Source organism: Flavobacterium sp. C4GT6, assembly GCF_036347315.1.
Taxonomy (GTDB): Bacteria; Bacteroidota; Bacteroidia; order Flavobacteriales; family Flavobacteriaceae; genus Flavobacterium.
The window spans coordinates 1-57,671 of record NZ_JAZGZU010000016.1; the positions used below are offsets into that span (position 1 = coordinate 1).

Here is a 57,671-nt window from a genome sequence, read left to right on the forward strand (position 1 = left end):
AAACCGAAAGCTACTTCTGTCTAAAAAATGTATTTTTACTATTATTAATCCTGTATCGCTATTTTAGGACTAGTCATAAAAATAAACAGGTTTGTTTTTCGTTATTATTTCATAACAAAACAAACCACACCATGAAAAGAAAACTTCTGTGTACACTACTTGTACTGGTAACGTTTTACTGTAATGCACAAACCGCTCTAAACGGCACCGTTAAAAATGCCAATGGCGAAATCATTACCCTTATTTACAGGCCATTTTTAAGAGGCTCCCTAAATCCTTTAGGTTTTACCAGTATGGGAACCCAAATTAGTAAAGAAGGTAATTTTACGTTTAAATCAGATAAGATACTGGACGGAGCTGAGTACTATATTATTTTTAATGACAAGAACATTACAGGCCTTGTACTGTTTGAAGGAGATAACGTTAATCTTAACTTTGATGTCAATAAACCGGGCGAAACACTTTTTGCTACCGGTAAGGGAGCAGGAAAAATTAACATGATGCACCTGCCTCAGTTTGATGATGAGTTTATGGAGGATATGACTCCTACAGAATATGCAGCTTATCTAGATAGCTTATCATTTTCTAAGATGGCATTGCTTAATGCGGTATACAAAAAAGATAAAAACAATGAGGTTATAATCAATGCGGCAAACAGGGGAGTTTTAGAGCGTATTATAAATGAGTCTCCGTTAAGCGATAAGGAATACGACTTTTTAAAGTCGGTTATAAGCCTGCAAAAGTTTGAGATAGGTGCTTTTTTGGAATATAAGTCGGAAGAGATGGAAGGAAAACTTATTGATTTTTCTGATCCGGTTTATAAACCTTTTAATGTTAGTGAGTATAAAAAAATTACTAATGTAAATAATTGCTATCCTGCTTATATAGTTTACCTTATTTTAAGGGTAGAATATTTAAAGAGCCTAAAGGATAAGGAACTGTATTATGAAAACTGGTACGAGTATGTAAGCGAAGAAGATTTCATTAAATGGGAAGAAAAATTCCTGAATGAAAACTTCACCCCCGAGGTACGCGACAGGTATTATTCCGAATTTTTTTCGTGGTTAGTAAGTATGGGGCAACCTTATGATAAGTACAGTAAACAGTTAGATTACCTTCAAAACAATGCCAATAGTAAATCCTATCAAAAGTCGGTCGACTTTATAAAGCTTATGGAGACAGGGCTTACAGATAAAAAGTATAATCTGGGAGACAGTAGCAAACAACTGGATAAGCAAAAGCTGGAGGCTATACTTGAAAAATATAAAAACAAAAAAAATGTACTGTTAGTGTTTTGGTCGGCAGAATTTGCAGGAAGTAGTATACTGAACCAAATACCTTCACTGCAACATCTTGAAAAAGAAAAAGACCTCCAAATTGTTTATATAGGAATTGACAAAGCTGAGCTTAAAAACCTTTGGGCAGCCAGGATAATAGATAATAACTGGAAAGGCGAGCATTACTTTATGCCTATTGAAGGGAATGAGGACAGCCTTAAAAAATTTAGTAGTGACGATATTTATGCGTTTTGCGATGGTGGCGCCACCTTTACTGTAATAACTAAAAACAACACAGTGCTTAATAAGGTTGAAAACTCATATCAGTTGGCAGCAGGGAAAATCAAAAAGTATTTGTAAAAAGAGATAGTATAAAAATAAACATCCCGCCAACAGGCGGGATGTTTTTGAATAAACTAAACTAAAAACGGAAATTAGTGATTACTAGTGGTATTAGTATACATAAGCGTTTTCGTCTACCAGTTTTGCAGCGATAGTTTCCTTTAAGGCTACTACGTTTGGCATATTGGTATATTTAGTGAATCGTTTAAGGCCCATAAGCATCATGCGTTGTTCGTCGCCTTCGGCAAACGATGCAATACCTTCTTTACCTTTAGTATTAACGGTATCTACCGCTCTGTAAAGATATAACTGAGCCATTGCAATTTGCTCTTTTACGTTTTCTTCGCCTTTGCTTTTTGCCAGTTTCTCTGTTCTCAGTATAACCGACTCGGCCATATATATTTCGATAAGGATATCGGAAGCAGCCATAAGCAGTTGCTGGTGTTGGTCAAGGTCTGGTCCGTATTTTTGTACGGCACTACCTGCCACCATTAAAAATGCTTTTTTAAGCTTACCGATAAGCTCTTTCTCTTCAGCAAATAATACCGAATAATCAGGAGTATCAAACGATGGTATAGCCATAAGTTCTTCGGCAACTTTCATTGCAGGTCCTAAAAGATCTACGTGTCCTTTCATTGCTTTTTTAACAAGCATACCTACCGATAGCATACGGTTAATTTCGTTTGTACCCTCATAAATACGGGCAATTCTTGCATCTCTCCAGGCGCTTTCCATTGGGGTGTCTTCAGAGAAGCCCATACCTCCAAAAATCTGGATACCTTCGTCACTACAGTTCTGAATATCTTCAGATACTGCTACTTTAAGTATAGAACACTCAATAGCAAATTCCTCTACACCTTTAAGCTCAGCATCCTGATGTGATTCTCCCGCAGCAACACGAACTTCGATACGGTCTTCAATGCTTTTTGCAGCACGGTAGCACGCACTTTCTCCGGCATAGGCACTTGCAGCCATTTCTGCCAGTTTGGAGCGTATAGCGCCAAAGCTTGAAATAGGAGTGTCGAACTGGATTCTTTCATTAGCATATTTAACAGCGCCCGATATGGTTCTTCTCTGTGCGTCAAGACAAGCGGCAGCCAGTTTAATACGACCTACGTTAAGGGCGTTCATAGCAATTTTGAATCCGTTACCTCTTTCAGAAAGCATGTTCTCTACAGGTACTTTAGTCTCGTTAAAAAATACCTGACGGGTAGAGGAAGCGCGGATACCCAGTTTATGCTCCTCTTCATTCATAGAGATACCGTTGCTTGGGTCGTTCTCTACAATGAATCCGGTAATGTTTTTATCATCTTCAATACGGGCAAATACAATAAACAGGCTACAGAATCCCGCATTGGAAATCCACATTTTTTGTCCTGTTATTTTGTAATGCGTACCGTCTTCACTAAGCACAGCCTTTGTTTTACCCGAGTTGGCATCACTACCTGCACCCGGTTCGGTAAGGCAGTAAGCGCCAAACCACTCTCCGCTGGCAAGCTTAGGTACATATTTCTTTTTCTGTTCTTCAGTTCCGTAAAGGGTAATTGGCATGGTACCAATACCGGTATGTGCACCAAACGCTGTTGAGAACGAACCTGTAGCGCCCGAGATATAGTCACAAACCAACATGGTAGAAACAAATCCCATACCTAGTCCGCCATACTCTTCCGGTACGGCTACACCAAGAAAGCCAAGCTCTCCTGCTTTCTCCATACACTCTTTGGTGTATGCATAATCTTTATTCTCAAAACGGTCTTTGTGCGGCCATAGTTCACGGTCTACAAATTCTTTAACCGTGTCGCGCATCATAATCTGCTCTTCCGAAAAATCTTCGGGTGTGAATACATCTTCACACTTGGTTTCTTTTACAAGGAACTGACCTCCTCTTGTTATATCCTTAGCTTCGCTCATTTTTGTAATATTTTAATTTAGACTTTTAGATGATAGATAATAGATAACAGACTTAAGCGGGAACCCGAGCATTTTGAAAACTCATAGTCATTCTCTGGAATTCCTCTAATTTATTTTCAATTACTACTGCATTGCTTTCAGAAATATAACCTCTCTGATCTGCTAGCAGCAGTTGCGTATGTAACTCAAAAGAAGAACCTAAAGAGACATTGATAAAATGACTAAATGACTTGTTACTTCTGCTGGAACCTTCCGCAATGTTAGACGGTATGGAGATGGAGCATCTGTCCATCTGATTTTTTAATCCAAACTTTTCGTGTGAAGGAAAACTATCGGTTAAATCAAGAGTTTTACGAGCTATTTCCATGGCCATCTGCCATATTTTAAGCTTTTTAAAATTGTGTCTTTTATAATCACTCATCGGTAAGGTGCGATACGTTTTTAGTCTATTATCTTTTGTCTTTCGTCTTCAAGTCTTTTACATTAATTCATAAACTCCCGCAGCTCCCTGTCCGGTACCTACACACATGGTAACCATACCGTACTTGCTTCCGCGGTTTTTCATTTCGTCGAATAGCTGAACAGACAGCTTAGCACCTGTACATCCCAGCGGGTGACCCAGAGCAATAGCACCACCATTCACGTTTACAATATCCTTATTAAGCCCAAGCTCACGGATAACAGCAAGCGACTGAGAAGCAAATGCCTCGTTAAGCTCAATAAGTTCTATATCATTAAGGTTTAAGCCTGCCATTTGTACCGCTTTCGGGATGGCTTTTACAGGGCCTATACCCATAATTCTTGGCTCTACACCGGCAGCAGCATAGCTAACCAGGCGGGCAATAGGCTCAAGGTTAAGTTCCTTAACCATTTCTTCGCTCATTACCATAACAAAGGCAGCACCGTCACTCATTTGGGAAGATGTACCCGCTGTTACGCTACCATCGGCAGCAAATACAGGACGTAGTCTTCCAAGCGCTTCAACCGAAGTATCGGCACGCGGACCTTCATCTTTAGTAACCGTATAACTTTTAGTAGCTTTTTTACCGTTTTCGTCTACATATACCTGCTCTACGGTAATAGGCACAATCTGTTTGTCAAATTTGCCTTCAGCCTGAGCTTTAAGTGCTTTTTGGTGTGACTGATAACCAAACTCATCCTGGTCTTCACGGCTAACGTTATATTGCTTAGCAACCGCTTCAGCAGTTAGTCCCATTCCCCAGTAATAATCCTCATGGCCGTTTTTTGCCAGTTTATAATCCGGTACAGGCTTGTAACCACCCATAGGGATATAGCTCATACTTTCGGCACCACCTGCAATAATACAGCTCGCCATTCCGCTTTGTATTTTGGCTGTAGCCATAGCGATAGTTTCCAGTCCTGATGCACAGTAACGGTTTACTGTAACCCCCGGAACATCTTCTACTTTAAGTCCCATTAAGGAAATAAGGCGGGCAAAGTTTAAGCCCTGTTCAGCCTCCGGCATGGCGTTACCTACCATTACGTCGTCAATTCTCGATTTGTCCAGCTGCGGAAGCTCATTCATAATATGCTGAATGGTTTCGGCGGCCAGTTCGTCAGGCCTTTTAAAGCGGAAAACCCCTTTTGGTGCTTTCCCCACAGCCGTCCTGTATGCCTTTACTATATATGCTGTTTTCATTTTATTTTAGATTTTTAGATTCTGAATCTTGCCGGATTATTTAAAATTTATAATTCAGCATTCAAAATAATTAGTTACGTAGTGGCTTGCCTTTGGTTAACATAAACTGAATACGTTCCAGCGTTTTTCTTTCGCCACAAAGTGAAAGGAATGCTTCCCTTTCAAGATCAAGAAGGTACTGCTCTGTAACCAGTGTAGGTTCACTAAGGTCACCACCTGCCATAACATAAGCTAGTTTGTTTGCAATTTTCTTATCGTGTTCAGAGATATAGTGTCCGGCTTCCATACTGTCTGTCCCTACAAGGAACATACCCAGTGCCTGTTTACCCAGTACTTTTACATCTTTACGTTTAACCGGCTGGGTGTAACCCGCTTCGGCAAGCAGCTTGGCATGTTTTTTAGCTTCGGCAATCTGCCTGTCTTTATTTACCACAATAACATCTTTACCATGCTGAAGTATACCAAGGTCAAACGCCTCATAGGCCGATGTTGACACCTTAGCCATACCAATGGTTAGGAAATACTCCTGAAGTACATTAAGTTCTACGTCGTTTTTACGGAAGGTATCAGCAGCACGCAGCGCCATCTCTTTAGACCCGCCACCGCCGGGGATAACCCCAATGCCAAATTCCACAAGCCCGATATACGTTTCGGCAGCAGCCACAACCTTATCGGCATGCATGCTCATTTCACAACCACCGCCCAGTGTCATACCATGTGGTGCAACCACTACAGGTATAGATGAGTAGCGCACACGCATCATAGTATCCTGGAACATTTTAATAGCCATGTTAAGCTCATCATATTCCTGCTCTACAGCCATCATGAATATCATACCTATGTTAGCACCAACCGAGAAGTTTGCCGCCTGGTTACCAATAACCAGTCCGTCATACTCTTTTTCAGCAAGGTCTATGGCTTTGTTTATGCCCTGTAGCACACCACCGCCAATGGTATTCATTTTAGACTGGAACTCAAGGTTAAGGATACCGTCGCCAAGGTCTTCTATAATTGCCTCGCTATTGCTCCATACCTTTTTGCTTTCGCGAATGTTGTTAAGTATAATAAAGGCATCCTGACCCGGAATTTTTTTCTGGGATTTAGATGCAATGTTATAATAGTAAGTAGCCCCTTCTTTTACAGTATAGAAGCTTTTGTTGCCCGATGCCAGCATTTCGTTAACCCATGCTGCAGGCTCAAGCCCTTCGGCTTTCATCAGTTCGATACCTTTTTCAACACCTACGGCATCCCATATTTCAAACGGACCATTTTCCCAGCCAAATCCGGCTTTCATAGCGTCGTCTATTTTATAAAGGTCGTCGGTAATTTCAGGTATACGGTTAGACACATAGGCAAACATACCCGAGAAGTTTTTACGGTAAAACTCTCCGGCCTTATCAGTACCTTTTACAAGTACCTTAAAGCGGTTAATAGGCTTGTCTATAGTTTTGGTAAGCTCCAGTGTGGCAAACGATGCTTTTTTCTGCGGACGGTATTCCAGCGTATCCAAATCAAGTGCAAGGATGTCTTTGTCTACCTTTTTGTAAAAGCCCTGTTTTGTTTTGCTACCCAGCCATTTGTTTTCCATCATGGTATCGATGAATCCCGGAACTTTAAACAGTTCGTGAACCTCATCGTTAGGGCAGTTTTCATAAATACCGTTTGCAACATGTACAAGGGTATCAAGTCCCACAACATCTACCGTACGGAAGGTAGCCGATTTAGGGCGGCCTATTACAGGTCCGGTAAGTTTATCAACTTCCTCAACGGTAAGCCCCATTTGCTTAACCTGGTGGAAAAGGCTCATAATACCGTAAATACCAATACGGTTACCTATAAAGGCAGGGGTGTCTTTTGCAACTACCGATGTTTTACCAAGGAATTGCTCACCATAGTTATTTAAAAAGTCCAGTACCTCCTGTGAAGTTTGAGGACCCGGTATGATTTCGAAAAGTTTTAAGTATCGTGGCGGATTAAAGAAGTGTGTTCCGCAAAAATGTTTCTGGAAGTCCTCACTGCGGCCTTCGCTCATAAAGTGGATAGGTATACCCGATGTGTTTGATGTGATAAGTGTTCCCGGCTTGCGGTACTTTTCAATTTGTTCAAACACCTTTTGTTTAATATCAAGCCTTTCTACAACTACTTCAATTACCCAGTCACAGTCGGCAATTTTAGGAAGATCGTCATCTATATTACCGGTAGCTATTCTTGAAGCAAATTTCTGGTGGTAAATAGGGGAGGGTTTAGACTTAAGGGAGTTGGCAAGGTGTTCGTTTACAATTCTGTTCCTAACGACCTTATCCTCCAGTGTAAGCCCCTTTTTCTTTTCGGCTTCCGTAAGCTCTTTTGGGGCTATATCCAGCAAAAGAACCTCAACACCTATATTGGCAAAATGGCAGGCAATTGCCGATCCCATAATACCGGAGCCTATTACGGCCGCCTTTTTAATAGTGCGTTTCATTTTTTATAGTTGTATTTTTAGTTGTTTGTTAAATGAAACAGCCCGCCAAGGCGGTTTCACCTTTTATTATTTTGTTTTGTTTTCAATCTCTGCTTCGGGCTGTTCGGTTGCAAAAATCTGTTTTTCGGCAATCAGCTCGTTTATTACTTCGGCCACTTCCACAAAATGATCCATTTTTTGCTGGGATACACGTTGCTTTACAGCCTCATTGAATTTTAAAACCACCTCTTTAGAAAGATCTCTTTTTTCCCTGCCCAGTTTAGTAAGGTGTATAATTACACCACGACCGTCTACGGGGTTTTTTTTACGGACAATAAGCCCTTTTTCTTCCATTGATTTTAATGTGCGTGTTAGGCTTGTGGCCTCCATTCCCATTTGCGGACCCAGTGCTGTAGACGAGATGCCTTTCTCCTTGTCAATAGAAAGCAATGCAAATCCAATAGACATTGTTGCTCCATATTTTCCGGCTTCTTCGTTGTACATTCTTGCCACTGCCTGCCAGGTTGCCCTGAGAATGTAATCTATAGTTTTATCTTTCATATATAATGGTTTCTCAAAGATAATAAAATTTAATATGCATGCATATTAAATTTAAAATAATTTTATTTAAAATTAAAAAACTCTCCACATAAGGAGAGTTAAATATACGCATTAGTGCGGTATTGTTAAATATTATGCATGAATATTATCAGTTAAGTAAATGTTATTTTTGCAAAAATATTTGGCAGTTTGAGGTGTGGTGTTGTTTTATGGTGTGAATTGTAAAAGTAAAGTTATGCCCTTTTGATATAAGGAATAGTTTTATGGCTTTTAATTAAGTGCCACAATCGTTTAAAACCTGTTTTAGGGAAATGTACTGTAGTACTTTGCAAGAAATCAATATCGCTAAAGGTGAAGGACGATATAATTATTTGTTCCCCGTTTTTTAAAGTGAATACTGTATAGAATATTTTATGCCATGGTAATTGTTTGCTTCTTTTTCGATAAGCTTGTGTGCTATATACTACCTCAGCTTTTTCTATGTCGTCATCGGTAAAAGTTATTTCTATGTTGTTGTCGGTATAGTTATATATGCCTTCTTTTCCCTGATTTATTATGTGAAATATGCTATGTCTGTTGTACTTGCTATGATTATAGTAAATGAGTATAAAAGGTAATAGAAATACTAACAGGCTTAACGTTCCGGAAATGCCTATAGCATAAAGCGCAGTATTTAATAAACCTGTTAGGCAATACACAAATAGCCCTGTACCAAAAGGAATTGCAAGTACCGGTACAACAGTTTTCCAAACATACCTTTTTCTGTTTGTGGTGAAGTCAAATTTGGTTTGAATCATGAATGTTTGTTAAAACTGCTTAATGTGTTTATCCAGATTATTGTTTGAAGCTGGAGCTAAACCTTTCTTTACATTAGGGAAAGTTACCTTTTCGCGTATAACCTTCCATGAACTTGTTAAAGATGCTTCAGGAAAATATTTATAAGTATTAGGATATATGTTAACCTGATTGAAAATCAAGCAGGATAAAACAATCCTTTCACCTGTTTTAAGTATTATAAGAGTATAAAACAATTGATTCCATACAGAGGTTCGAGTTCCTAAACCATGCGGTAAAAATAGTACTACTTTTTTTATATCCCGATCTCTGAAAATCAGTTCTCCGCTTTTATCTGAATAATAGTACTCACCTGTACTTAACCTGATATTAAATGTACTATTTTCATTAAATTTCTTATGATTATAGTATATAAGTAGGGTAGGTAATAGGAATACGATTAAAAAAAGCATCATACAAATTCCTAATGTCATAAGGAAAACCTGAAGAGTAAGGAAAATATCTTCAAAAAAGATTAATAAAAGCGCTGCTAAACTGGAAAAAAAATAGATTGAAAATAATTTTCTTAGCGGAGTAGTAATATACTCTTTTTTATTTGAGAAAAAATTGAATTTTCTTTCACTCATTAAACATAGGTTTTAGTGCACTTCTCCATTCGTGTTCTATATTTTGCATTAGCAATGCATTGTCAAACTGTATAGAACCATTAGGGAAGAGATTAGTGTCGTTAAAATAAGACGATTCTACTTTTGTAACCTCAAGGGGTTTTATCTCCCAGTTATAGGTGTATAGTATTACGCTGTCTAAACCCGAATTGCATGGGGTAAAACCAATACTTCCGTTTTTAAAAAAAGCAGATGCTGTTTCTATATCACTAAAAACCGAATTGGGATTAAATTCATGGACTTCGCTGGCTTCTATATTCATAAAAGTAGCATCGTTTGCTGTATAACTGATAGCGTAATGACCACTGGCTTCCGATACATTAAATTTTGCCTTGTAATGTTTACCGGGAAATACCCTTCCGCCTGCAAGTACTTTTATAAATGATGATGTATCTCTTCGGGGTATATAAACCCCTTCTTTAGTTTTACCGTTTTCATCCCATTCTACAGCAAAGCGATGGGCCGCATTTTCAGAATTTACACCAATAAACTGTGGTAACCCTTTAGGGCGAATGTTTTTTAACCTGATTAGGCAAATACCCACAATGGCTTTACCATTTTGCAGTTTAGGTCTGAAATGGTAGGGCAATAGCTTTTGAACTACAACCGGATCAGCAATATAATTTATTAAAATACGCCTGTCTATAATACCGTAAAGCGTTGGTATTTTCATGGTAAAATTTTTGCTGTCATAAAAACAATAAAAATGCTTATTTTAATTGAAATTACTTCGTCTCAGTAAATGTTTTACTTTCAGAGAGTAGCCCCTGTGCATTTTTGTTATAAGCCCTGTAGTAAATAAATTTTTGACTATAGTCTATTTTGTATTTTTTCTGAATCTCTTTTTTCACTACTTCAAACTCATTGTTTAGTGATGTTTCATCGTTTGGTGGTATTTGACTTTCATAGCTTATAAGCGGGAAAATACCCTCGGCATTTTGTACAACGTTAAGATCAAGAACAACAGGCTTACTTTGAATTTGGAAAAGCGTATCCGGTAACGGGTAAGTCCTGTTAATCTCATTAGCTAACTTTTCGCCAAAATCATCAATATCTTTCGCCAAATCATATTTAATAAGGTTTTTAGCAGGCTCAAGGGCTCCTTTTGCCATACTGGCATGATGTAAGGCGTCTATATCATAACCATTATCATGAAATTTTTTTGCGTCATTAAAAAGGTCGTTGGCATCTTTATCATATGAGCCAAGTGTTCCCATAGTTATGTGAGTTATTTTCCATTTGTTATCTATTTTGGCATAAATAACGGTTACAAGATAATCGGTAACATCTCTATAGGTGCTTTTTAAAAGCGAAACATAGGTTTCATAATTTTGGTTTATAAACTGTAGTTTGTAGTTATGCTGTGATGACAGTATAGTCGCTTCATGGTTTACTTTGGTGTGTTTGCTGTAAAACTCCTCATACACTTCATGATCTGTTTCCAGCATTCCTTTTCTAAAAGGCCAAATAACGTCGTTTAGGTTCGCTGTTAGGTTGTCATTAAACTTATCAGACCCCAGTACGCTAAATACTTTTGTACTACTGTTTGAAAGGGCTTCAAAAAGGCTGTCGTTTTTAGCTTTTATAACTTCCCTTAGTTTTGGGTCTATATCGTTGTTTGAGATTGTTTCAGGTTTATTGTCACAACTTTGTAACGCGGCTGCCAATAGTAATAATGCGAATAATGCTTTTTTCATTTTTAATTGGTGTGGATTGATTTTCCCTTTAGGATAGCGAAAATAATAAAAAAATATAAATAAAGTTTTACTCTTTATCAGGTGTTGCTTCAGTAAAAAGAGTAATGAGGTTTTTTTTGAGTAGTAATGAATTATTGTAATAACTCCATACAGATATGATAAATACAATTATCGATGAGCCTATAGCAAGATAAAGATCGGTTAATGTGTCGTTTCTGAAATTAAGGTAAACAAACCAACCTGTAATGAGTATGGGTAATAATATAAACGATATAGACAGTTTGACTTTAATTTTAATAACCGTGTGATTGCCCATTGGTGTTACCTTGCCCTCTACAACAGACTTATTTGTAGCACCCGAGGTTTCCATTATTTTAAAACTGTTTTTACTAACTACACCGGTAAAATACTTTTGTTTTTTATGCGGAAAGATTTTCCATAAATTTTCACTTTGCGTAAGGCGGTTAAGCCTGCCCATAATTTCGTCAAAGCTTAATTGTGATTCTATAGTGTAGCGTTTGTAAGGTATCATGTTGATGTATAAAAACACTAATTTACCAAATTAATCGAAACGGTTTAAATAATCTTGAATGGAGAAGTAAGAGTTTGCTATTGTTTTAGTTCAATTTTTCCGGTATGAGTATCTATATAAAGTTTGGTTTTGTTTACCTTATACCATTGTTGCCAGTTTAAATAATCCTGTTTTGTAGGGTTGAATTTACCTATATCACTACCATCTGATTCCGACATTATACCTGTAACTTTTTCAAAAAAGCTTATGGTTCCTATTATTCTCAGGCTGGTGTCGGGCTGTCCGTTTAGAAAACTGTTAAGTGATGCTAGTTTTGCTTCAAACTCCTTTTGGGCTTCATTCCTGCTTTTTACTGAACTCCCGCAACTTACCAGTGTAAATAGTATTAGGAGTAGTGTAACTGGTTTGAAATTAATTTTTGCTAGCATTTTTTGTAATAATAGTAATGCGGGGAACCTCAGTTGTTTTATCGATATTCACGGCGGCTATAGCATTATTTTCAAGATAGTAGGTTTCAGGCTTTTCAATAAGATTGTCGTTTACAACAATAACGGCAGTTGCTCCGTCTTTTTCAATCTCTTTTAAAATATCTGCAAGGCATACCAGTTCGCTTTGCTCTTTGCGGGTAATATGTACTTCTTTGTTGGTTTTATCTGTACGAACGTTAGCCACATTAGCCGGGTCTATAAAATAATGGGTAATATCTACCTGCTTGTTGTCTAGATAGGTTTTGTAACCGTTAACCGTAGGTACTTCCTGAGCCATTGTGGAAAAGGGTAGGAGTAGTAATATATAGAGTAGTTTTTTCATGATAGTATATACTAAAAGCAGTCCCAGTAAAAGTAAGCTTTACTAAAGTCTTTTTTTATTAGATTCTCTTTATTTATAAAAATATGAGCTATACCTCCATCACCAAACATAATATGTTTGTCTGTATCGATTTGCAGTAACTGAATATCATCAAAAGTTTCTGGGCTATTTTCTCTAGGGTCTTCCTGCGTAAATTCGGCATAACCTCCTAATTTGTGCCCGGAAGCATCAAAGTAGTTATTAAGTATTGCTTTTTGATCTTCTTCAAGAGTTTCTGCAAAGTCCCAGTAGTCCATGTCGTTAAAACTGTAATCAAACTGAGAATCCATACAACTGCCTTTATCGACTATTTTTTCAAAAGATAATTTATGTGGCTTGTGTACCGGTATATCTTCATAATCTTCAGGTTCTAAAAAAGAAAAATCAGTTACAGGGTTTTTCTCTAAGTCTTCCTTTTTTAAGTATATTATTTTATAACCATCATCATACCAACTCTCAGCAGAAAGAAATAATTGTAAAATACCATCTTTAGGAAAATTTTCAAGATTAGGTATCTGTTCAAAGTTTAACTGCGCTAAAAGTACCATAGGTTTACCGTTTTTATCTGTAGGGTATGTATTTCCCACAGGGAAAAAGGGAGCGCCTAAAAACTTACTGTCTTTTAGTTCCAGTTTATCTTCTAAAGGATTTGCATTTATGGGAGAAGCTGTTATTTTTAAGGCCTCTCTTTCATATCTTTTTAGATCAGCTTCAAACGGTTTTAAAAAATCAGGCATTACTATTATTAAGGTTAAATCATTAATTTAAAAAAGCTGCTTTAAAGCAGCTTTAGTTTTACCTGTCACCTTCGGTTCGGTATATCTTGTCATACAGTTTCTGGTATTTTTCTTTAATGGCTTTACGCTTCAGTTTAAGGGTAGGGGTCATTTCCCCACCGTCTACCGACCATAATTCCGGAGTAATCTCAAATCGTTTTACCTGTTCCCAGTGCCCGAATTTCTTATTGATGTCACTTACTTCTTCCTGTATCCTGTCGTGTATTTCCTTACTGTTGGCAATATCCTCGTTAGAGCTAACTTTAATACCCTTGCGTGAAGCCCATTCTTTTACAAATTCAAAGTCGGGCTGTATAAATGCGGCAGGCATTTTTTCGCCTTCGCCTATAACCATAATCTGCTCAATAAAGCGCGACTGTTTCATGGCATTTTCTATAAGCTGAGGGGCAACATATTTACCTCCCGATGTTTTGAACATCTCTTTCTTCCTGTCGGTAATTTTAAGGAAACCGTCCTTGTCAATCTCTCCAATATCCCCGGTGTGGAAATATCCGTCGGTCATAACCTCATTGGTTTTTTCCTCATCTTTGTAATATCCCATCATTACGTTAGGGCCTTTACAAAGTATTTCACCGTCTTCGGCAATCTTAACTTCCAGTCCGTTTAGCGGTTTACCTACAGTCCCGATTCTGAATCCGCCGTTACGCTGGTCGTTCACTGCAATAACAGGAGAAGTTTCTGTAAGTCCGTAACCTTCCATTACCGGAATTTCGGCTGCAGCAAACACACGTGCCAGTCTTGGTTGTATGGCAGCACTACCGCTTACCATAAGTCCAAGTCTTCCGCCAAGACCTGCTTTCCATTTACTGAAAATCAGTTTACGGGCAATAGCCAGTTTAAAGTCATACCATGCACCGTTTGCACCATAGGGTTCGTACTCAAGGCCAACCTCAACTGCCCAAAAGAACAGTTTGCGTTTAATACCTGTAAGCTCACTGCCTTTGGCAATAATTTTATCATATACTTTTTCAAGTAGCCTTGGTACAGCCGTAATAACATCGGGTGTAGCCTCTTTAATATTATCGCTTACCTTTTCAATAGATTCGGCAAAGTAAGTACTCACGCCATAGTATTGGTAAAGGTAAAGTATCATTCGTTCATAAATATGGCAAATAGGAAGGAAGCTAAGCCCCCTGTATTTACCTGCCTCAAACGGAACCCTTTCGGCACTCATCAAAACATCAGATACAATGTTTTTATGCGAAAGCATTACACCCTTGGGTCTTCCTGTAGTACCCGATGTGTAAATTATAGTAGCAAGGTCGTTTTCGGTAATGGTATTTTTAATATCCTCAACTTCCTGTTGGTTACTGTCGTCCTTACCAAGTTCCAGTATTTCATTCCAGCTTTTACAGCCCGGTATGTCGTTAAAGGAATAAATCTCTTTTAGTTGGGTTTTATCTTTAATGGACATTACCTTATCATACAGCTCTTTGTCTGAAACAATACAGTGTGTAGCTCCCGAGTGGTTTAGTATATACTCCTGGTCTTCTTCACTAATGGTAGGGTAAATAGGTACGTTTTGAGCACCGGTTTGCAATATACCTATATCGGCAATGTGCCATTCGGTTCTGTTGTTAGAGGAGATAACAGCTATCTTGTCGTCTTTTTTAATTCCCAACCTTAATAGCCCGCGGGAAAAAGCATTGGCTTTATCTACATATTCCTGTGTCGATGTTTTTACCCACTCGTTACCGTATTTAGTAACAAGCGAATCGGGTAAATTATACTTTTCCAACTGGTAATAAGGAAAATCGAATAAACGGGTGATAGTGTTCATGTGTATTGTTAAAAATTGCTTAATGCAAATTATGAAAATATATAATAAAAAGCAATTTTTTTGAGATTATGCTAAGTTTAATAAGTAACCTTTTGAAAACTATATAAATAGGTTGGTTTAATGCTGCATTTTTTTGATTTTAAATTCACTAAAAGTCAGGTTTGGTTTTGCATTATCCGCTTTTTATATGCGTGCATATTAAAATATATGCATTTTTTTAACCCAAATATTTTCTTCTCTTAAATGCTAGTTAATCTCCTTTTAGAAATACTAAGCCTATATTTGTGCCGTTTATCAGAAAGACTTTACATAAATCACTATCAGTCATGCTGCGGTACTTCGCTATTATTCCTTTGTTTTTGTTTACTAATCTGGTTTTGGGTCAGGCGAAAGCCGATACCACCTATGTAGCCGAATATCCGCAAAGGGTTATGCTTACGGGGTTTTTAACGCAAAACAGTATTCAGCTGAGTACAGATGATAAAGAGTATATGCCCAACAACCCTTTAAAAGTAGGGGCAGGTATAGCGATAAAGAATACGGTAATTAACCTTAGCTATAACTTTGGGCTCGCACCGCTTGCCGATAAAAGGCAGGGAGATACTAAAGCGGTAGATATACAATTACACCAGTATGGCAAGTACTTTGTACTGGATTTATTTTACCAGAAATACAAAGGATTTTATAGTGATAATGATGACGATATTCAACTGTTTCCCGATATGTCGGTTAGAAATATAGGAGCCGAATTTGCCTATGTTTTTAAAGGGGATAAGTTCTCTACTAAGGCAGCGTTTCAGCAAAGTGAAATACAACTGAAGTCGGCAGGAAGTTTTATACTTGGCGGTGGTGCTTACCTATTCAGGATTAACCCCGGAGGTGAACTTTGGGAGAATGATCCCAATCATTTAGATAACCTTCAGTTTGGTGTGAATGCAGGGTATGCCTATACATGGGTTATTAACGAACGCTGGCTGCTTACGGGTATACTTACTGCCGGAGTGAATGTGGGTAATGACCCCGATATGCTCAGGGACTGGAAGCTGGAGGCCTACCCAACGGCTTTGGGAAGATGGTCTGGCATGTATCATAAAAACGACTGGGCTCTTGCAGCAACCGTACTGGTTAATAATAAAGTAGTATACCCTGATGGCGAAAATGACCTAAATTTTACCGGAATTAATTTCCAGATGTCGTTTGTAAAGCATATTGATTTTTAGCAACCGCAGTATATTTCAATTATCCATTTATCGTTAGCATCTTTTATGGTGTAATAACATCCTGCACCATCCGGTTCAAAAGCAGTGTGGTCTTCATTCCATTGATTTTCATCAATACCTTCTATAGGTTTGTTAACAGCTTCAATCCACTTTATAAGGTTCTCCTTTTTTGTTTTAGGAAGAGTAATTAAAACAGATATTCCTGAGGCTTCACCACAGCTTTTTTCTTCATACGATATATTGTGTTCAAAATATTGGTTAAACGAACATAAAACAGGATTACCGTTACCATCCTCATAATCCTGATATTTCAGGTTCATTTTAGACGATGTTGCTTTGAAGTTTAAGTTTAGGTAGGCATAAACTTCCATTTCACTTTGATTCTCGTTACACCATTTTTGAAGTTTAGCATTATCGGGTATTTTGAGTTCAAAGTTTTGTGCCATGCACATAAGCGGGAAAAACAGTAAGGCGATAATAAATTTCATGTGGTGATTTGTTTTTGGTTGTGCTGTAAAGTAACTAAAAAATCGCTAAACTTTCTTATTGCCAACCCGTAGCAAGTAAATTTTTTGCAGCTTTTTCACTACACTTTTGGTACTTGCTGTAAGCTGCTGCTGCGCGCTGTTGTATTTGTGTATTGTTTTCGCCATTAATATAACCTGTAATGGCATCATGAAGGGTATAGGTTTCAGGGCACATAAGCCCTGTAGTCCATACTAAAGGGTTTACATTGGCTTTTTTTAAATGTTTACCAAAATAGCTTTTACTGTAACAGGCCAGTATAATCACATCACGTTTTTTGCCATCGGTATTGGTATAATCATTATACAGGGTAAAATCCATTAGTCCGTCATGACCTGTGTAGGTAATAAGTTTGGAGTTTCCTGCAATGCCCAGTGTTGTTCCGTTTACATTGAGAGTATCTTTAAGTTTGCCTGCACTACTGTTTAAAAAGTCTTTGGTACATTGTTTTATGTATTTACCATTGTAGGCATCGGCTATCAGGTAATAGTTTTTAGAGTTATGTTTAAATATCAGGCGCTCCATGATTAGAGTGTCTTTTTTGTCTTTTTTAAGGAGTTTCCATTCGGTACTCTTTTTAAAAAACGTCCTTACACCATATCCACATCCCCAGTACAGGTTATTATCGGGATCCTGACCGTTACCTATAGCTTTTGGTACAGGTACTATACCCTGATATTTATTGTCACACAATGCCACATAAACATGAATGGTTTTGGCAAGAGTATCATAAGTAGGAGTATTCGAAAATTGCTTTTCTAAGTTATCAGACGTATTACCTATGGTTTCTGTAACTGTTTGTTGTCCTGTAGTTTTTGCATTATTTTTTTTGCAGCTAAAAGTAAATACCAAAAGTAGAAAAGTAATAAGATATAGCGTTTTCATAAAGTAACATAATTGTTTTTAGTGAATGTATAACTCTGACTTACTGTGTTATAGTGTGTGTTGTAGTAATAAGTTATAAAAAAGAAGTAATTTTATGGTGATATCTGCCTCACTTTTGGCACATATATATAAACACCATGTAGTATGGCTATAAATAATCCAACAATACCCCGCGCAGAATTACTGGAGGCTTTATATATAAAAGTATTCCCTGCCGTGGCACGTTATGTATCAAAAAGGGGAGGAACTCTTGATGAGGCTAAAGATGTTTTCCATGATACCCTTGTTATTTATATGGAGCACATTCAAAACGGGAGGGAAGTGCCTAATAATGAACAGGCTTATATAATGGGAATCTCAAAACATTTGTGGAGCAAACGCTTTGATGAGGTGACTAAAATGTACAACGGAGATATTCAATTTACCGATACGGATGCTGATTATACCGAGGCTGCCACACCAAAACTAATGCACCTGCTTAGTACAACCGGTAAAAAGTGTATGGATTTGCTATCGGCTTTTTATTATGAAAAACTGGATGCCGAAAAACTGGCACAAAGGTTCGGTTTTTCGGGAAGTAGGTCGGCTACAGTACAAAAGCACAAATGCCTGGAAAAAGTAAAGGAAACCGTAAAACAAAAATCGCTGCAGTATGAAGACTTCATGGAATAATACGGTTGAAACCGACAGCTACCTCAACGGGCAATGCAGCGGAGAAGAGAAAGTACTGTTTGAAGCACGCCTGCTCCTGGAACCCGATTTAAAAGAAAACCTGCACTGGCAAAAAACAACCCGTGCTATAGTGCACCAGTATGGTAGGCAACAGCTTAAAGCCGAAGTGGAACAGGTAGCCCGCCATGTGTTTACTGCCGGTAAATATGTTTCCTTTAGGGAAAAAGTATTCAGCTTCTTTAAATAATCAAATATAAAATACAATCACAATCAGTAACACCCTGTGCTATAGCGGTGGCAGGATAGTTATGCTTTAATCAAATCAAAAAACGAAAAGTTATGAACGCAAAAGAATTTCGCAATTATGCGGTAAAGCACCACAGGGTAAACAGCCTGTATGTAGACAAATACATTAGTAATACACAACGCTATGCCAGCCCTACGGCGCTAACACCTTATATTATGGAAGAGCGCCAGCTTAATATTACCCAGCTTGATGTTTTTTCTAGGCTCATGATGGACAGAATTATTTTTTTAGGCGAGCAGGTGGAAGAACGCAATGCCAACATTATACAGGCACAGTTACTCTTTTTACAGTCGCTGGATGCTAAAAAAGACATACAGTTGTACATCAACTCCCCGGGCGGATCGGTATATGCAGGGTTCGGGATTTATGATACAATGCAGTACATAACGCCCGACGTAGCTACTATTTGTACTGGAGTGGCTCTCTCAATGGGATCGGTACTGTTATGCGCAGGTGCCAAAGGTAAACGGTCGGCACTACAGCATGCCAGGGTCATGATACACCAAACATCGGGTGGGGCACAGGGTACGGCAGCCGATATGGATATAAGCGTACGCCAGGTATTAAAAGTACAGGAAGACCTGTACAGTATAATTGCCCGCCATAGCGGTAAGGATTTTGAGACTATTAATAAAAATGCCGAACGTGATTACTGGATGATATCCGAAGAAGCCAAAGCCTTCGGGATGATTGATGAGGTATTGACGAGATAGTGGTTTTAAATTTCCATCTTTTGGACGTAGCTTTTTAAGATGAAAGTTGTCATTACGAACGCAATGAAATGGAGCGTGGTAATCTATATAATTATTGAGATTGCTTCGTTGTAACTTCCCGTAAGGGCAGTATGGTTTTCTTAAAATTAGTGTAATATTTTAAGGTTATGTACTAAAAAAAAGCTAATTACAAGTCAGGATTCATTCATTCAAAATATTCTTGTTAAATTAGATAAACATTAAAACCAAAAGATTATGAATGTATCAAAAGTAATAGGTATTATACTGATTGTGATAAGCTTGGGAGTGGGGTACATAGGTGTGAATAAAGTAGCCGACAGTACTAAAGCGGTAAAGTTTTTAGGAATTGAAATTGATGCCTCAAACGAATCAGGGCAAATGCAGGGCTTTATATATTTAGGAGCAGCAATACTGCTTTTTGCCGGAGGAATATATGCCGTGAGAAAGTCCAACAATTAGTATAGTTATGACTTTCGGAACCACAACCCGATGCTCTAAAGAATAAAAAATCCCCGCACAGGCGGGGATTTTTGTTGTGTCTATATGATAATACAATTAGGCTTTTAATGAAGCCATATCAATTACAAAACGGTAACGTACATCGCTTTTTATCATGCGCTCATACGCTTCGTTGATTTCCTGCATTTTGATCACCTCAATTTCCGATGTGATGTTGTGTTTACCACAAAAATCAAGCATCTCCTGAGTTTCGGCAATACCACCAATAACCGATCCGGCTACGGCTTTCCTGCCTAAAATCATAGGTACAGTATTAAGTAACGGGTTCAGTGGACCAAGGTAACCTACAACTACCAGAGTACCGTTAATGGCAAGTGTACCTACATAAGGGTTAAGGTCGTGTACATAAGGCACAGTATCGATAATAACATCAAATTTACCTGCTACACTTTTCATTTGCTGGGCATCGGTAGATATAACCACCTCGTGTGCACCAAGGTCAAGCGCATCCTGAGTTTTTCCGGGAGTTCTTGAGAACAGGGTAACATTAGCCCCAAGAGCATTAGCCAGTTTAATAGCCATGTGGCCTAATCCGCCAAGACCTACAACTGCTACTTTACTACCCGGACCTACGTTCCAGTGGCGTAATGGTGACCATGTTGTGATACCTGCACACAGTAACGGAGCAGTCCCTGCAAGGTCAAGATTTTCGGGCACTTTAAGTGCAAAATGCTCATCTACCACTACCTTTTCAGAATATCCTCCATAGGTATGTCCGCCCAAGTGAGTGTCTTTACCATTATAAGTACCGGTAAAGCCAGGTACACAATATTGTTCTAAGTCCTGTTTACAGCTAGGGCACTCACCGCAAGAGTCTACCATACAACCTACGGCTGCAAGGTCGCCTACTTTAAACTTGCTTACTTCGCTACCCACACGGGTTACACGGCCTACAATTTCGTGTCCCGGTACGGCGGGGTACATACTTCCTCCCCAGTCGTTACGGGCTGTATGCAGGTCAGAGTGGCACACACCGCAGTATAAAATGTCAATCTCAACATCTTTAGTAGTTGGTTCCCTGCGGTCAATAGTAAGTTGTTTTAAGTCGGCATCGGCAGCTGGTGCACCATAAGCCTTTACGTTTGTTACACTCATAATAGATTTGTTTTTTGGTAATCTTTAAAGTTAGTTATTTTTGAAGGTAAAACCTGTTGAACAGGTTTTAATATTTTGCTAATATTTAAGATAAGTATCAGTAAATCAAAAGCCAATAAGCTTTCCTTTTAATTTACTGATGCCTGCCTTAAAGCCATGTAAATTTAGATAAGGGTAAACGGGTAAACTTGCAAAATTCAAACAATAAATTACGTTTTTCAAACATTGTTTTTTGGTTCATTACAGCAATTTGTAAAGCAAACGTTGTATTTACCCAACTAAAAAAAATAATGATAAAAAGACGCAACATACCAGATTTGAACCTATATAAACTAAGGTAGGCAAGAGTCAATACCATAGAGCTGATTTTGATTTATATTGTTAAAAAGCACTGCATTTCTTTAAATTATGCTAAAATAGAGGTAATGAGTATTTTAGGTGTAGATTAATAAATTTAAAAGGTGTAAATTTATAGTACCGTATTAAACTCAAAGAAAATAAGTTACTTCAATCCCTCAACTGTATGGAACAAAAACTGTGTGAACAGCTATTGTTAGCTAAAGGCATTCTTACGAAAGCCAGTCTCAAAAAAAATGAGATAAGTATTAATCCAACCGATTTGGAAATTAACCAAATTGTAAGTGTATATAAAATAAGAGAAACTATAGAAAAAGATAAAAAGGAGCTTACTGCCCTTAAGGAACTTCTTAAAAGCCTTGAAAAAGAAAACGGTTACAAAAAACTCAGGATAGTAAAAATAACAGGAACGCTTAATCAAATGGTATTTATTGATGCAGGTATTACAAAAGTATATGGTACTTTAAGTTTGTAGTTTTATTTGGTTTTTTTAAGGTTTTATGTTTTATTTAACATAAACATGTTTTTTTATATCTAAAATTGTTAAATTAATTTTAGAAACTATCCCTATGAAAAAACTAGCCTTACCCTTTATTTTTTGTGTTTCGACATTATTTTATTTTTCCTGTTCTTCAGATGTTGATAATGCAACAGATAATCAGCAACCCGAAACTATTTCATTTCAGCTGAAATCAATGCCTACAGACAGTATCTCTAAGGCAGCAAGAATGTATGTGTTAATGACACAAACACAGGATTATATTAACTTTAAATCGTCCATAAATGCTTTTAACAGTAAAGTAGCTCCTAACAGGGTTAGCTTTTCCAGTAAATCACAATGGATGAACTGGATAACAGGTAATATTTCTAATACAGGTTTTACAACAGTAGCCCAGTTTGAAGGGATGTTTGATGACTATGTAACAAAATTTGAATTGTTGCATCAAAATAATACCGATTTGTTTGACCTTATAGAACAGGCAGGAGACGATACAACAGCGTTACTTCAAATTTTTGAGCCCGAGTTAATACCTCAGCCGGAGCCACTAGGTGATGTAGAGGCATGTAAAGAGGCGTGTATGGATGCAACCAGTACAGCAATTGATGTAGAAAATCATGGTTTTGTTAGGCAACTCTTCATGGCAGTTTATTTTTTAAGGGATTATGAATTTGCATCATCTGCCATACAAGATCATGAAATGGCTATGAATTACTACATACCTATGGATTTAAATATATGTATTATGGAATGTGAACAAAACGGCGGAAGCCAATAGGCTTAGAGCATTTCTCCTGTATCATTTTCAACAATTTTTTGTTCTTTTATTTTCCTGTTGAAAAAAAAGTCAAGATTATATAGCAAAATCAATACACCTATAAAAAGATAAAAGAAGTAATTAGTTGAACTGCTAATTGCTTCTTTTTCTTTTATCTTATTATCATTTTCAATGAGTAACTTTTCAAGTTTACTAACACTTTCTTCCTGTTTTTGAAGAGTTGTTTCAAGGAGTTCTACATATGTTATTTTTTCCTTCTTTAACTAGATAGAGTTCTGTTTGATTTTTTTCATGTTCAAATGCTTTGTAAGCAAAGAATATTAAAGTGAGATTGCAAATCAGAGTGATAATAAATTTTAGGGATATAAGCTTTTTGAGGTTCATATTTATTGAGGTATAAAAATAGAGGACGATTTTATACATTTATTTTCTTCGGTAACCTCAGCTACAGATACTAAATTACTGCCAAAATTATTATTTATTTCGGTAACAAGAGTAGACTCTTCAATAAGCAAAACAGGTCCGTTTGGTGTAACTTCTCTTATTAATGTTTTACTGGTAAAATCAATTTGTGCCTGGCAGGGGAGTAGCATCGGTTTACGCATCAATAAAGGAAATTAACCTCAACGATGTATATGCCTTCTGGAGTCGGGGACTAAAGCCTGGCAAATGATTGCCGAAATTGAAGAAGCAGAGAAAAAAGGGAGTTGTATTGTGTTTATTTTTCACGGAGTAGGAGGCGGGCATCCGCTTAATATTGACCTTGTAGAACACCGTAAATTACTGGACTACCTAAAAAAACATAAAAAAGATATTTGGGTGCCCACCATGTTGCAACTGGGCAAATATATAAGGGAAAAACAAGGTAAATAATTTTTTTAATCAGTATCTTTAAAGCTATGAAAAAACAAATGGCCATCGCTGCACTTGTATTAGTGGTTTTAAAATTGACGTATAATATTTACAGTGTTGTTTACAAGGTACAACAACCTCTACTGGAGCGCTACTTTAATTATGCTATACTGTTTATTATATTTTACTATGGCTTTACCGGTACTAAAAAACGTAAAGTAAAGTCCTAACTTTAAAAGCTAAATATTGTTTTATAAACTGTTGTGGTAATTTTTGAATGTTTATTTTTACGAACCTAAAATTTTAAAAATAATCACACCATGAAACCATGTTTAAGCTGTGGTAATATGCTTACCCAGGAAGCCTCTTATTGTTATGTATGTAATACTAATCAAACAGAAGGCTTTGAGCAATTTGAAATAAAACCACAACAAAGCGATTTATTCTTAAAAATACTATGTGTGTTTACCATAATATTTGCCGGTTTTAGCCTTATAACTTCGTTTATTAATTTAGTTACTTCTCCATATCTCACAAATGATATAGATTTTGGGTACCCGCTTGCACCGGTAATAATTACTAATGGGGTTATAGCAGGTAGTAAAATTTTAGGGGCTGTTTATATGTTGCAAAAAAAATTAAAAGGACTTTATATTTATACCGTAGCAGCTGTGATAAGTGTATTATTATCAATTTATACAACAGTATCAATATTACAAAACTTTGATTTTGCATATATGCTTATCTCTGCAGGGATTGGTTTGTTTTTTGGACTTTTGTTTGTGGTGATGTACTGGCTGCCTATAAACAGGAAACTGTTATCATAAGCTATATTAAAAAATATAATAAAAGGTTCTCTAATTTAGAGAGCCTTTTTATTTGTTATATTTAAAGTAAAATAATTACACTTTGGTACCCTGTTCTAGTTGTGGTAATATGCTGGCGAAAGTGCTACTTTTTGTTATGTATGTAATTCTAAACAAACAAAGGGTTTTGAGCAATTTGAGATAAAACCAAAAAAGAACAATACATTTCTTGTAGTGATGTATGTGGTAGTTATACTAATACTGCTTTTTATATTTTTTGGATAACCTATCATCCTGACGGTATGAAGGATTTTTTTCCATGCCGACCTTGTGGAGACATCTCTTTCATTAGAGGGGGGGGTATTCCATCAGTCGGCTTTTCAGCCTCGTGTCTCATTGCGCTTCGCTTCATATCGAAATTGCACAAGGTTTTGTCATTCCGATACGTAATGTAATGAAGTGAGGAATCTATAGCTAGCGCGAGCGTCCCGCTTGCGCCAGCAGGGTAAGATTTTTTCCATTTCGACCGAAATGCAGTGTAGTGGAGAAATCTCAAATTGTGTTTTGTCCTTTTGTCTTGAAACAAAAGAAAGAAAAATTCAAGGCTCTAACCCCTTAGGCTACAAATTACGGCACTCGGCTAAACCATCCGAACTCGGCTGTCGCTTCAAACACCGGATGCTTATTTACGCCTCCTTTTTAATTTGCTTACGCCACGGCGTTTTATGCCAGAGCTTCACTCTGCTGTTGTTTCCATGTCTACCTTGTGGAGACATCTCTTTCATTAGAGGGGGATTTATTCCATCAGTCGGCTTTTCAGCCTCGTGACTCATTACGCTTCTCTTCATATCGAAATGACATAATGTGTTGTCATTCCGATACGTAATGTAGCGGAATGAGGAATCTTTAGATAGCGAGCGCGTCCCGCTTGCGCCAGCAGGGTAAGGATTCTTTTTTCCATTTCGACCGAAACGCAGTGTAGTGGAGAAATCTCAAATTGTGTTTTGTCCTTTTGTCTTGAAACAAAAGAACGAAAATTCAAGGCTCTAACCCCTTAGGCTACAAATTACGGCACTCGGCTAAACCATCCGAACTCGGCTGTCGCCTCAAACACCGGATGCTTATTAACGTCTCCTTTGTAATTTGCTCACGCCACGGCGTTTTATGCCGGAGCTTCACCGTGCTGTTGTTTCCATGCCGACCGCAACGCAGTGTAGTGGAGAAACCTATTATGAGTAAAAGTTCCTCTGTCATTGCGAGGAGGTACGACGTGGCAATCTCTGTAAAATTTGAATGGTTTGTCATCCTGACGGTAGGAAGGATCTCTTAGCGTAATTGTCCTTTTGTCTTGAAACAAAAGAACGAAAAATTCAAGGCTCTAACCCCTTAGGCTACAAATTACGGCACTCGGCTAAACCATCCGAACTCGACTGTCGCCTTAAACACCGGATGCTTATTAACGCCTCCTTTTTAATTTGCTTGCGCCACGGCGTTTTATACCGGAGCTTCACTCTTGCTGTTGTTCCATGTCGACCGCAACATAGTGTAGTGGAGAAATCTATTATATGTAAAAGTTTCTCCTATCATTGCGAGGAGGTACGACGTTGCAATCTCTGTGAAGTTTGAATGGTTTGTCATCCTGACGGTAGGAAGGATCTCTTAGCGTAATTGTCCTTTTATCTTGAAACAAAAGAACTAAAAATTCAAGGCTCTAACCCCTTAGGCTACAAATTACGGCACTCGGCTAAATCATCCGAACTCGGCTATCACCTCAAACACCGGATGCTTATTAACGCCTCCTTTGTAATTTGCTTACGCCACGGCGTTTTATGCCGGAGCTTCACTCTGGTGTTGTTTCCATTTCGACCGCAACATAGTGTAGTGGAGAAATCTATTATATGTAAAAGTTTCTCCTGTCATTGCGAGGAGGCACGACGAGGCAATCTTAATATAAATCAGATGTTTTGTAGATGTAATAAACACCTATATAATCATCAAAACCCAGCATATAATTATTAAGGAAACAATAGTAAGATAAAGTTTCCAGTTCATTTTCAGGTAAATCTTTTGTTAACCTCAATCCATTATCAGATTTTTCAAAATAAATATCCAATAACGATTTAAAACCCTGCGAATGGTACTGCTCTGTAATCCTCTTATCTAATGAAAAACAGTTAATATACTCTGATTCGGCAAACAACTCCTCTTGATTTAAAGCCCTCTTTAAAAACTCTTCGTAGGAGATTTCGGTTTTACTTTCCTTATAGATATACCTAAGCAGATTAACACCTACCTGAGCAACATCTCCGTTTTCACATTTCACATAAAAATCAATACCTATAAATTGAGAAGGTACATCGGTAGTGACAACCTCATCAGCCATCCTTTTAATAAGTTTATTATCAAACTCATTTGCAGGATTACTACAGGAAAAAGCCAGTAATAAAAGGAGTATAGTGGAGATTTTCATAGGTTTGATGTTTTTTAGCTAGTGCGAACGTCACGCTCTTGCCATTGTAGTAACAAAATTTGCATCACAAATTAAGTATATGAAAGTTATTATTAAAAATTAAAAGAAATCCACAAACTATAAGCCCTAATGAAACTAAATAAGCTCTTGCATTTCCTTGTTGGCAAAAATTTATTTGGTTTCCTGTAAGTCCAATAAATATTTGCTATGCCTATAACTATTAATATTAAACCTAATATTATTCTCATTTTTAGTTATTTTTTATATATCTCATTACGACACGAGCATGAGGCTCGTGCCAGCAGGGGGGAGTTAATGTGGAAGCATTATAGTTTGTAACATTTTCTTTTTGTAAGTTTCATAATTTTTTCTGTTCAGATTCTTATGACCAAGTCCCATTTCTTTAATGATATCATTTTCAATTTCATCACATAAAGGGCTTATTTTTGTATTATCTGGTAGACTATTTTTAATAATTAGAGGTATACTTTCTCCTTCATCTTCTATAACTTCATTCATTGCAATAATTAGATCTATAAATAATCTAATTCTCATTCTTAAATAATTGTTTTTTTTATCGGTGATGTATGCATTTGTTAATACATATAATCGGGCTACTTTTTCTGCAACATATTCATCTTTATAGTTTTCAAGATGTTCTTTTTTATCGGTTTTAAATTTATCCAATAAATTAGTGTAAACATTACCCTTTGATACTTCATTTTTAAAATGAAGTATGATTGAAGCCATTTCATAAACAGATGAATATGTTACTTGTAAGAAAAAAAATATTTCTAATATTTCTTCAAGTTTACTAATCCGTATATTGCGTTTAGATATTTTCATTGAGATGTATAATGAAACAAGTGAAACTGAAACCGCTATAGAAGGTATTATAATTTTTAATGTTATATTTTCCATTTTTAATTGAAATTATGCTGTTCTTTCTATATAATTCATTAATGATTTAATAATTATTTCTAATAATAGATTTCGCTGTTCATAAATAATCTTCCATTGGTCAGCAGTCCATGCATTTTGAATATTTAAAAATTGTCCATGCGCTAAAATATTTCTTAATTCAGAATATTTTCGTGCACCTATTTTCTCATTTTGAGAAAGTATTGCTGATGTAATTCCATTTATTTCAGAATCTCTTCTGTTTTTACCAGGTGCATAATCTGTTTCTAACATGTATAATAAGCTTTGATCCAATTTTGAATCTCTTGAAGGGTCTGGATTCCAAAAACCCTCAATAAACGACCATAAGCTTAGTAATTCAGTAAGATGGTCACCTATGTTAGCAATTCTAAGAATTTGATATAGACTTTCAGAATATTTTAAGTTTTTTGCTTTCAAAATATTGAAATATCTAATTACAAGATCAAAAGTATCTTCATTTATTTGGTTTTTTGAAGAGTAAGTAACGCTATTGTAGCTATCCCATGTAGGGATGCTTATTGCAGCTTTTGGTATATGAGATGCAATATGTGATATTTGAGTTTGAGGATAATATACTAATCTTAAACTAAGCTCGAATCTTTGTAGAATATCATTTGTATCTTGATCTCTTTGAATTTCATTTGGTGTTAATATATATACTGAATCTAAAGGATTAGGCGAATATGCTTGCATCATTAGAATGTTTACTATTTTCTTGTGAATCCAATCATCAAAAGGAGTCTTTAGTGCTTTTGATTTTTCATAATTTGTAATAAGTAAACTAACTTCTTCATCTCCAAAGTTTATCTTTTTTGTGAATTCATTTCCCGAAAAAAATATATTATTTAAAAGCCATAATGCATGCATAATCGTAAGGTTAATGCTGTTAAGTGTTCTGTAAATTTAATATTTTTATTTTAACACAACCCCATAAAAAAAGCCCCGCAAGTTGCGGGGCTTTTGTCTGTTATCTAACGTCTATATTCTAAACGTCTTATTATTTGTTCTCAATCCACTTACGTGCATTAACAAACGCTTCGTGCCAAGGCGTAACCTCATCTTCACGACCTTCTGGGTAGTAAGCCCAGTTCCACTGGAACATAGAACGCTCAATGTGTGGCATCATTACCAGGTGACGACCGTCGTTACTTGCCATCATCGCTACGTTATAGCTCGATCCGTTAGGGTTTGCAGGATAACCTTCATAACCATACTTGGCAACAATGTTATACTGGTCTTCGCCATAAGGCAGGTTAAACTTACCTTCACCATGCGAAATCCAAACACCCAGCGTACTACCGGCAAGGGTAGAAAGCATTACAGATGTGTTTTCCTGTACGGTAACCGATGTAAACGCACTTTCGTGTTTGTGGCTATCGTTGTGAAGCATTTTCGGTTTGTTCTCGTGGTCAGGGTTTATAAGCCCAAGCTCAACAAAAAGCTGACAACCGTTACAAATACCTACCGATAGGGTATCTTCACGCTTAAAGAAGTTCTCTAAAGCAGTTTTAGCCTTTTCGTTGTAAAGGAAAGCACCAGCCCATCCTTTAGCCGAACCAAGTACATCTGAATTAGAGAAACCACCCACAGCACCAATAAACTGAATATCCTCAAGCGTTTCACGGCCGGAGATAAGGTCGGTCATGTGTACATCCTTAACGTCAAATCCGGCAAGGTACATAGCGTTTGCCATTTCACGCTCAGAGTTCGAACCCTTTTCACGAATAATAGCCGCTTTTGGTCTTGGCTTGCTGCTGTCTATAGCTACTTTTTTACCATCAAAATGGCTAGGGAAGCTATATGTTAGCGGTTGGTTTTTATAATTGTCAAAACGCTCCTGCGCTTTTACTTTTCCACTTTGTTTCTGGTCTAGCAGGTACGACGTTTTGTACCATGTATCCCTAACCTCGCTTACGTTAAAACTAAGGTTGCTTTCGCCGTTTTTAACGGTAACCACAGCACCTTCTGCAGGCTTACCTATAAGGGTAAAGTCAACACCGTTTTTAGCAAGTTCTGCCTCTACAGCTGCATCTGCCTGTATAACAAGCGCAATGTTCTCGTTAAACAGGGCTTTAACCGTATCGGACTCGTTAAGGGCAGTAAGGTCATATTCAGCACCAAGGTTCACCTCAGTAAAGCTCATTTCAAGAAGCGTAGTAATTAAACCACCACTACCTATATCGTGTCCGGCAGCAATTTTACCATTCTTGATAAGTTCCTGTATAGTATTGAAAGCTGTTTTGAATTTGGCAGCATCCTTAATAGTAGGAACATCGCTACCTACTTTATTAAGTACCTGTGCAAACGACGAACCTCCAAGCTTAAATGCATCGCCCGATAGGTTAATGTAGTAAATGTTTCCGCCGTTCTTTTTAAGTACAGGCTCTACTACTTTGTTAATGTCGTTACAGTTACCTGCAGCCGATATAATCACAGTACCCGGAGCGATAACATCGCCGTTAGGATACTTTTGTTTCATTGATAAAGAGTCTTTACCGGTAGGGATGTTTATACCCAGTTGGATTGCAAAGTCGCTACATGCCTGTACAGCATCATAAAGCCTTGCATCTTCACCTTCGTTTTTACAGGCCCACATCCAGTTTGCCGAAAGCGATACACTTTTAAGTCCGTCTTTAAGCGGAGCCCAAACAATGTTACTTAAAGCCTCTGCAATAGCAGTACGGCTACCGGCAGCAGCATCGGCAAGGGCAGCAATAGGTGAGTGCCCTATAGAGGTTGCAATACCTTCTTTACCTGCAAAGTCCAGTGCCATAACACCCACGTTGTTAAGCGGTAATTGTATAGGTCCGGCAGTTTGCTGTTTAGCAACACGTCCGCCCACACAACGGTCAACTTTGTTCGTTAACCAGTCTTTACACGCTACAGCCTCAAGCTGAAGTACCTGGTTAAGGTAGTTGTGTATGTTTTCCTGAGTGTACTCAGGGTTAGCATATTTCGCTTCAACCGTTTTATCGGTCATTATTGTTTTAGGCGATGAGCCAAACATATCTTCCAGAGCAAAGTCCATTGGCTTAGCACCTGTGGTAGCCGACTCAAATGTAAACCTATGGTCACCCGTTACATCACCCACAGCATACATTGGCGAACGCTCACGATCGGCAATACGCTTAAGGGTATCAATATCTTTCTGACCAATAACAAGTCCCATACGTTCCTGCGACTCGTTACCTATTATTTCTTTAGCCGAAAGGGTAGGATCCCCTACAGGCAGTTTGTCTAAATCTATTTTACCTCCTGTTTCCTCAACAAGTTCTGACAGACAGTTTAAGTGTCCGCCCGCACCGTGATCGTGAATAGAAACAATTGGGTTTTCGTCGCTCTCCACAAGACCTCTCACGGCATTTGCAGCACGTTTTTGCATCTCTGGGTTAGAACGTTGTATAGCATTAAGTTCGATACCCGAGCTGAATTCTCCCGTATCGGCAGATGATACCGCAGCACCACCCATACCAATGCGGTAGTTTTCACCACCAAGTATAACTACTTTATCGCCTGTTTGTGGTTTTTGTTTTATTGACTGACTCTCTTTACCGTAGCCAATACCACCTGCAAGCATGATTACTTTATCGAAACCAAGTTTGCGTGCATCTTCTTCGTGCTCGAAGGTTAGTACTGAACCCGAGATAAGCGGTTGCCCGAATTTGTTACCAAAGTCAGATGCACCGTTTGATGCTTTGATAAGGATATCCATTGGGGTTTGGTAAAGCCATTTACGCTCGTCCATACCGTTTTCCCAAGGGCGGTTTTCCTCAAGGCGTGAGTACGATGTCATATACACAGCTGTACCTGCTAACGGAAGTGAACCCTGTCCGCCGGCCAGCCTGTCACGAATTTCACCACCACTACCGGTTGCAGCACCGTTAAACGGCTCTACTGTAGTAGGGAAGTTATGTGTTTCAGCTTTTATCGATATAACCGAGTCAAATTCCTTAACGTCATAAAAATCAGGCTTATCGGCAGTTTTTGGAGCAAACTGCTGTACACGTGGTCCTTTTATAAAGGCTACGTTATCCTTGTAAGCCGAAACGATATCGTTAGGGTTTTCCTGCGATGTTTTCTTGATAAGTTTAAATAGAGATGATGGTTTTTCCTCACCGTCTATTACAAACGTACCGTTAAATATTTTGTGACGGCAGTGCTCTGAATTCACCTGAGAGAAACCAAACACTTCAGAGTCCGTTAGCTTACGTCCCAGTTTAGTGGCAAGGTTTTCAAGATACTCAACCTCATCAGGGCTAAGTGCCAGTCCTTCTTTCTCATTATAAGCCGCTATATCTGTAATTTCCAGTATAGGTTCCGGCTGTATGTTTATGGTATAAATATCCTGGTTAAGTCCGTTATACTTTTGTGAAAGCATAGGGTCAAAATCAGTATTGTCTTCTGTAGTTTTTTCAAACTCTTCAATCCTTACAATACCCTGTATACCCATGTTTTGAGTAATCTCTACGGCATTGGTGCTCCATGGCGTTATCATTGTGGCGCGTGGCCCAACAAAAAAATCCGTCAGTACGGATTTCTCTATCTTATGTGCGTTGCCAAAAAGCCAGTTCAGTTTTGAAATATCCTCTGTAGAAAGTTCGCCTTGCGTTTGTACTGCAAAAACGGTATTCGTCTGGTTTCCGAAGAAATGGATCATTAGAAAAAGTAGTTACGTTGTTGAAAATGCAAAATTAATCTAATTTTCCATAACTGGCAATACCATAAATGCCTATTTGTATATTTGCTTTTTTGTTGATTTGGAGTAGAGTAGTTGCAGTGTTTTAAGTTCTGTACTTCCTGTCATTGCGAGGAGGAACGACGCGGCAATCTCAAAGGCTAATGGTTATATGTTGTTCATGATGGTTAAGCTTTGTGTATTCTATGCAGAATTTTTACTTTCGCACTACTAGAAAAACACACCTCAACATGCAAACTCAGATTGGCTTCCCGTTATTTTTTAAACTTATAAAAGGTAATACATTATTTCTCTTAGGGGCTATTTTTACCCTATTGTCTATTATAGTAATGGTGCCAACATTTATGATGGTTTCATCGTTTATAGAGCTATACCAAAAATATGACCACGAGCTTATTTACAGCAAAGGCACAGAAAAAGAAGCAGTTGTAGATAAAATGACTATTAAAACCAATGTAAACATTAATGGTGAGAATCCGGTTTTAATATCTTATTCTTATAAAGATAACGGACAGGAGGTACACGACAAGTTTGAAACATTTGACCTTAATGATAAGTACAATACGCTTTCAAACGATTTGATTAAAATACACGACCCTATAACGATAAAAGTGTACAATAGTCAGTCTGCCATAGTAGGACTGGAGCCTTTTGTTTTTCCCTTTAAACTGTTTTACATTTTCTTTATTTTTCCTCTAGTCGGAATCATTTTGCTTATAATTGGCATGATGCCCGGACTTAAAATATACAGAGTATATAAAAACGGAAAGAAATGTGAGGCTACCATATATGATTTATCACCTATAACATCGGGTTTCTTTCTTTTAGCTAAAAGAAAAGCAGCTGTAAATTACCATTACCTGTCTAAAAATGGTACTAAGCTAGCCGGAGAGGCTATGCTTCCCGTTAACTTTTTAGTGAATCATGTAGTAGGAGATACTCTTACGGTATATGTTTCCGCTGGTGACGAAAATAGATCTTATCCGTCACCAAAGTATTTATTTAAATAGAAGTTATAAAACATAGTTTGTACTAAGTTACCTTAACCTAACACGGTTTCGGTAAATGCTAATGCCTTCAAAATTTAGAAGTATTCCTATAATGCTTATTAAAAGTAAAATAATAACGAGGCTAAAATGAATCCAGTTATTTAGATTTTGCGAATAGTTTACTCCTACAAAAAGAGTGAATATACTGAGAATTACTCCTAAAACGGAGATAGAAAAAATTGAGATTTTCATAATGATTTGCTTTTGAAAAAGAGTGGGGTTGAAGCAAATTTGTAGAGTATGCCGTCTCACGATAGTTTTTTTCTTTAATTGTATGCCTAAACAAAAACTATCATTTAAGATTCAGGATTAATGCAAATATAAGCTATTTGTCTGGAATATAGGTGGTAATATGTTGCTTATTATCATATAACGAAAACTTTGTGATAGAGAGTGGTAAACCCGTATATGTTACCTATCTTTATTGAAGTATTATTTGCGGATAAATATAGTATTCCGTTAAATATTACTTAATCAACCAATAATAAAATGGATAGTAAATTTAATATAGCCGTACTTATAGACGGTGATAATGCCCAACCAAAGCTTATACAGGCTATTATAGAAGAGGTTTCTAAATATGGCAAGGCAACTATAAGAAGAATATATGGTGACTGGACTACTCCGCAAATGAATGGATGGAAAGAGGTTATTAATCAGTATTCGTTTAATCCTGTACAGAAATTTGCTTATACATCGGGTAAAAACTCAACCGACAGTTCGCTGATTATAGATGCTATGGATATATTGCACAGCAAAAATGTAGAAGGGTTTTGTATAGTATCAAGCGATAGTGATTATACAGGGCTTGCAAAAAGGATAAGGGAAGACGGTGTATTTGTTATGGGGATAGGGCAAAAGCAAACCCCGGTAGCCTTTGTACAGTCGTGTGAGATTTTCACTTATACCGAAAATATTTCGGCAGTAATTACTGAGGATGAGGAAGATGAACAGGAAAAAACCGCTACAGCAAAAGCTAAAGCAAGGCTTAAACCAAAGCCTGCTATTAGCACTGCTATAATTGATAAGGCTTTTGATATTTCTATAAATGAGGATGAGGAAGCCTATATTGCAACCATAGGGTCTAACCTAAGAAAAATAGATCCCAGTTTTGACCCCAGGGCTTTTGGCTTTAAAACGCTCACGCAATTGTTTGACAACCTTCCTAAATATGAAATACTTAAAAACATTGTAAACGGACTAAACCATCCTTTAGTAAAAAAGAAGTCTAAAAAAAGGTAGTTTATGAGGTTGCCATTCTTTTAAGGATAGCCCATTGTTTAAGCGCAACTCTTCCATCAACTGCAGGGTAGCCTAAAACGGTTTTCCCGGCAGGAACATCACCTGTAACGCCCGAACCGGCTCCTACAACAGCACCGCTGCCTATGGTAACGTGGTCTTTTATGGAGGCGCTTCCGCCTATAACTACTCCGTCACCCAGCGTAACCGATCCTGCCAATCCGCTGTTTCCTGCCATAATACAAAAACGCCCCATAACACTGTTGTGACCTATTTGTACTAAGTTGTCAATTTTACAGCCGTCGCCAATAATGGTAGAACTAAACTTACCGCGATCCACACATGAACCTGCGCCAATTTCTACCTTATTGCCTATTACTACATTACCAATTTGTGGTACTTTAACCAGTCCCTGTTGCGGGCATGGCCTAAACCCAAACCCATCGGCACCAATAGTACAGTTAGGGTGTAAAATGCAAAGAGCACCTATTATACAACGCTCACGTACCACTGTACCCGACCATATTGTTGTACCATTACCTATGGTACTCTCATCAAGTACGGTTACATTAGGATAAATAACAGCATTATCGCCAATGGTTACATTAGCACCTATATAACAGCCTGCACCTATTTTTACATTACTACCTATGTTTGCACTAGGGTGTATAGTGGCAGTAGGGTGTATGTCTTTCTCAAAACACGGAGGTGCCGGTGCAAACAGCTCCAGTATTTGCGACATGGCTAAGTCGGCATTATCTACCTTAATAAAAGCCCTGTTGTCTCCCGGTTGTATAGATATGTCTTTGTTTACTACAGCTATACAGGCGTTAGATTTTTCCCATAGCTTTTCATACTTTTTATTACCAATAAATGTTATCTGATTGGTGTTTGCAAGTTCCAGTTGTTCGGGAGACATTACTTCGTTAGTAGTGTTTCCTTCAATTACACCATTAATAATATCATTAATTTGCTGTAATGTGTATGATTTCATAAATACATGAGGTATTAGTTCTGTAGGTAGGGTACAGAATGAATTAAAAATATTAGATAATTAACTGTCTTATCAGTTAACTACTAATTAATGATTATTGTTTGTTTTTTTTATGTTAACGCCAAATTAACATATAATATTTTTAAAAAACTACTGTGCCTGTTATTAAATAATAGAAATATGATAATTTATTAATGCTTATTTGAGTGATTTTGAAGTAAGGTTATCAGCAAAGTTAGATATAGCACGGCATGGGCGCTGTAGTATTAAACATATCCGTTTTCCTTAAGCCAGGCTTTTTCTTCCTGAGCCAGTTTTATTTTGATAGACATTTGGGCATATTTGTTTACTACATACAGTGCTCTTGTTTTCATGATTTCAGACGGGCGTCCGTATTCCAGTATAAAATGTGCAGCCCATAAATCTACCAGATATTGTGATTCACAAAAGTATAGTGCAAAGCCTTCGTTTCCTCGTTTGGCAATAAGTTGTTGAGCTAGGTTACAAAGCGTTTGGTAGTTTTCAGAAGGGTGTAAGTTTTTGTTTGATGGGGTATAACCGTCAAAATACATTTTTCTGCACAGGAATAAAAATGATGTTCCCGAATCACTCATTATGGGGTATGATTTGATTTTTAGTAAATTTAGGTGTTGTTGATTAAATAATAGTAAAAAAATTAACACTTTTAAACTGAGTTTACCTACACTTAATCGATTTTATGATTATTTTATTACGGTATTCCGTAATAAAATGAATATAATTTATAAAAAAAATCCCGCCGTTTGTGGGCGGGATTGGGGATTTAAAATTATTCGGGGGAATAATTCTAAAAAATAAAGATTATTTTCTTGTAAGTATAATTTCCATGCTTTTGTATTTCTTGCCGCCTTTAGGGGTTTCAAACATTTGCATTTTACGTGTGTTTTCGTCTACTATATCATAGAGCTCACGCACTTCTTTCACGGTTTTGGTAACAGGGTCTACCATGGTACCGTTTAGGGTGGTGGTTCTGGTATTACCGTTAAAGGTGCCTCTCATTACCATCATACCGGTCCCCATGTTGTCAATCCATGTAGAGACATATTCATTTGTTGCATTATCATAAGCAACTGTTGAAATACCTTCAAACGGCATTCCCATCATGTTGCCGGTGTAGGTAGATTGCTGATAACGTCCGTCAAGTATCATTTTAATTTCACAGCTCGAAGTTTCTTTTTGTGGTGGTGTATCAGGCCCCATCCAAAAAGTCATATCGCAGTTCCAATTACCTTCTTCATTTGCCATCATCTTGTGTGCTTCACCCGGAGTCATATATTCCATCCAGGCGTTTGCTACAGTAGCAGAGTCCATTTCAGCCATAGGTGCCGGCTCTTCCGTGTGAACAGAGTCTGTAATCATGGGTTCTCCTGAATCCATCTTTTCCTCTTTTTTGCACGAAGCAAGGCACACGGCTACCGCTGAAAAGGTAATAAAGATTTTTTTCATAATTGCTTGTTTTTGTGGGTTGTTTAACAAAATTATGAAAAATAATATGATTTATTGTAAATATATGTTAATCTTCTTCGAAAGCCGCACTTTCGTAGGCTCCAGCATCGGGTACGTTAAGGTTTCTTTGGGTTTGTACTATGTCATTAGGTACTATAGCTGCTACCGAAGGTTTTCCTAACGCATTAGCCGCCGACTCGTCACTAATGTTGAGTTTATTATTATTAGGATCTTCAAAAAACGGCTTGTAAGTAGTACTGTTTTGCGCTATGGTACAGCCTGTAAATAACGACTGATTACCAAAATTGTACATAGGGTCGTTTGTAAATCTATTAATATTATCTATAAATTTAATAAAGCAATTAGTGAAGGTGTATTCAAAAGGTAAATCGCCTACACGGTCAAACAATATACCGAAGTTTGATGAACCATACATTATACAGTTTTCAAAGCTTGCATTAAAGTTGTTTACTAATATGGCATCTTCTGTTTCTAAATAATCGCTTAAAAGTACAGGTACCTGATTAAAGCTATTAAAGTAGTTGGCAAAGGTACAGTGTCTAAACTGGTATATACCGCCCAGTGTACCGGCAAAAGCGGCCTGCCCGGCAGAGTTTATAACCACATTTTCTCCATATATGGTAGAGTTGCGTGAAAGCAGCCCCACATTAGTAGAGTTGTATATTTGTGTATTGCGAAGTCTTAGCGATATGGCTGTTCCGTTGTTACCTTCGGCAAGTATACCTACGGTTGCGCTTTTAATGATTACATTACAAATATTTGTTGTAGAGCCTTCCTGTAGCCAAAGTGCTCCCCATTGTCCCGGTATATCGGCAAAATCAGGCTCAAGGCGATCTCCTTCAATAATTACAGTATTTTCCTGTGTTGCAGGGTCGTTAATACTACCAATATTAAGGCGGGCATTATCACGTACTATAAGTCCTGAGTTTTCATGAAAATGTATATGTGCACCTTTCCTAATGTTAAGTGTTTTTCCGTTAGGTACGGCTGCATAGCCATATACTACATAAGGCTTAGCATCGGTCCAAATCAGTTCGTTGCCGTTTTCCTGTTCATTAAGGTTAAAACCATAAATCTGGGTGTCATCGGTCTCACTAACGGGGATGCTTTCATACATGCCCTCATCATTACGCTGAGGGTATAAAAAGACAGCATCCTGCACCAGTGTAACCAGCTCTACTTTTTGCGGAGCCATTTGTGTACTGTGAAACTCTATTTGATCAGTATATAAAAAAGTATTTTCGGTATTAACAAACTCGTCATAGTTTATGGTAGTTTCCACAAAAACAAACATACTGTCGTGAGCCATAAGCTCTACGTTGTTAAATACGCGCCCCGGTACACCGTCTACCATTAGTCGGTATTTAGAATCCTCTCCCTCTCCAAGGGTTAGGGTAGGTATACTAATGTCTTTATCGCCACGGTTGTATACTTTTAATGTATAGGTACTGGACCCAATATTGGTAAATACGGTATCAAGATACACAGTATCTCTGGAAAACTCCAGTCCGCCCTGGCTTGGCTCAAACTCAAAATCATCACGACAAGAGGTAAACGTAAGCACAAATACACCAAAGAAAAACAATAGTAAGCTATAGCGCATAAATAACAATTTTTGGTAAATGTAGCATTAATTTAAAAAGTAAAAAAGTGGCTGTATGGTAAACGGAAAAAATTATCATTTAGTTTATGGATAATCCGCACAAAATTTAAAATCAGTACTTAAAACATTCTTCAGTCTATTATCTCATGTCTTTTATATAACTGTAAAGGGCTTTTCGTAACTTTACCCTTTAAATTACTATACATGGCATTTGATAAAGAAAAGGCACTGAAAATGTGCAACGATTTTGCGAAAAATACCTTAATGGAAACCCTTAATATAGTGTATACCGATGCAGGCGAAGGCTTTCTGGAAGCCAAAATGCCGGTTAACCCAAGCGTACACCAGCCAATGGGACTACTGCATGGCGGAGCCACGGTAGCTCTTGCCGAAAGCGTGGGTAGTGCAGCATCATTACTGTTTGTTAATCCCGAAGTGCAGGAGGCAAGAGGTATAGAAATTAGTGCCAACCATGTGCGTGCCAAGCGCGACGGAGTGGTGACCGGTACAGCAAGAATTGTACATCAGGGAAGGAGCCTGCACCTTTGGGAAGTAAAAATAACCGATGAGCAGGGGCGCCTTATTTCGCTTTGCAAGATTACCAATATGATTTTGCCTAGAAAACGATAATTTGTTAATAGGCTATTTGTTTATTTGAATGCAGGTATGAGTTCCCGTCTTGAAAGGGGGTAGGTGTGTCAAATAATCAAATCCATGAATACATATAAATAATGACCGATTTACTTTTAAAAATACAAAACCAATTGCAGGAACAGCGTCCGTTTGCAGTATACAGCAAGCCGGGCAGTGATACCGTAACCGGAATTTTCCAAACCAATATTGAGGAGTATTACCTAACCGATTTTACTCAGCAGGGCTTTGTATTCGCTCCGTTTGAGGGCAATAAATACCTGTTTATCCCAATGCACGAAAGCGATGTGATAACGGTAAGGATAGAGGCAAATGGTTTTGCTCCGGCCGAACCTCAGCCTGTGGCAATAAGCCCCGAGGCTAAGTCGGGCTTTGAAGATTTGGTTACCCGATGCGTGAGTGCTATAAAAACAGGGGCGTTTGGTAAACTGGTGGCATCGCGTAGTGAGATGGCACAACTATCGTTAACCGATATAACTAAGGTATATCAAAACCTGCTGTATGCTTATCCCAATGCATTTAAATATATGTTTTTTCACCCTGCAAGCGGACTGTGGATGGGGGCAACGCCCGAGCAGTTGCTTAAAGCACAAAACCATACCATACATACCGTAGCCCTAGCCGGAACCCAACTGTATAAAGAAGGGGAAGAGGCTGTTTGGGAAAATAAGGAGAAGGAGGAACAACAGTTTGTGACCGACTTTATTTTAAACGAACTAAAGGATTACACTAATCAGATTACTACCACACAGCCATACACCTTTAGGGCGGGTAATATAGTACATATTAAAACCGATATTTCGGCAGAGCTTAAGGAAGCTTCCCTTTTAAAGGAAGTACTGCAAACCCTCCACCCAACACCTGCCGTATGCGGACTGCCTAAAACCGAAGCTAAACAGTTTATACTGGATAACGAAAGGTATGACCGCGAATACTATTCGGGTTTTCTGGGGGAGTTAAACCGTGATTTTGCAACAGGTAAACCTGCTCAAACCGATTTGTTTGTAAACCTGAGATGCATGAAGGTAAACGGCAATGTGGCTCAGTTGTTTATAGGCTGTGGTATTACCAAAGACAGTAACCCCGAAAAGGAATTTATAGAAACAGTTAACAAGAGTATGACCATGCGAAGGGTACTTTGATTAGTATTCAGTTGATTTGTCATTCTGACGATAGGAAGAATCTCTTTGTATCTAGATTAGATTCTTCTTTCCGCGATCGCTTCAATCAGAATGACAACAATAGAGTAAGCAAACGGCATTAGGCTCCGTAGCGTAAGAAAATTATAAATGAGGCGTAAAAAAGCATCCGCTGTTTGAGGCTATAGCCGAGTTCGGATGGTTTAGCCGAGTGACATAATTTTTAGCTAAAGGAGTCTTAGCCTTGACTTTTTAGTTCTTTTGTGTCAAGACAAAAGGACAGAGTTATTATTGTTCTTGCTAGTTACGAAGCAATATGCTAATGAGTACAGTTCCTTTCGACGAAAGGAGAAATCTTTTAGTATATAGTTTAGATTTCTCACTCCATTTCATTTCGTATCGAAATGACAAAGCGCTACGCCATTGCTAGGCACGAAGCAATCTACCGCTTACTGCGACTGAATACTCTAATAATCCCTTTATATAAACCAAAGTCCGTATCTTTACAGCACTCAAAAAAATAATAATGAAACTCGATATACTTGTATTTGGCGCCCATCCGGATGATGTGGAGCTAAGCTGTGGGGCAACCATAGCAAAAGAAATTTCCCTTGGTAAAACCGTTGGTATTGTTGATTTAACCCGTGGCGAACTGGGCACACGAGGTACTGCCGAAATTCGTGATGAAGAGGCTGCCGAAGCGGCTAAAATTTTGGGTGTTTCCGTAAGGGAGAACCTGCGTTTTCGTGACGGATTTTTTACAAACGATGAAAAACATCAGCTTGAGGTTATCAAAATGATTCGTAAGTACCAGCCCGAAATCGTGATTTGCAACGCGGTAGACGACCGCCATATAGACCACGGTAAAGGGAGTAAACTGGTTAGTGATGCCTGTTTCCTTTCGGGACTTCGCAAAATAGAGACCGAACTAAACGGAGAACCTCAGCAGGCTTACAGGCCTAAACTGGTATACCACTACATACAATGGAAAAACCTTACACCTGATTTCGTTGTGGATGTCACCGGATTTATGGATACAAAAGTGGCTTCGCTTATGGCATATAAGTCGCAATTTTATGATCCAAACAGCGACGAACCTGTTACACCAATCGCGACAAAAAACTTTAAAGAAAGCATTTTATACCGCGCGCAGGACTTAGGAAGGCTAATAAATAGTGAATATGCCGAAGGCTTTACGGTTGAAAGGTATGTGGCTGTCAACAGCTTAAGTGATTTAGTGTAAAAAAGTGCAATTTTTTTGTATATTTATTTGCAGGAAACGTAGAGCTATACTATATTTGCACTCGCAAAACAGATGGTGATTGTAGCTCAGTTGGTTAGAGCGTCGGATTGTGGTTCCGAAGGTCGTGGGTTCGAGACCCATCATTCACCCCTAAATAGAAACCCTTAGAGAAATCTAAGGGTTTTTTGTTTTAAAGCCTATTTTATCTGTATGGATAAAAAGCCTAAATAAAACACTATTGTCATTTCGAGGTATGAAGCAATTTATTAAAGGTTCCTGTATGTCATTCTGATGATAGGAAGAATCTCATTTCCATTTCGACCTTGTGGAGAAATCTCTTTATATTTAGACTTCTCCCTCCATTTTCATTCCATATCGAAATGACAGCAGGAGTGAGCAAACGGCATTAGGCTCTGTAGCGTAAAGAAAATTATAAACGAGGCGTGAATAAGCATCCGCTGTTTGAGGCGATAGCCGAGTTCGGATGGTTTAGCCGAGAGCCATAATTTTTAGCTTAAGGAGTCTTAGCCTGACTTTTTGGTTCTTTTGTGTCAAGACAAAAGGACAACTATTATTCTAAAATGGTGAATTTTAAATTTTAAAAGAGATTTCTCCTGTCGTCAGAATGACAAAATGCTATTTCATTAAGAGATACGAAGCAATCTGTAATGAGATTGCCACGCTTCATTGCATTACGCTCGCAATGACAGTAGGAGTGGTAGCGTCAGAGTAAGTAAATAGGTTAGGCTGTATAGTGTAAACTCAAAATCCAGTACTTTTTTCTTTGTTGTATTCCCTTAATTTTTACATTTGGGAAAATTTATAATTATGGAACTTTTTGTAGTAATGGGAGCGGCTCTTGTAATTTACTTCATCTCCCGCGAGTGGAGCAAAAGAAATTCAAGCTATATAAAACCAGGTAATAAACCGGAATACAGTGCAAACCTACAGGAGCTTGTAGAGAAATTTGGGTTACGTTATGCTGATAAGCTTGAAATGGTACCTCAGCCCGATGGTACAACCATAGTGGTATATGCCAAGCAGGACACCTCAAAACAAGATCAGCTTGCTGTAATAAACGATAAAGACCTTTACAAGAGGGTAAAAAAAGATAAAGTATATGCAAAAGTAGCTTCGGTTGCCGGAGGTACTATGAAAATTGAATTTTTCGGGAATTAATTTCTCTGTCATATTGAGTGAAAAACATTGTAGCCGAAATATCTAAAAATTTAAAAATAAACAAAACCCCTTAGTGAGTGCTAAGGGGTTTTGTTTTTGATTAGAATTGTTATTATAAAAAACTACTATATGAAATAAGATCACTTATTTATAAAAGTTGTAGATTCGTGATTATTAATTTTAACACGCTTTACAATGAAATTATTTATCAGTTGGTCAGGAGAAGCTAGTAAACAAATTGCTAGTGAATTAAGAACATGGATTCCTACTGTTTTACAAGCCGTAATTCCTTTTTATACACCTGATGATATTGATAAGGGAAGTGCTTGGCTTTCAGATATACTCAAACATCTTCATGAATGTAAATTTGGAATAATTTGCATTACGCCTGAAAATATGGAAAAACCTTGGATACTTTTTGAAGCAGGAGCTTTGGCTAGTAAATTAGATAAAGCCCGTGTGGCTACGATTGTTTTTGGTACAGAAAAATCGAATATCAAAAGCCCTCTTAATATTTTTCAAACTACTGAATTTGAAAAAGAAGATATGTTTAAGCTATTGAAAAGTATTAATAGTCAATTGGAAAATAAAGTTGATGAAACAAATTTGAGAACAGTATTTGATGCACTTTACCCTAATCTTGAAGAAAAAATTAAAATGATAATTGACCGTCATATATCAGAAGATCAAAGGCAGTTGGTAAAGAGAAATACTGAAGAAATCTTAGATGAAATCTTAATTAATACAAGAAATATTTTACAAGGACAAACTAGAAATGAAATGTATAGAGACCAAATAAAAAAACTAATACCTATGCAATTTAATAAACGTAATTCATTTAATGATAGGTATGTATTGCATCAAATATTAAATGAACTTAGAAGTGAAAATAATATTGATAAAGATTCAGTTAATACGGATGATGTTAATCATGGTTAAACAAATAATTTGAATATATTATTATTTAACCTAAAATAAATAACCCCCTTAGCTTACACTAAGGGGAGCTTCATTATTTTACCATTCTTCTTCATTAATTGTTATACCTGAACTAGTGAAATATGAATCAAAAAAACTAGTATTGGTAAGTTGGTTAAGCTTTTTTATTACCTCATAATATTTCCTAGGGACAGTTATATTCTGTTCCATATCATAATCAGGAAAAGGCAGTTGACATCTTCCTCCGTCTATTACACAATAGCTTACTCTTAAAACTAAAGCATTGTTGTAAAAGAAATCTAAATATTTTGGTATACCTGGGCTTGGATTAGGATTATTAGTGGCCCAAGGTCTATCTATCACGGAATCTTCATCACCACTTTTTAATCCCCATGCAATTGTAATTGATAAATTCTTTTTAAAAGAAGCAACATTAGAGTGTTCTTTGTGAGTTAAAACATTCTCCTCATTGTTATTGATTTCTGAAAACTCAAATTGATTTTTATAAGAGGGACCGCTTCCATATCCCCAAGTTGAGATTTGATTCCAATCAGATTTGTCTGATGTGATAAATAATTCAATTAGTTCATTTAATGTCATAAGATGTGATTTTAAATTAAAAGATAAATGTAATTATTTTTCTTCCCTTGGCAAACTATTTGATTGGTATTCCCTGAAAACCAATTAAAAAGCACCTGTATGAAAAAACTACTGTTACTACTATTGTTTCCGTTGCTGGGTTTTGGTCAGCATAATTTTAGCATCATAAAAAGTAACCTGGTTTGGGAAAAAGTGTTTCCGGGAACGGTAACCCCCGAGGAGATGATGAAACAGATAAAACTCACGGGTAAATGCCAGTATGTAGACTTTAATTACGACGTACTTGACTTTTGTATTTCCTACACGCCCGACGATTTAAAACGTTTCGGCTACAGGAACCTGCCCGATCCGTCGTTTCTTTCTCAGGGCGGAATATGCACCGGTATGATTGAGTTTAAGGAGGGCAGGTATAAGGTAACTATTTTTAAACTGGAATGTTATGATCCTGCCGATGGTATAATAATATACCCCATTAATAATTACGTATTAAAAGACGGCGAAATGCGTGACAATAACAGGTACGATCGCTCGCTCAGCTACTACAATCTGTACTTTAGTTATATATTTGACAAAATGCCCGAAGGTAAAGCCTGGTAAAAACATACAACCCTTATAAAACAGAAAAAACCCCTTAGTCCATTATAAGGGGTTTTTATGTGTACACGTATATTTACTAATTAGGTTTTGCTTATTAAAAAAGCTAGTGTCAAAATCATCCTTAATAAGCTTTAGTCGGTACGTGTGTGGTTACACTCTTGTGAGGGATTATAACCTAATTCAAAGGTACTGATTTCTATTGTTTTAACCTTGCGAAATACTACTTGTTTTATAAAAACAGGTAAAAATACCTGTAGGGTAAACCTGTAATAAACGTAAATTGCAAGGTATAAATCAATAGCAGGTGTTGAAATACCTAATGTTGGGTATTTTAACATTTAGCAAAGTTTATTAATTTGCTTAAACTAAATAAATTATCGTCGTTCCTGTTTACAAACAGGATAGAAAAATAATATTGTATTTCAGTACTTGCATTTGTTAATCAAAAAGCCCCTTAGATGTTCTAAGGGGCTTTTTTCTAAACACATAAATATACTAATTAAAGTAGCTTAATTCTAAGCGGCTTTCCAGTATAGATACCGCAGGGAAGTATACTTCGCCCATTTTGTTAAGTCTTTCAAGGGCCGCTGTAACAATTCGTTGGTTTTCGCTCATACCTCTTGAAGCCACCTGAGTTCTGTCGGCAAATCCTCTGGAGTCAAGTCGGGCTCTTAATCGCTCTACAGCAGCATTAAGTTTTTCATCCCTTGCCATCCAGTCATCAATAGTTATAGATCCGTCTGCAAGGCTATCAGTAAGGGCTGCCTGTACACGTTTCATATGCATCAGGTTTTGGATGTCTATAGCAGCCTCATCAAAACTCTGTTGGTTTTTTAAATCGTCTATACTATAAATAAGCTGATAGAAAATAACTGTTGATGTGATTGATTCGCTTCCAAAGGTTTCTTCTTCCAGTAAACTGGCCGATGTAGCCGAAAGGAAAGCAAATACACCCGGAGCCAGCCTGTTCATAGAGAATGAAATACTGGCAGCAGCTGTTGATTTTGATTTTGCAGCTTCGGATACCGAATTAACCAAATCAGTGTACGACTCTACAGCCTCATCGCTAAAAGCATCCTGTAAGCTTTTTGAATCTTTGTTAGCTGCAATTGCCTTTAGTGTATCTTTAATTACACTGGCAATTTTATCCAGGCTAAATTCGTAGCTGTATTCTACTTTTATATAGTCGTTAGAACCTAAAAGTGTACCGTCACTAATACGGGCTCTTTTAAGATTTTCGCCTACTTTACCGTCAAATTCATCTAAAAGAGTATCTCTTTGTGCTTTAACCGATTCGGTTAGTTTGTCGAGTTGCTTTTGTGCATTAACAGATTTGTCTGCTACTCGCTCTACAGATGGAGTTCTACATGCCATGATATTAATTTTTTAGTTGGTTATAGTTTCTTACTCTTTTGGCTTTTCAGATTCCGCCCCTGTTTTTTAAAATGGTTAGGTTCCATTTTCAAAGCATGCATTTGGGGGAATACACGTGTAATATTTTTAATGCATTGAATTGTAGTTGCTTAATGTTTTTCAAAGTTACGTCTGCCTTTTGGTTTGAAATTGCGTGATAACACCTGTTTTTTAAAAACCCGTACTATTACCTGAGTACAATCTTACAGATAACAAAAAAGTCCTTAGCATTGCTAAGGACTTTTAAAACCTACTGATTAAATCTATTATTAAACAACAAAAAGTATTAATAGGGAATAAAAATAAAAACCCCTTACGACCAAACAAGGGGTTTTTAATAAGCTAGAATACACATTTATTATGAACCTCTCATTATATGCCCATAATCAATACAAATATAATTAAGCGGTATAACGTGAAACAGCGTGTTATTACGTGTTTTTTATGAGCAGGTGTTTTTACGTAAGATTTTCCTATCTAATTATAATGGCTGTGAAGTACAATACCTTCATTATACATAACAGGCGACATGTACACGTCGTTGTTTTTGTTATGCCTTTGGCAAATAGGTATAATAAACACGGTGTTGCTACCTTGGGGTACAACGCCCGGTTGTTTGCCTAAAATAACATGTCCGCCTATAATGGTACTGCTGCAGTTAAAGGTGCCTTCGCCATAATTATAATGTTTTGAAGCACAAACATTTGCTTCACCATAGTAGTGATTCCATAGCTGCATCCAGGGGTAACCGCTTATTTTTGGGTCGGTTGCTGCATTGGTAATATTGGCAAAATTAGCATCCGGGCGTAAAGTTATCAGTCCGCCAAAAACAGCAGATGCCGAAAATATTTTGTCGTCTGTTTCATATTCGTTTTCAGGATCATGAAGTTCTAAAAATACCCCGTTGCGGTATACCGCCCTTAAATCTTCCATTATAATATTAGGTAGTCCCGGCTGTGGGCTGCGCACAATTACATTATACTGCTTTTTAGCAGTGTTGATTATAAGTTCGTTAGCTTTTACAGCAGTTTGTTTAAGTAGTTCTTTAAGCAGAGAATCGTTAGCAAAACTAGTATGCTTTTCGCTTTTATGATCTCCATATGCATATACGTTAAGGTACTGTTGTGTATCTTTTGGGCTTAGGGTAATGTAGGTACTGTCGGTACTGGTATAATCACTTCCGCACAGTGTTATGGTATTGGTACTGGGGTCAAAACTGTACCAAAATGTTAATGATGCCATCATTGGGGTAGGCATCCCAGTAATACGTCCTGCTTCAACAGGAGTTAATGTTACAGTATTTGCACCACTTTTCAGACTAATGTTAATCTCGGTTTCGGTTTCTTCCAGTATCAGGTTATCGTTATTATAGTAGGGTGTATTCGCAATTTTTAGCTTTACATTATTCATTTAGTTTTATTTAAGGTGCAGAATATTCAAAATAAATCATTGCTTCTCATTTGAATAAGGGAGTATTTACGTGTTTTAAAAAAACAGGTGGTTTTACGGGTTTCCCGCAATTTTGTAACCATTCTGCATAATTTTGATAGCTTATTTAAGATTTTTTTAAAGTTTTAAACTTTAACTTTACCTAACAAACAATTAATCAAAACTAATTTATGAACTCACTTAAACTGCTAGCAGCATGCTGTATAACAGCAGTTGCAATAGGGTGTTCGTCCGATTGCGGAGATCCTTCTCCACAAGATAGTGTACAACAATTTTTTTCGGGAGAGATAGCCGGTGCATGGAAAACTGTTGCTGTATATGAATATGACGGAGACCATGTTGAAGTAGGCTGTGACCTACCGCAACAACCCGAACAGGATGTGCTTTTTACTTTTTTTGAAAACAACACTTTTACCATACAGCATAACTGTGATGAGGATATATTATTTAGTGAAGGTACGTATACCACTAACGGGCATGTGCTTACACTGGTTATGAATAACGGAGAGCTACAGGAAACAGCTCATATGGTTCATACTGATGAAGCAGGCGGAAATATTGACTTTATTGCGTTTCGTTTTTTCGGTATAGGTAATCAGGGAATGCTTGGCGGATATAGGCTTGAAGTACAAAAAATATAAAATTATCCAAATTTTAAGAAATTGTTAATACATAGTTTAACACCATTCTTATAGATTAGCGACTGTATCTGTAAAAATTAAAAACTATGAGAAAAATTGTTGCCGTATTGTTTGTGGCACTCGCTTTTGCAGCCTGTACTTCAGACGATTACGTGGAGACAGTAGACAACGGTTTGCATAACCCCTACACGGGTAGCATACTGGGAGAATGGAAAGCGATTGGAGTATCATACCAGGGGGAAGAATTCCCTTTAGGATGTGAACTTGAAACTCCAACCGAACAGGATGTATTGTTTACCTTTTTTGAAGACAATACGTTTACCGTAGTACACAACTGTGGCGAAGATCTACCGTACAACTCGGGTACGTATACCAAAACAGGTAATGTGCTAACGCTTTACTTTGCTAATGAAGAAGAAGAAGATATTCAGGAAAAAGCCCACATGGTAGTTATTCAGGAAGATGATCCTGAAACCGAAGAAGAAGAAAGCTTTATACTTGAATGGAGATTTGGCATAGGTAACAGTGGTATGCTTGAAAACTTTGATGTTCAGGTTGAAAAGCAAATTCCTGTAGAAGAAGAACCTGTAGAGGAAGATCCAATTGTAGAGGACTAGGTTCCCTGCACCCAACTAAAAACAGCGCAAAAACTAAGATTGCGCGCAATAACAAGTATAATAACCAACTCAATAGACCTTAAAAGGCTCTGTACATATGTGCAGAGCCTTTTTTTAGCGCAATAAAAGGAGTAAAATAATTATCTTTAACCCGACCAAATAACAAACTTATGAGTGCTCCTGATTATAACGAGCTTGAAAGCAGGTTTCATTGTGCCTGTGAAGATGCAATAGGCGAACTGTCTATGCAATATAAAACCCATTACCACAGTGCGGGGAAGCTGGAGGACTTTTTTGGCCTTATCCAAACCGAGTTTGAAAGGGTAGTGGAAATATTTACCCATAAAAACAATTTAGCCGAAGACAAAGAGGCGCAACGCCGTATTAATGCCATAGCAAAAGAGTATGCTAAAAAGTGCGTTGACGATTACGGAAAAGTGAATTAAATTATTTAACATGAAAAAACACACCTTACTACTATTTTTACTAGTATTTACAAATTATGCTTTTTCACAAAGCATGTACTGTTTAACAGGAGAAGAAACTACAACTACAGGTAGAGTTTCATTTATGATTTCTCGAGCCAGATCTTTTAAACAAGACTATCCTGATATTACAGATAATGAGTCTACTGCGTATGCTATTATTAAAACATCTACTTTCAATAATGAGCAGTTTCAACATTTTTCTCTTTACAGAGAGATACTTGGAGGTCTTTTTAAAGCCGAATATGAACCTCTTTACAAGGCTTACGATATTTGGATTAATGATCAGTCAAAACAAAATGAGCTCGAATTAATGAGATTAATGGTTAAACAGGAAGAGCAGTTAAGAGCAATGCTGCCTAAAAAACAATATCTTTTATATATAGAACTTGTAAATAAATATGGAGTTCCTGATTCAAAGGAACCTATTATTAAAACATTTTTTCTTACAGACAAAAAGCTTAAGCAGTTTAAGCGGAAATTGAAACGTAATAAGATTGATTAAGAATATAATATAGTTCTGTGTCAAACTAACCAGCCAAATGATTTTTTATATTATCTAATTATTTAAAATTCTGTACTGTAATTAGTATTTGCTTGTTTATTAGTGTTTTATGGTTTTGTTTTTATAGTTTTTTATTTTTGGCATCATTTTGGGAAATGTTGTGTTAAATCAATAAACAATTATCAATCTTAAAACCAAATCATCATGAAAAAGTTTTTTACTATTGCAGCCATTATGGCTTCTTCAATCATTTTTGCGCAGGATAACAACAGCGACAAAAAGAACAACAAAATCACTACAATTAGTGCCAGGGGTATGTATTCAGAACCATCGCAATTAGGACTTTCATTTGAGTTTGAAGGTCTTAAATGGGGATACAAAAACACCCAGATTGTGAATATCTCTTATGGAATTATGAATTATGATGTTGGTCTTTTTGATGTAGACGGACAGGGATTTGCCATTGAAATAGGCGGACGAAAATATTACAACAAAGGGACTAAACTCGAAGGGCTTTATACAGGTAACTACCTTTCTTACGGAAATATAAAGTTTGATGAAGATTTAATGTTCGGTAAGTTTGACGGTACGTATAGTTACTTCTCATTCTTTAGCCCCGAAGTTGGTTTTAAAATGACATTCGGAGATTTCTCTATAGATCCTTTTATTGGTATTATGTGGAAAATTGAGGTAAAGGGTAAAGGTGATATTGATAACAAATATGTAGATGAATGGACTCCGCGTGGCGGACTGAAAATTGGCTATACTTTTTAAGCAGATAAAATTTTTACATACCACTATATAAACAGAAAAAACCATGCAAAAGCATGGTTTTGTTTTTTTTAGATATAAAAAGGATGTACTTTTGAAATTCCATCCATACACCTTTTACCTGTTTATGACACGTTGTGCATTATATATTTTGCTATCTGCGTTTTTCAGTATTTCCTGTGAGAAAACCCACGAGGAAAAGCTCGAAGAGAATATTAGCCATTATATAAGTCACAGTATAACAAACTCATCGGGTTATCAGCCAATGCTTACAATTATTCAGGATACGATAACGGTGGGGGAATTTGCCGAAATGACCCTGCTTATTAATGAAAATGATATTTTAAAATACAGGGAAGAAATTGATAAGGATAACCTTGAAATAAACAAACTGGAAAATAGTGATACCGGTATTACCAATGAACTCCTTTTAAAGTCGTATAAGGAATCACTTAAAAGCTGTAACAAAAGAATAAAAGTAAGGCTGGATCAAAATGATAAGCTTGAGGAATTAAGGCATAGTAAAGCTGTAGCTTTTTATGTAGCACAGCATAAGTGCAGGTTAAAAAACGGCTTTGGTGTTTTAGACGAAAACCGTTTTTATATTATAGCAAGTGATAAGGATGAGGTACTTAACGTCTCTGATAACTATTCTGAAAGCACTCTTAAAATGCGTACCCTTTTTGATACCAGATACTTAAAAAAGTAACCGGAAATTATTTTAGCATTAAACCTCCTGTTACTCCGGCAGCTAACCATACATACCATTTTTTATACCAGGGGTTGTTTACTGTAACCGTAACCGATTTTAAATTGGTAACCGTTATATTAGGGTTTGTAAAAGTAACATCGGTAGTAATGGTTTCTTTTCCCAAAAACCATCTGCGTTTTATTCCGGTTACAATACTGGCATCGGTGTAGGTTAGGAGAGGGGATATAGTAAGGCTGTCGTTTGTAATGGTGTAATTAAGGCTAAACCATTTGTTTTTTTTTCTCCGCTCACTTCAAATCTTTTTTCGGTAATAATAGGTTTTTCCAGAGGGATATAAATAGTATCGAATTTGGTTAATGTTGTATATTTTACTACAGATTGCAGCGAACTGAACTCGCCTGTAATTGCTTTTAACTCTTCGTCCTTATTAATAATATAGTCTTTGAGTTCATTATTTTTTAACCGAAGTGTTTTGATGGTAGCCGTTTGTGTACCCGCTTTATTTTTATAATAGTTAACCGTATCGGTAAGCGCATCCAGATTACTTAGGTAATTACTTTTATTCCTGCTGTTATGATTACACTGAACAGTAAGTAATACGAGTAATAAAATACTTAAGGCATAAGGAACTATATTTTTTACCATCGAGCCTTAGTTCCGCGAATATCATAATGGACAAAAGTTGGATAAACACCCATACCTCCCTGCTGCATTTTTCCTTCTTCAATAAGAGTTTCAATAGCTTCGGCAATTTTCATAGGAGAAAGTCCGTGTATTGAAATATCGGCTGCAGATGCTGTTAAATGCTGACTTTTAGGCGCTCCGCCAACTTCAGTATTGTGTTTTTTTGTGCGATATCCGCTCCCAGAGATAATAATAGGGTGTTGTAGGTATTCGCGAAGTACTTCGAGGTTTTTGGCAACTTTAAGAACATTTGGGTAGTATTTTTCAGGTACAGTTGTGCCGTCTTTACAGTTGAATTCATCAAGGGAAAAGTTTTCAGTTAGTTTCATCTTCGCTGTTTTTTATGGTTTTATAAAGCCCCCATCCGGAGCGAGAAATTATTTTTATTTTCTGAATAATATCAAACCCCATACACTTAACATTTTCAAAAAATATTGAGTAAATTTCAATAATGCATAGAATTGCAATTGCGTAAGTAGTGAGAGTTAGATTTTCAGTAGATATGTGACCTGAAGGAATTTGTTTAATGACAAAAATATTTTCAACACACCACCATACCAAAATCCATAATCCATAAAAAACAAACTTCACAACACTAAGTCGGAGTTTACTGGACTGAATAAGATATCTCTTCCCTGATGCAGAAACTAACGGGGCTGCTTTTTTAAATTCTACCCAACTAGCACCAATGCCAGTTGCAAAATCTATAACAAAAAGAATCCCCAAAAAGAGTCCAGATTTCTGAGAGGTAGATAAGGCGACAACAGTTACAGCAGGGAGCGTAAACAAAAAAGCGGTTACATTACTGAAACAAAATTTAAAAGGGTAGTACAATTTATACATATAATGGTTAAATAGATTGATTTCCATAGTTCTAATTTTATTATTAATCATAAACTCTAATTTCTATAAAGGCCCTATTCAAAAGCCCGTCGGTCAAAACAGCGCCTGAAGTTGCATTATACTTACTTGTTGAAATTTGAACTAAATCATTTGAAGCATCAACTAAAGCCCTGAATTCATTTATATCACCTAAAGCTCTCGGAAGTCCAACCTGTATATTTACCCAAGTTTTATTCCTGTCAAAGCCATTCTCTTGATTTATATTGTAAACACCTACAGTTGCATAACTCCATTGAGGTTCAAAACCTAAATCATTTTCTAAAACCACCATAGGGATAGGAATATTAGTCCCAGTTTGAGTTACTATAGCGGTGTATGATCTATAAGGCCTTTTGATAGCTGTAACATCTGAAGCTGAGGCTTTCGAGTTTAACTCATCCTGTAACCCCGGTATATCATCTACTTGTGTATTATGTGGGTTACCGGACGAATCACTATGAGTATAAGCTTCATCCCATTGCGCTATACTATCAGTGGTTAGGTTCTGATTTGTCCATATTTTATCCCAATCAGACCAAACACCAAGATTACGCCTTCTTATATAATAATCTGAACCACCACTTCTAAATGCTATTTGCGTAGCATTTGAATTCACTTCCATGTGTATCATCGATATACTTGATACAGCTATCGGTATGCCTACAGTTGATGTATTTTCGTTTTTGTAAAACCCTGATTGATTAATAGAGTCCCAATCACTAGAAACAATAATATTTGTTCCTAAACCAAACTGACGAAAATCTCCCCGTCCGAAAGCAGTATTCCAGTTATCAATATTTAATTGAGAAAAATCACCATCATTCCAAATTGTTTTCCAAGGTTTAATTGTGTCACCAGCAGTCCTAAAGGCTAATCTACCGCCAGTTGGGTTTAAATGACCAACATCATATTGAAATTGTAAACCATGTGCATTAATATCATTTCGTTTAAATGTTATAAGACCACCATATGCACTCCAAGCTCTATTTGCTAACCAAGTACCAGATCCATAACTAAATTTATGACCACCAGCACCTGAAAATTCTATATTCGCATCAGTGCCATCACCTCCATTAACATATATTGCATCAATTTTTTTATTATTCCATGAAGCATCCCAATTATCAATATTTGTTTGAGAAAAATCACCTGCATGCCATATTCTTTTCCATGAACCCCATGTTCCATTCTCATTAGCTCTAAAAAAGAAATTTGTATTTCGCATTGCTAATTGAGCTGAATAACCATTAGACCCCGATAATGAAAACACAAGATAACTAACTGCTGACGGTAGATTTAAAACAGAGCCGGAAGTCCATACCATACCGGTAATAAGATTATTTAGATTTGTGATTGACGTACCTCCTAAATAATTCCCAACTGTTCCATCGGCTTGATTTCTCAGGTAGTTGTTTTTATCACTATAAACTTGATTCCATTGCTCAGAATTTCCATTGTTTTCTGTTTCTATTTTACCCGTAATATCAACAGAAAAAACAGTATTTAAATCAGCATCATCACCATTTGATGTTGAAGTTGGAGCAGTCATAAATCTTAAAGCCTTTTCACCCGTACCAATAGCTAAAGCTCTTGAAGTTAAACTGCCTCTTGGCTTAGTAAACTTATCGTTTATGGAATCATAATCAAGGTTTTGTAGCATCCATGCTGAATAACCAGTATTAGTGTTTGCTATCTGGGTACCAATAAAAGAGGTTTGATTTAATATAGAATTACCATATTTTATAGCCCCAGTCATTGTTCCTCCAGACTTTAAAAGCGCATTGTTCCAGTTATTAATATTTGATTGAGTGAACTCCTGACTAGTCCAAATATTAGCCCAAGTACTCCAGGCAGTTGTTACCCTTCTACGAAACCAAATACCATCCCCTCCACTTCTAAACGCTATTTGTATGGCGCTTACAGCTTGCTCAATATGTTGTAAACTTATATTAGCTACATTGAGCGGTGTTCCTGTAGCAGAGGCCGAGTCATTATAATAAAAACCTGTTTGATTAATTGTATCCCAGTTGTTTGATATTTTAGCAGTAGCACCTAAACCATATTGCCTAAAATCTCCCCAACCGAAAGCAGTATTCCAATTATCAATATTTAATTGAGAAAAATCACCATTATCCCAAACCTTAACCCAACCAAACCACTTTCCTGCGTTATTTGTCCTAATATAAACCGTATTTGTATAAGTATGATATTTTTGATATACCCTAACACCTCCGCTAGAGACAACATTATTTGAGTAAACCTCTAACATCCCCGAAACTGGCTCTGGGTAATTACTTCCGCTAGCTGCCTGAGCATTCAATGTTTGGCTATAGTTACCCGTTTTTGTGTAATTATTTAGGTCTTGCGCATCCCCAATGGAGTTATCTACATTAAAATCTGATTTATTCCAGTAAAAGGAATCTCTAATAAACTGACTATTTGTTATTATACTATTTTGAACAAAATCAGATTCATCAGTAGTTATGTAGCATTCATACTTAGTTGTATCATAATAATCGTTTCCGTCATATCCGGAATAATAAAAATCAATATTTTCTATTATTACTTTTGGATAAGCAAAAGCAGTTGATTTATCTATGAATATTACGGTCTTATTATCGGCATTATTCCTTCCATGTCTAACTTGTGTATAGTTATTAGGATTAGAACACCAAACAGATTTATTAGCCACTAAATTGGTACCATACCCCGATATTTCAAAGTATGAAACAGCATTAGAATTTGATGGAAATGCAGCCGAATATTCAATTACCTTTAACTTCATCGTCCACATCGATGAAACTACCATTGGTATTGCTACCCTTATACCTCCCGAAACAGCAGCTGCATTTGATGAGTATGAAGCTAAATACTTATGTCTTCTTATGTCTGGAAAAGGCTTAGTTATTACTCCGTTATATATCTGGCGAGCTATCCAGCCTTTAGTTCCATTAATAGATGTTTGGTCTCCTATTGTTTTGACAACATTGGAATCAAGGGCGATAACACTCCATGCACCCCAAGTATTACTTTTTCTTCTTATAGCTATAGCACCATCTCCGCCACAACTCACTAAAATTTGAGAACCATAATTTAAATTAGCAGCATTAACAGTTAATGTGTATCTGGTTTGTGAAAAACCATTGGGCAGATTAAGAACTCCACTGCTTGGTGTTAAAAAATACCCCGCTTCATTATAATTGTCTAAATCGGTTTCAGTACTTACTACATACTTCCTAATCATGTCATAAATACCGCCTGATTTTACTGCATTATTACTACCTGAAGTCGGAACACTGTCCATATCGGCATAAGATACTTTAGCGTCTAATAATGCTTGTAACCCTTGTATATTGGAAATAGAAAAAGATACTGAATCCACCACATTTCCTTCGGCATCTTTAAATTCAAGTGTTTGTGGTATGGATCCGTTAAAGTTAACCGATTGCATTAGGTTAGCCACAAAAGCACTTACAGGTATTTCACTAAGTACTTCATCATCGTCATTTTTTAACTCCAGTTTTTCACTGGTTTCATTGTAAAAAAACGTAGTTCCTTCATTATTAAGGAACCCCAGATTAATGGTTGCCAGTATGGTTCCGTCTACATTTTTGAGGTATAGTTCGCTCGCCGATTGGTTGGAAACAATAGTAATACCGTTAACATCACTTTGCATGGCAAATACATCATTTGTACTTTTGGCCGGTATACTGTAGGTTACGTCTTCGGTATTTGGCTGATAATCCAAGGTGGTAGTGTCACCGTTTGCCGAAGTATGTTTTATAGAACTACCTGAAAAGGTTATATTGTCTCCCGTATTATTATCGGTTATGGTAATAGGGGAATCTGTGAATGAATCAACAGCAGTAATATCCTTAAGGGTAGGGAGATATAATCCAGGTTGGACATTACTGTTAGTAGCATCATTAAAGTCGGTCTCAGTAAGTACTGTTTGTGTTCCGTCATACTCGCCTGGCTGACCCGTAAAACGTTTTAAGTACAAAACACTATCAAGCGAATAGCTGAAGTAGTGTAATTTTGATGTATCGGTAAGATCTCTTACTGCACTGTTTACCTTGGTTAAGAACTCGGCTTCATTTGTAACCTGTC

At 37.1% G+C, this 57,671-nt stretch carries 60 protein-coding genes and 1 tRNA gene (1 of these 61 running past the window's edge); 26 read left to right on the plus strand and 35 right to left on the minus strand.

The genetic code is table 11. The features are described from left to right. The first annotated feature begins 131 nt into the window (after nt 1-131). On the plus strand, nt 132-1,637 hold the full coding sequence (locus tag V3Z67_RS15380) for a hypothetical protein (RefSeq protein WP_330444153.1): 1,506 nt from the start codon (nt 132-134) through the stop codon (nt 1,635-1,637). Nucleotides 1,638-1,730: 93 nt separating this feature from the next. On the opposite strand, the gene V3Z67_RS15385 is transcribed toward V3Z67_RS15380, so the two are convergent. From V3Z67_RS15385 to V3Z67_RS15450, 14 genes are all read right to left on the minus strand, one after another. After that, nucleotides 1,731-3,530, minus strand: coding sequence for an acyl-CoA dehydrogenase family protein (locus V3Z67_RS15385; RefSeq protein ID WP_330444154.1), 1,800 nt, complete (start codon nt 3,528-3,530; stop codon nt 1,731-1,733). Between the two features lie 52 nt (nt 3,531-3,582). Beyond that, nucleotides 3,583-3,951: a four helix bundle protein gene (locus V3Z67_RS15390; RefSeq protein ID WP_330444155.1), complete on the minus strand. Its 369-nt coding sequence runs from the start codon at nt 3,949-3,951 to the stop codon at nt 3,583-3,585. A 57-nt stretch (nt 3,952-4,008) separates the two neighbouring features. Further along, on the minus strand, nt 4,009-5,190 hold the full coding sequence (locus V3Z67_RS15395) for an acetyl-CoA C-acyltransferase (protein ID WP_035132787.1): 1,182 nt from the start codon (nt 5,188-5,190) through the stop codon (nt 4,009-4,011). A gap of 70 nt (nt 5,191-5,260) precedes the next feature. Continuing rightward, nucleotides 5,261-7,651, minus strand: a complete 2,391-nt coding sequence (locus tag V3Z67_RS15400; RefSeq protein WP_330444156.1) for a 3-hydroxyacyl-CoA dehydrogenase/enoyl-CoA hydratase family protein — start codon at nt 7,649-7,651, stop codon at nt 5,261-5,263. 66 nt (nt 7,652-7,717) lie between these two features. After that, a complete protein-coding gene (locus tag V3Z67_RS15405; RefSeq protein ID WP_330444157.1) occupies nt 7,718-8,191 on the minus strand; it encodes a MarR family winged helix-turn-helix transcriptional regulator in 474 nt (157 codons plus the stop codon). A gap of 233 nt (nt 8,192-8,424) precedes the next feature. Continuing rightward, nucleotides 8,425-8,988, minus strand: a complete 564-nt coding sequence (locus V3Z67_RS15410) for a hypothetical protein (RefSeq protein ID WP_330444158.1) — start codon at nt 8,986-8,988, stop codon at nt 8,425-8,427. Between the two features lie 9 nt (nt 8,989-8,997). Beyond that, a complete protein-coding gene (locus V3Z67_RS15415) occupies nt 8,998-9,612 on the minus strand; it encodes a hypothetical protein (protein ID WP_330444159.1) in 615 nt (204 codons plus the stop codon). After that, nucleotides 9,605-10,324, minus strand: coding sequence for a DUF2071 domain-containing protein (locus V3Z67_RS15420; protein WP_330444160.1), 720 nt, complete (start codon nt 10,322-10,324; stop codon nt 9,605-9,607). Before V3Z67_RS15420 ends, V3Z67_RS15415 begins: the two co-directional genes overlap by 8 nt. Before the next feature lie 52 nt (nt 10,325-10,376). Then, nucleotides 10,377-11,348, minus strand: a complete 972-nt coding sequence (locus V3Z67_RS15425; protein ID WP_330444161.1) for a hypothetical protein — start codon at nt 11,346-11,348, stop codon at nt 10,377-10,379. Nucleotides 11,349-11,415: 67 nt separating this feature from the next. Continuing rightward, nucleotides 11,416-11,880, minus strand: a complete 465-nt coding sequence (locus V3Z67_RS15430) for a hypothetical protein (protein WP_330444162.1) — start codon at nt 11,878-11,880, stop codon at nt 11,416-11,418. A gap of 77 nt (nt 11,881-11,957) precedes the next feature. Next, entirely contained in the window at nt 11,958-12,308 is a 351-nt protein-coding gene (locus V3Z67_RS15435; RefSeq protein ID WP_330444163.1) for a hypothetical protein, read from the minus strand. Continuing rightward, nucleotides 12,292-12,690, minus strand: a complete 399-nt coding sequence (locus V3Z67_RS15440; protein WP_330444164.1) for a hypothetical protein — start codon at nt 12,688-12,690, stop codon at nt 12,292-12,294. Before V3Z67_RS15440 ends, V3Z67_RS15435 begins: the two co-directional genes overlap by 17 nt. Before the next feature lie 11 nt (nt 12,691-12,701). Then, nucleotides 12,702-13,466: a YwqG family protein gene (locus tag V3Z67_RS15445; RefSeq protein ID WP_330444165.1), complete on the minus strand. Its 765-nt coding sequence runs from the start codon at nt 13,464-13,466 to the stop codon at nt 12,702-12,704. Between the two features lie 58 nt (nt 13,467-13,524). Continuing rightward, on the minus strand, nt 13,525-15,306 hold the full coding sequence (locus tag V3Z67_RS15450) for an AMP-dependent synthetase/ligase (RefSeq protein WP_330444166.1): 1,782 nt from the start codon (nt 15,304-15,306) through the stop codon (nt 13,525-13,527). Nucleotides 15,307-15,632: 326 nt separating this feature from the next. Here V3Z67_RS15450 and V3Z67_RS15455 point away from each other — a divergent pair, with 326 nt between their 5' ends. Next, nucleotides 15,633-16,526 carry a DUF4421 family protein gene (locus tag V3Z67_RS15455; RefSeq protein ID WP_330444167.1) on the plus strand — a complete coding sequence of 298 codons (894 nt, stop codon included), beginning with the start codon at nt 15,633-15,635 and terminating at the stop codon, nt 16,524-16,526. Here the strand turns inward: V3Z67_RS15455 and V3Z67_RS15460 are convergent. Then, nucleotides 16,523-17,014, minus strand: coding sequence for a hypothetical protein (locus V3Z67_RS15460; protein ID WP_330444168.1), 492 nt, complete (start codon nt 17,012-17,014; stop codon nt 16,523-16,525). The genes V3Z67_RS15455 and V3Z67_RS15460 overlap by 4 nt on opposite strands. Before the next feature lie 55 nt (nt 17,015-17,069). Beyond that, nucleotides 17,070-17,936: a hypothetical protein gene (locus V3Z67_RS15465; protein WP_330444169.1), complete on the minus strand. Its 867-nt coding sequence runs from the start codon at nt 17,934-17,936 to the stop codon at nt 17,070-17,072. Between the two features lie 144 nt (nt 17,937-18,080). Between V3Z67_RS15465 and V3Z67_RS15470 the strand changes: the two genes are divergently transcribed. From V3Z67_RS15470 to V3Z67_RS15485, 4 genes are all read left to right on the plus strand, one after another. After that, complete coding sequence (locus tag V3Z67_RS15470; RefSeq protein WP_330444170.1) at nt 18,081-18,608, plus strand: RNA polymerase sigma factor; 528 nt, start codon at nt 18,081-18,083, stop codon at nt 18,606-18,608. Beyond that, the gene (locus V3Z67_RS15475; protein ID WP_330444171.1) at nt 18,589-18,855 is read left to right on the plus strand and encodes a hypothetical protein; all 267 of its coding nucleotides are present in this window, start codon (nt 18,589-18,591) and stop codon (nt 18,853-18,855) included. The genes V3Z67_RS15470 and V3Z67_RS15475 overlap by 20 nt, the downstream gene beginning before the upstream one ends. Before the next feature lie 92 nt (nt 18,856-18,947). Beyond that, complete coding sequence (locus tag V3Z67_RS15480; RefSeq protein WP_330444172.1) at nt 18,948-19,628, plus strand: ATP-dependent Clp protease proteolytic subunit; 681 nt, start codon at nt 18,948-18,950, stop codon at nt 19,626-19,628. Between the two features lie 255 nt (nt 19,629-19,883). Further along, complete coding sequence (locus tag V3Z67_RS15485; protein WP_330444173.1) at nt 19,884-20,108, plus strand: hypothetical protein; 225 nt, start codon at nt 19,884-19,886, stop codon at nt 20,106-20,108. Nucleotides 20,109-20,204: 96 nt separating this feature from the next. Here the strand turns inward: V3Z67_RS15485 and V3Z67_RS15490 are convergent, their stop codons facing one another. Then, nucleotides 20,205-21,263: an NAD(P)-dependent alcohol dehydrogenase gene (locus tag V3Z67_RS15490; protein WP_330444174.1), complete on the minus strand. Its 1,059-nt coding sequence runs from the start codon at nt 21,261-21,263 to the stop codon at nt 20,205-20,207. 523 nt (nt 21,264-21,786) lie between these two features. Between V3Z67_RS15490 and V3Z67_RS15495 the strand changes: the two genes are divergently transcribed. Both V3Z67_RS15495 and V3Z67_RS15500 read left to right on the plus strand, forming a co-directional pair. After that, nucleotides 21,787-22,095, plus strand: a complete 309-nt coding sequence (locus tag V3Z67_RS15495; protein WP_330444175.1) for a hypothetical protein — start codon at nt 21,787-21,789, stop codon at nt 22,093-22,095. A 94-nt stretch (nt 22,096-22,189) separates the two neighbouring features. Continuing rightward, nucleotides 22,190-22,897, plus strand: coding sequence for a hypothetical protein (locus tag V3Z67_RS15500; protein ID WP_330444176.1), 708 nt, complete (start codon nt 22,190-22,192; stop codon nt 22,895-22,897). A 386-nt stretch (nt 22,898-23,283) separates the two neighbouring features. On the opposite strand, the gene V3Z67_RS15505 is transcribed toward V3Z67_RS15500, so the two are convergent. Next, nucleotides 23,284-23,490 (minus strand): hypothetical protein, encoded by a 207-nt coding sequence (locus V3Z67_RS15505; RefSeq protein WP_330444177.1) that lies wholly within the window; start codon nt 23,488-23,490, stop codon nt 23,284-23,286. Nucleotides 23,491-23,566: 76 nt separating this feature from the next. On the opposite strand from V3Z67_RS15505, the gene V3Z67_RS15510 reads away from it, so the two are divergent. The 3 genes from V3Z67_RS15510 (at nt 23,567) to V3Z67_RS15520 (ending at nt 24,576) form a co-directional block, all read left to right on the plus strand. Beyond that, nucleotides 23,567-23,770, plus strand: a complete 204-nt coding sequence (locus V3Z67_RS15510; RefSeq protein WP_330444178.1) for a hypothetical protein — start codon at nt 23,567-23,569, stop codon at nt 23,768-23,770. 26 nt (nt 23,771-23,796) lie between these two features. Beyond that, nucleotides 23,797-23,979: a hypothetical protein gene (locus V3Z67_RS15515; RefSeq protein WP_330444179.1), complete on the plus strand. Its 183-nt coding sequence runs from the start codon at nt 23,797-23,799 to the stop codon at nt 23,977-23,979. A gap of 90 nt (nt 23,980-24,069) precedes the next feature. Continuing rightward, nucleotides 24,070-24,576: a hypothetical protein gene (locus V3Z67_RS15520; protein ID WP_330444180.1), complete on the plus strand. Its 507-nt coding sequence runs from the start codon at nt 24,070-24,072 to the stop codon at nt 24,574-24,576. Nucleotides 24,577-26,500: 1,924 nt separating this feature from the next. Here the strand turns inward: V3Z67_RS15520 and V3Z67_RS15525 are convergent. From V3Z67_RS15525 to purL, 4 genes are all read right to left on the minus strand, one after another. Then, nucleotides 26,501-27,025, minus strand: coding sequence for a hypothetical protein (locus V3Z67_RS15525; protein ID WP_330444181.1), 525 nt, complete (start codon nt 27,023-27,025; stop codon nt 26,501-26,503). A gap of 312 nt (nt 27,026-27,337) precedes the next feature. Next, nucleotides 27,338-27,946: a hypothetical protein gene (locus tag V3Z67_RS15530; RefSeq protein WP_330444182.1), complete on the minus strand. Its 609-nt coding sequence runs from the start codon at nt 27,944-27,946 to the stop codon at nt 27,338-27,340. A gap of 12 nt (nt 27,947-27,958) precedes the next feature. After that, nucleotides 27,959-28,834, minus strand: coding sequence for a hypothetical protein (locus V3Z67_RS15535; protein WP_330444183.1), 876 nt, complete (start codon nt 28,832-28,834; stop codon nt 27,959-27,961). Nucleotides 28,835-28,964: 130 nt separating this feature from the next. Further along, nucleotides 28,965-32,624, minus strand: coding sequence for a phosphoribosylformylglycinamidine synthase (purL, locus tag V3Z67_RS15540; RefSeq protein ID WP_330444184.1), 3,660 nt, complete (start codon nt 32,622-32,624; stop codon nt 28,965-28,967). 269 nt (nt 32,625-32,893) lie between these two features. On the opposite strand from purL, the gene V3Z67_RS15545 reads away from it, so the two are divergent. Together V3Z67_RS15545 and V3Z67_RS15550 are read left to right on the plus strand one after the other, a co-directional pair. Then, nucleotides 32,894-33,673, plus strand: a complete 780-nt coding sequence (locus V3Z67_RS15545; RefSeq protein WP_330444185.1) for a hypothetical protein — start codon at nt 32,894-32,896, stop codon at nt 33,671-33,673. A gap of 528 nt (nt 33,674-34,201) precedes the next feature. Continuing rightward, on the plus strand, nt 34,202-34,954 hold the full coding sequence (locus V3Z67_RS15550) for an NYN domain-containing protein (protein ID WP_330444186.1): 753 nt from the start codon (nt 34,202-34,204) through the stop codon (nt 34,952-34,954). Nucleotide 34,955: 1 nt separating this feature from the next. Here the strand turns inward: V3Z67_RS15550 and lpxD are convergent, their stop codons facing one another. The 4 genes from lpxD to V3Z67_RS15570 all read right to left on the minus strand — a co-directional run bounded on the left by lpxD (nt 34,956) and on the right by V3Z67_RS15570 (nt 39,054). Beyond that, entirely contained in the window at nt 34,956-35,945 is a 990-nt protein-coding gene (gene lpxD, locus V3Z67_RS15555; RefSeq protein WP_330444187.1) for a UDP-3-O-(3-hydroxymyristoyl)glucosamine N-acyltransferase, read from the minus strand. A 266-nt stretch (nt 35,946-36,211) separates the two neighbouring features. Further along, the gene (locus V3Z67_RS15560; protein ID WP_330444188.1) at nt 36,212-36,559 is read right to left on the minus strand and encodes a hypothetical protein; all 348 of its coding nucleotides are present in this window, start codon (nt 36,557-36,559) and stop codon (nt 36,212-36,214) included. Nucleotides 36,560-36,785: 226 nt separating this feature from the next. Further along, nucleotides 36,786-37,430 (minus strand): DUF1579 domain-containing protein, encoded by a 645-nt coding sequence (locus tag V3Z67_RS15565; RefSeq protein ID WP_330444189.1) that lies wholly within the window; start codon nt 37,428-37,430, stop codon nt 36,786-36,788. A 67-nt stretch (nt 37,431-37,497) separates the two neighbouring features. Beyond that, on the minus strand, nt 37,498-39,054 hold the full coding sequence (locus V3Z67_RS15570) for a hypothetical protein (protein WP_330444190.1): 1,557 nt from the start codon (nt 39,052-39,054) through the stop codon (nt 37,498-37,500). Between the two features lie 204 nt (nt 39,055-39,258). Here V3Z67_RS15570 and V3Z67_RS15575 point away from each other — a divergent pair, with 204 nt between their 5' ends. The 6 genes from V3Z67_RS15575 to V3Z67_RS15600 all read left to right on the plus strand — a co-directional run bounded on the left by V3Z67_RS15575 (nt 39,259) and on the right by V3Z67_RS15600 (nt 44,205). Then, nucleotides 39,259-39,684: a PaaI family thioesterase gene (locus tag V3Z67_RS15575; RefSeq protein ID WP_157481075.1), complete on the plus strand. Its 426-nt coding sequence runs from the start codon at nt 39,259-39,261 to the stop codon at nt 39,682-39,684. Between the two features lie 101 nt (nt 39,685-39,785). Continuing rightward, nucleotides 39,786-40,847 (plus strand): isochorismate synthase, encoded by a 1,062-nt coding sequence (locus V3Z67_RS15580; protein WP_330444191.1) that lies wholly within the window; start codon nt 39,786-39,788, stop codon nt 40,845-40,847. A 523-nt stretch (nt 40,848-41,370) separates the two neighbouring features. Next, nucleotides 41,371-42,087 carry a bacillithiol biosynthesis deacetylase BshB1 gene (bshB1, locus tag V3Z67_RS15585; RefSeq protein WP_330444192.1) on the plus strand — a complete coding sequence of 239 codons (717 nt, stop codon included), beginning with the start codon at nt 41,371-41,373 and terminating at the stop codon, nt 42,085-42,087. 74 nt (nt 42,088-42,161) lie between these two features. Further along, nucleotides 42,162-42,237: transfer RNA gene (locus tag V3Z67_RS15590), tRNA-His, on the plus strand. Nucleotides 42,238-42,915: 678 nt separating this feature from the next. Further along, nucleotides 42,916-43,266, plus strand: a complete 351-nt coding sequence (locus V3Z67_RS15595; RefSeq protein WP_330444193.1) for a hypothetical protein — start codon at nt 42,916-42,918, stop codon at nt 43,264-43,266. Nucleotides 43,267-43,461: 195 nt separating this feature from the next. Next, nucleotides 43,462-44,205: a hypothetical protein gene (locus tag V3Z67_RS15600; RefSeq protein ID WP_330444194.1), complete on the plus strand. Its 744-nt coding sequence runs from the start codon at nt 43,462-43,464 to the stop codon at nt 44,203-44,205. 78 nt (nt 44,206-44,283) lie between these two features. Here V3Z67_RS15600 and V3Z67_RS15605 read toward each other — a convergent pair whose 3' ends face one another. Then, nucleotides 44,284-44,805 (minus strand): hypothetical protein, encoded by a 522-nt coding sequence (locus V3Z67_RS15605; protein ID WP_330444195.1) that lies wholly within the window; start codon nt 44,803-44,805, stop codon nt 44,284-44,286. A gap of 99 nt (nt 44,806-44,904) precedes the next feature. Between V3Z67_RS15605 and V3Z67_RS15610 the strand changes: the two genes are divergently transcribed. Continuing rightward, entirely contained in the window at nt 44,905-45,402 is a 498-nt protein-coding gene (locus tag V3Z67_RS15610) for a hypothetical protein (RefSeq protein ID WP_330444196.1), read from the plus strand. A 131-nt stretch (nt 45,403-45,533) separates the two neighbouring features. Here the strand turns inward: V3Z67_RS15610 and V3Z67_RS15615 are convergent, their stop codons facing one another. The 3 genes from V3Z67_RS15615 to V3Z67_RS15625 all read right to left on the minus strand — a co-directional run bounded on the left by V3Z67_RS15615 (nt 45,534) and on the right by V3Z67_RS15625 (nt 48,225). After that, nucleotides 45,534-45,740, minus strand: a complete 207-nt coding sequence (locus tag V3Z67_RS15615; RefSeq protein WP_330444197.1) for a hypothetical protein — start codon at nt 45,738-45,740, stop codon at nt 45,534-45,536. 157 nt (nt 45,741-45,897) lie between these two features. Next, on the minus strand, nt 45,898-46,776 hold the full coding sequence (locus V3Z67_RS15620) for a hypothetical protein (RefSeq protein WP_330444198.1): 879 nt from the start codon (nt 46,774-46,776) through the stop codon (nt 45,898-45,900). Between the two features lie 516 nt (nt 46,777-47,292). After that, on the minus strand, nt 47,293-48,225 hold the full coding sequence (locus V3Z67_RS15625; protein WP_330444199.1) for a hypothetical protein: 933 nt from the start codon (nt 48,223-48,225) through the stop codon (nt 47,293-47,295). 209 nt (nt 48,226-48,434) lie between these two features. Here V3Z67_RS15625 and V3Z67_RS15630 point away from each other — a divergent pair, with 209 nt between their 5' ends. The 6 genes from V3Z67_RS15630 to V3Z67_RS15655 all read left to right on the plus strand — a co-directional run bounded on the left by V3Z67_RS15630 (nt 48,435) and on the right by V3Z67_RS15655 (nt 51,992). Then, nucleotides 48,435-48,905, plus strand: a complete 471-nt coding sequence (locus V3Z67_RS15630) for a lipocalin family protein (protein WP_330444200.1) — start codon at nt 48,435-48,437, stop codon at nt 48,903-48,905. A gap of 86 nt (nt 48,906-48,991) precedes the next feature. Next, the gene (locus V3Z67_RS15635) at nt 48,992-49,522 is read left to right on the plus strand and encodes a lipocalin family protein (protein WP_330444201.1); all 531 of its coding nucleotides are present in this window, start codon (nt 48,992-48,994) and stop codon (nt 49,520-49,522) included. A gap of 170 nt (nt 49,523-49,692) precedes the next feature. Next, nucleotides 49,693-49,968, plus strand: coding sequence for a hypothetical protein (locus tag V3Z67_RS15640; protein ID WP_330444202.1), 276 nt, complete (start codon nt 49,693-49,695; stop codon nt 49,966-49,968). 10 nt (nt 49,969-49,978) lie between these two features. Then, nucleotides 49,979-50,512 (plus strand): hypothetical protein, encoded by a 534-nt coding sequence (locus tag V3Z67_RS15645; protein ID WP_330444203.1) that lies wholly within the window; start codon nt 49,979-49,981, stop codon nt 50,510-50,512. Nucleotides 50,513-50,716: 204 nt separating this feature from the next. After that, nucleotides 50,717-51,286: a hypothetical protein gene (locus tag V3Z67_RS15650; protein WP_330444204.1), complete on the plus strand. Its 570-nt coding sequence runs from the start codon at nt 50,717-50,719 to the stop codon at nt 51,284-51,286. Nucleotides 51,287-51,329: 43 nt separating this feature from the next. Then, nucleotides 51,330-51,992 carry a hypothetical protein gene (locus V3Z67_RS15655; RefSeq protein ID WP_330444205.1) on the plus strand — a complete coding sequence of 221 codons (663 nt, stop codon included), beginning with the start codon at nt 51,330-51,332 and terminating at the stop codon, nt 51,990-51,992. Nucleotides 51,993-51,999: 7 nt separating this feature from the next. Here the strand turns inward: V3Z67_RS15655 and V3Z67_RS15660 are convergent, their stop codons facing one another. The 5 genes in view from V3Z67_RS15660 to V3Z67_RS15680 are tightly spaced (at most 47 nt apart) and all read right to left on the minus strand, a layout consistent with a single transcriptional unit that may run on beyond the window. Continuing rightward, nucleotides 52,000-52,158, minus strand: a complete 159-nt coding sequence (locus tag V3Z67_RS15660; protein WP_330444206.1) for a hypothetical protein — start codon at nt 52,156-52,158, stop codon at nt 52,000-52,002. 47 nt (nt 52,159-52,205) lie between these two features. Then, the gene (locus tag V3Z67_RS15665) at nt 52,206-52,640 is read right to left on the minus strand and encodes a DUF6549 family protein (protein WP_330444207.1); all 435 of its coding nucleotides are present in this window, start codon (nt 52,638-52,640) and stop codon (nt 52,206-52,208) included. Next, entirely contained in the window at nt 52,634-53,008 is a 375-nt protein-coding gene (locus V3Z67_RS15670) for a YcbK family protein (RefSeq protein WP_330444208.1), read from the minus strand. The genes V3Z67_RS15665 and V3Z67_RS15670 overlap by 7 nt, the downstream gene beginning before the upstream one ends. Beyond that, nucleotides 52,995-53,549, minus strand: coding sequence for a phage holin family protein (locus V3Z67_RS15675; RefSeq protein WP_330444209.1), 555 nt, complete (start codon nt 53,547-53,549; stop codon nt 52,995-52,997). Before V3Z67_RS15675 ends, V3Z67_RS15670 begins: the two co-directional genes overlap by 14 nt. 16 nt (nt 53,550-53,565) lie before the next feature. Continuing rightward, on the minus strand, nt 53,566-57,671 hold the 3' portion of the coding sequence (locus tag V3Z67_RS15680; RefSeq protein ID WP_330444210.1) for a pyocin knob domain-containing protein. 580 nt of this gene lie beyond the right edge of the window; the window shows 4,106 of its 4,686 coding nt (coding positions 581-4,686); its start codon lies off the right edge, out of view; its stop codon occupies nt 53,566-53,568.

Coding starts and splice junctions, on each gene's coding strand:
- V3Z67_RS15380 (WP_330444153.1), top strand. CDS start 132: ATGAAAAGAAAACTTCTGTGTACACTACTTGTACTGGTAACGTTTTAC.
- V3Z67_RS15385 (WP_330444154.1), bottom strand. CDS start 3,530: ATGAGCGAAGCTAAGGATATAACAAGAGGAGGTCAGTTCCTTGTAAAA.
- V3Z67_RS15390 (WP_330444155.1), bottom strand. CDS start 3,951: ATGAGTGATTATAAAAGACACAATTTTAAAAAGCTTAAAATATGGCAG.
- V3Z67_RS15395 (WP_035132787.1), bottom strand. CDS start 5,190: ATGAAAACAGCATATATAGTAAAGGCATACAGGACGGCTGTGGGGAAA.
- V3Z67_RS15400 (WP_330444156.1), bottom strand. CDS start 7,651: ATGAAACGCACTATTAAAAAGGCGGCCGTAATAGGCTCCGGTATTATG.
- V3Z67_RS15405 (WP_330444157.1), bottom strand. CDS start 8,191: ATGAAAGATAAAACTATAGATTACATTCTCAGGGCAACCTGGCAGGCA.
- V3Z67_RS15410 (WP_330444158.1), bottom strand. CDS start 8,988: ATGATTCAAACCAAATTTGACTTCACCACAAACAGAAAAAGGTATGTT.
- V3Z67_RS15415 (WP_330444159.1), bottom strand. CDS start 9,612: ATGAGTGAAAGAAAATTCAATTTTTTCTCAAATAAAAAAGAGTATATT.
- V3Z67_RS15420 (WP_330444160.1), bottom strand. CDS start 10,324: ATGAAAATACCAACGCTTTACGGTATTATAGACAGGCGTATTTTAATA.
- V3Z67_RS15425 (WP_330444161.1), bottom strand. CDS start 11,348: ATGAAAAAAGCATTATTCGCATTATTACTATTGGCAGCCGCGTTACAA.
- V3Z67_RS15430 (WP_330444162.1), bottom strand. CDS start 11,880: ATGATACCTTACAAACGCTACACTATAGAATCACAATTAAGCTTTGAC.
- V3Z67_RS15435 (WP_330444163.1), bottom strand. CDS start 12,308: ATGCTAGCAAAAATTAATTTCAAACCAGTTACACTACTCCTAATACTA.
- V3Z67_RS15440 (WP_330444164.1), bottom strand. CDS start 12,690: ATGAAAAAACTACTCTATATATTACTACTCCTACCCTTTTCCACAATG.
- V3Z67_RS15445 (WP_330444165.1), bottom strand. CDS start 13,466: ATGCCTGATTTTTTAAAACCGTTTGAAGCTGATCTAAAAAGATATGAA.
- V3Z67_RS15450 (WP_330444166.1), bottom strand. CDS start 15,306: ATGAACACTATCACCCGTTTATTCGATTTTCCTTATTACCAGTTGGAA.
- V3Z67_RS15455 (WP_330444167.1), top strand. CDS start 15,633: ATGCTGCGGTACTTCGCTATTATTCCTTTGTTTTTGTTTACTAATCTG.
- V3Z67_RS15460 (WP_330444168.1), bottom strand. CDS start 17,014: ATGAAATTTATTATCGCCTTACTGTTTTTCCCGCTTATGTGCATGGCA.
- V3Z67_RS15465 (WP_330444169.1), bottom strand. CDS start 17,936: ATGAAAACGCTATATCTTATTACTTTTCTACTTTTGGTATTTACTTTT.
- V3Z67_RS15470 (WP_330444170.1), top strand. CDS start 18,081: ATGGCTATAAATAATCCAACAATACCCCGCGCAGAATTACTGGAGGCT.
- V3Z67_RS15475 (WP_330444171.1), top strand. CDS start 18,589: ATGAAGACTTCATGGAATAATACGGTTGAAACCGACAGCTACCTCAAC.
- V3Z67_RS15480 (WP_330444172.1), top strand. CDS start 18,948: ATGAACGCAAAAGAATTTCGCAATTATGCGGTAAAGCACCACAGGGTA.
- V3Z67_RS15485 (WP_330444173.1), top strand. CDS start 19,884: ATGAATGTATCAAAAGTAATAGGTATTATACTGATTGTGATAAGCTTG.
- V3Z67_RS15490 (WP_330444174.1), bottom strand. CDS start 21,263: ATGAGTGTAACAAACGTAAAGGCTTATGGTGCACCAGCTGCCGATGCC.
- V3Z67_RS15495 (WP_330444175.1), top strand. CDS start 21,787: ATGGAACAAAAACTGTGTGAACAGCTATTGTTAGCTAAAGGCATTCTT.
- V3Z67_RS15500 (WP_330444176.1), top strand. CDS start 22,190: ATGAAAAAACTAGCCTTACCCTTTATTTTTTGTGTTTCGACATTATTT.
- V3Z67_RS15505 (WP_330444177.1), bottom strand. CDS start 23,490: ATGCTACTCCCCTGCCAGGCACAAATTGATTTTACCAGTAAAACATTA.
- V3Z67_RS15510 (WP_330444178.1), top strand. CDS start 23,567: ATGATTGCCGAAATTGAAGAAGCAGAGAAAAAAGGGAGTTGTATTGTG.
- V3Z67_RS15515 (WP_330444179.1), top strand. CDS start 23,797: ATGAAAAAACAAATGGCCATCGCTGCACTTGTATTAGTGGTTTTAAAA.
- V3Z67_RS15520 (WP_330444180.1), top strand. CDS start 24,070: ATGAAACCATGTTTAAGCTGTGGTAATATGCTTACCCAGGAAGCCTCT.
- V3Z67_RS15525 (WP_330444181.1), bottom strand. CDS start 27,025: ATGAAAATCTCCACTATACTCCTTTTATTACTGGCTTTTTCCTGTAGT.
- V3Z67_RS15530 (WP_330444182.1), bottom strand. CDS start 27,946: ATGGAAAATATAACATTAAAAATTATAATACCTTCTATAGCGGTTTCA.
- V3Z67_RS15535 (WP_330444183.1), bottom strand. CDS start 28,834: ATGCATGCATTATGGCTTTTAAATAATATATTTTTTTCGGGAAATGAA.
- purL (WP_330444184.1), bottom strand. CDS start 32,624: ATGATCCATTTCTTCGGAAACCAGACGAATACCGTTTTTGCAGTACAA.
- V3Z67_RS15545 (WP_330444185.1), top strand. CDS start 32,894: ATGCAAACTCAGATTGGCTTCCCGTTATTTTTTAAACTTATAAAAGGT.
- V3Z67_RS15550 (WP_330444186.1), top strand. CDS start 34,202: ATGGATAGTAAATTTAATATAGCCGTACTTATAGACGGTGATAATGCC.
- lpxD (WP_330444187.1), bottom strand. CDS start 35,945: ATGAAATCATACACATTACAGCAAATTAATGATATTATTAATGGTGTA.
- V3Z67_RS15560 (WP_330444188.1), bottom strand. CDS start 36,559: ATGAGTGATTCGGGAACATCATTTTTATTCCTGTGCAGAAAAATGTAT.
- V3Z67_RS15565 (WP_330444189.1), bottom strand. CDS start 37,430: ATGAAAAAAATCTTTATTACCTTTTCAGCGGTAGCCGTGTGCCTTGCT.
- V3Z67_RS15570 (WP_330444190.1), bottom strand. CDS start 39,054: ATGCGCTATAGCTTACTATTGTTTTTCTTTGGTGTATTTGTGCTTACG.
- V3Z67_RS15575 (WP_157481075.1), top strand. CDS start 39,259: ATGGCATTTGATAAAGAAAAGGCACTGAAAATGTGCAACGATTTTGCG.
- V3Z67_RS15580 (WP_330444191.1), top strand. CDS start 39,786: ATGACCGATTTACTTTTAAAAATACAAAACCAATTGCAGGAACAGCGT.
- bshB1 (WP_330444192.1), top strand. CDS start 41,371: ATGAAACTCGATATACTTGTATTTGGCGCCCATCCGGATGATGTGGAG.
- V3Z67_RS15595 (WP_330444193.1), top strand. CDS start 42,916: ATGGAACTTTTTGTAGTAATGGGAGCGGCTCTTGTAATTTACTTCATC.
- V3Z67_RS15600 (WP_330444194.1), top strand. CDS start 43,462: ATGAAATTATTTATCAGTTGGTCAGGAGAAGCTAGTAAACAAATTGCT.
- V3Z67_RS15605 (WP_330444195.1), bottom strand. CDS start 44,805: ATGACATTAAATGAACTAATTGAATTATTTATCACATCAGACAAATCT.
- V3Z67_RS15610 (WP_330444196.1), top strand. CDS start 44,905: ATGAAAAAACTACTGTTACTACTATTGTTTCCGTTGCTGGGTTTTGGT.
- V3Z67_RS15615 (WP_330444197.1), bottom strand. CDS start 45,740: ATGTTAAAATACCCAACATTAGGTATTTCAACACCTGCTATTGATTTA.
- V3Z67_RS15620 (WP_330444198.1), bottom strand. CDS start 46,776: ATGGCATGTAGAACTCCATCTGTAGAGCGAGTAGCAGACAAATCTGTT.
- V3Z67_RS15625 (WP_330444199.1), bottom strand. CDS start 48,225: ATGAATAATGTAAAGCTAAAAATTGCGAATACACCCTACTATAATAAC.
- V3Z67_RS15630 (WP_330444200.1), top strand. CDS start 48,435: ATGAACTCACTTAAACTGCTAGCAGCATGCTGTATAACAGCAGTTGCA.
- V3Z67_RS15635 (WP_330444201.1), top strand. CDS start 48,992: ATGAGAAAAATTGTTGCCGTATTGTTTGTGGCACTCGCTTTTGCAGCC.
- V3Z67_RS15640 (WP_330444202.1), top strand. CDS start 49,693: ATGAGTGCTCCTGATTATAACGAGCTTGAAAGCAGGTTTCATTGTGCC.
- V3Z67_RS15645 (WP_330444203.1), top strand. CDS start 49,979: ATGAAAAAACACACCTTACTACTATTTTTACTAGTATTTACAAATTAT.
- V3Z67_RS15650 (WP_330444204.1), top strand. CDS start 50,717: ATGAAAAAGTTTTTTACTATTGCAGCCATTATGGCTTCTTCAATCATT.
- V3Z67_RS15655 (WP_330444205.1), top strand. CDS start 51,330: ATGCAAAAGCATGGTTTTGTTTTTTTTAGATATAAAAAGGATGTACTT.
- V3Z67_RS15665 (WP_330444207.1), bottom strand. CDS start 52,640: ATGGTAAAAAATATAGTTCCTTATGCCTTAAGTATTTTATTACTCGTA.
- V3Z67_RS15670 (WP_330444208.1), bottom strand. CDS start 53,008: ATGAAACTAACTGAAAACTTTTCCCTTGATGAATTCAACTGTAAAGAC.
- V3Z67_RS15675 (WP_330444209.1), bottom strand. CDS start 53,549: ATGGAAATCAATCTATTTAACCATTATATGTATAAATTGTACTACCCT.